The sequence below is a fragment of the Planomonospora parontospora genome (genome assembly GCA_014647935.1).
Classification (GTDB): domain Bacteria; phylum Actinomycetota; class Actinomycetes; order Streptosporangiales; family Streptosporangiaceae; genus Planomonospora; species Planomonospora parontospora.
In genome coordinates this window covers 55,918-110,493 of sequence record BMQD01000012.1, presented here as the reverse complement: position 1 = coordinate 110,493, position 54,576 = coordinate 55,918, and the positions used below count along the sequence as shown (strand labels likewise).

Below are 54,576 nucleotides of genomic sequence, written 5' to 3'. Positions count from 1 at the left end.
GCCGTTCCCGAGGTCGCCGCCGCCACCGGCTCGGCCTGCCACGAAGGCACCGATGTCGTCTCGCCGGTGCTGACCGCCATGGGTCTGCCCGAGCAGCGGGCGCGTTCGGCGCTGCGCCTGTCGCTGGGCCGCTGGAGCACCGAGGCCGAGGTACGGCGGGCCGCCGCGCTGCTCGCGCGCGCCGCCGATGCGTTCCCGCGATCCGGCTGACGGTCAGCGGTCAGTGGCCGCCATGGCGGTTCCCCGCGTGTGAAAGGAGAACGGGGTACGGGCCTCGGGCAGCAGGAAACGTTCCAGCGCGGTGATGGTGAACCCGGCCCGCTCGATCACGGCGACGGTGTCGCGGCCGGTGTGACAGCCACCGGCCAGGCGCGGCCACACGGTCGCATCCAGCAGCCGCTGCAGGCGCACCAGGCCGGGCGAGTCCGCGCGCCCGTGCTCCAGGAACCGCAGCCGCCCGCCCGGCCTGAGCACCCGCCGCGCCTCGGCCAGCGCCGCAGCGGCATCCGGCAGTGAGCACAGCACCAGGCAGAACACCACCGCATCGGCGCTGCGGTCGGCGACCGGCAGGTGCTCGGCCACGGCCCCGGCGACCTCCACGGGAACCGGGGCCGCAGCGGCGGCCGCGCGGACGATCTTTCGCAGCCGAGGTTCCGGCTCGACGGCGAGCACGCCGGTGACGGCGGGCGGGTAGTGGGCGAAGTTCACCCCGTGGCCCGCGCCGACCTCGATCACCTGCCCGGCCAGATGCGCCAGCAGCGCTCGGCGGTGTTCGACCATGCCGCCCTCGTCCATGGCGGCGGCCAGCCGGGGGTAGATCCGGCCGAAGACCGGCCGGCGGGTGTTTGTCTTCATGGCGGTCACCAGGTGACCGGCAGCGCGGTCAGCCCGCCGGTCAGCACGTTCGGGTCGAAGGTCAGCTCCTCCACCGGACAATCCAGGCGCAGGGTGGGGAAGCGGGCGGCCAGCTGGGAGAAGACCACCTGCAGTTCGATACGGGCCAGCGGGGCGCCGATGCAGTAGCGTGCGCCGTGGCCGAAGGTCAGGTGCGGCACCGCCGGCCGCTGGAGGTCGAAGCGGTCGGGATCGGCGAAGACGGCCGCGTCGTGGTCGGCCGCGCCGGTGTCCAGCAGCACCAGGTCGCCTTCTCGTACGTGCACGCCGGCGATTTGAAGGTCGGTGCGGGCGTAGCGGGGTATGCCGCCGCCGCCCAGGCCGGGCGCGCAGGATCTCCTCCACCGCGGCGTCGATCCGGGACGGGTCGGCCACCAGCGCCCGCCACTGACCGGGGTCGGCCAGCAGCCAAGCCGCGCCGCCACCGATCGCGGTCACGGTGGTCTCGTGCCCGGCGAACAGCAGGAACATGCCCATCGCGGCGGCCTCGCCGTCGTTGACGCCCTCGGTGGCGGCCAGGCGGGAGATGACATCGGCGTCCGCCACCAGCGCACGCGGGCGGCGCAGCAGGGCGGCCAGCCCTTGCCCGGTGAGGGCGGTGCCGATGGTCAGCATGGTCGCGGTCAGCAGCACCACCAGCCCGATCGTGACCACGGCCGAATCGCTCGTCATCGTCATGCCCCGGCCCGGATGCGTGTGCTGCAGCGGGCTCGCAGGTGGCGGGCCAGGTGCCGGGCCAGGTGGGCGGCGTCGCGGCCGACGCCGCGCAGGGTGTTGGAGGCGGGGCTGCGCTGCCATTCCAGGCCGAGGAAGCCGAGCCCGGGATGGGTGAGCGAGATCCCGCCGCGCTGGCGGGGGCGGCCGGAGGAGTCCAGGGCGCCGCCGAGGGCGCGCAGGTAGGGCAGGTGAGGCCGGTAGCCGGTGGCGAAGACGACCGCGTCGACGTGCTCGCGGGCGCCGTCGGCCCACACCACGGCGTCGGCGTCGAAGCCGGGGAACGTCTCCTTGCGGTCGATGCGGCCGTCGGCCAGGGCGCGGCGGTAGCGGCCGTCATCCAGCACCGGCACGGCTGGCGGGGAGTCGGCCCGGCGGGCGGGCAGGCGGTCGAAGCCGGTGATCGCGAACCAGAAGTGCAGGTCGCGGCCGAGGGGGCGCTGGTCGACGAAGCGGATCGGTGCCCGGGTGGCCAGGGTGACCGCGGCGACGCCGGCCAGGTCGTGGGCGATCTGGACGGCGGAGTTGCCGGCGCCGACCACCACGACGCGCTGGCCCGCATGCGGGGCCGGGTTGCGGTAGGCGGCGGCGTGCAGGATCTGCCCCGTGAAACCGTCCTGGCCGGGCAGGGCGGGCTGGTGCGGGTTGCCGAAGGAGCCGCTGGCCGCGATCACCGACGGCGCCGACAGGGTGGTGCCGTCGGCGAGTTCCACGGTGAAGCCGCCGCCGTTCTCGGCCCGTACGGCGGTGACGCGGGTGCCGGTACGGATGTCGGCGTCCAGGCGGGCGGCGTAGCGCTGCAGGTAGGCGACGACCTCGTCGCGGTGCGGATAGCGGGCCGGGTCGCCGTCGAAGGGCGCGCCGGGCAGGGCGCTGTAGCGGGCCGGGGAGAACAGGGTGAGGCTGTCGTAATAGCGGGCCCAGGAACCGGCGGGGTGCTCGCCCGCCTCCAGGACGACGGGGGTGAGGCCGGCGTCGCGCAGGGCTCGGGCGGCGGCCAGGCCGGATTGGCCGCCGCCGATGACGATGGTGTCCATGCCGCGCATCGTATCGTCAAATCCATAAATGACAATACGATCGGGTAGGATCATCCCATGCAGATGGGAAGCGACATCGAGTTGACGGACGCGGCCCGCGGCCTCCTCAAGGCCCTGGCCAGCGACACCCGCCAGCAGATCCTGATGCTGTTCGCCGGTGGGATCGAGCTGACCGTGGGCCAGGTCGCCGAGCGCATGGACCTGGCCCAGTCGGCCACCTCCACCCACCTGGCGACCCTGCGCGACGGCGGCGTGCTGGCCTCGCGCCGCGAGTGGAAGACCGTCTACTACCGCGCCGATCCGGCCCGGATCGGCCAGGCATTGGCCGACCTGCAGGCCGGCCTGCAGGCGTGCTGCCCCCCGGCCGGCTGCTCGCCCGGCGCCTGCGGATGAGGTCCGTTCCGCCGCAGGCCGGTCGGATCCCGGCCGGTCAGCCGCCTCCGCACGGGCACGCTCCCGCGGGCCGCACCTCGCGCACATCGCCGCGGGCGTCGGTCTCCACCCGGCAGCAGGCCGTCAGCAGCGCCCGCAGCCGGGTCCGGGCCCGCTGGATGCGCGACTTCATCCCGGGCACCGACAGGCCGAGCCGGCCGGCGGCCTCGGCCTGGGTGAGGCTCTCGTAGTCGATGAGGGTGATGGCCTGGCGGTCGCGCTCGGCCAACCGCTCCAGCATCGGCGCCAGGCATCCGGCCAGGGCGCTCAGGGCGCCGGGGTCGGCCGCCTCGGCGGTGAGGCTGCGGTCGAAGGCGGCCCGGGCATGCGCCCGTCCGGCCGCGGCGGCCGCGCGGTGGTGGTCGATGATCGCGTTGCGGGTGATCTGGTAGACCCAGGCCTCCAGCCGCCCGGCCTCGCGCGGGCCGGCGACGGTCCGGCTGATGCGCACCAGCACCTCCTGGACGATGTCCTCAGCGTCGGCGGGCCGGTCGATGCGGGCGGCGACGAAGGCGACCAGCCGGGTGCGCAGCTGCGCGCTCGCCGCCGCCGCGGCGTCGGCGGCCGGTCGGGTGGGTGTCGTCACGGTCGTGTCCTTCCTGGCCCCTGCCCGGGGCCGGGCCGGCCCGGCCCCGGGCAGGTATGCGGGCGGGTGTGCGGTGTTACCGGCAGCCGCAGCTGCCGGGCGCCTCCCCGGCCGGGGCGGTGACCGAATCTCCGGCCGGGGTGCCGCAGCAAGCGCCCTTGTCCTCGGGCGCGCAGCAGGTCTGCAGCGCGGCGGTCGAGCAGCAGGCCGTGGCGGGCGTCTCGGTGGCGGGCCCCGTCGAGGTGGTCTCGGTGCTGGTCATGGCGGATCGTCCTGTTCTTCGGGTGAACAACGTCACTGGGGTAGACGGGGCGGTCCGGGAATGGATGCACCGGGGACCTGCCTGCTTTGGCCGCCACCTAATTTGACATCTCTCTAATCAGAGTGGCAGGCTGAATACTACTTAGACAAGCTTCAATATAAGAGGTGTGAGATGCGCTCTCTGCTGCGCCGCCGCCCGGCTCCCGCGACATCCGCGACCGTCTCCTTCGACGAGGCCACCGGCACCGTCTGCGACCGCGCCTGCCGGGCCGAGGCGGTGCTGGAGCGTGCCCGCGCCGCCGCTTGGCTCGCCCGCTGAACCCCACCGACCGTCCGAGAGCGACCACCCGAACCCCGGAGGAACGATCATGAGCAGTGGATGCTGCGGCCCGGCCGCCCCCGCCGAGCAGAGCGCGCCGGCCGTACCCGTCCAGACCGCCCCGGCCACCAGCAGTGAGCAGGTCGTGCTCTCACCGCAGCTGGACCACCTGCCGGTCGCGGTGATCGGCGCCGGACCGGTCGGCCTGGCCGCCGCCGCCCACCTGGCCGAGCGGAACCTGGACTTCCTGCTCCTGGAAGCGGGTGAGCAGGTCGGCGCCTCCATCGCCCAGTGGGGGCACGTGCGTACCTTCAGCCCGTGGAAGTACGACATCGACGCGGCCGCCCGCCGCCTGCTGGACGCCGGCGGCTGGACCGCGCCTGATGAGGACTGGCTGCCCACCGGCGCCGAGCTCGTCGAGGACTACCTCATCCCGCTGGCCGCCCACCCCGCGATCGCCCCGCACCTGCGGCTGAACGCCAAGGTCACAGGCATCAGCCGTCTCGGCTTCGACCGGGTCCGCACCACCGGCCGTGACACCGCCCCGTTCGTGATCCGCCTGGCCGACGGCACCGAGATCGCCGCCCGCGCGGTCGTGGACGCCTCCGGCACCTGGCGGACCCCGAACGTGCTGGGCGCCTCCGGCCTGCCCGCCCACGGCGAGCACGCCGCGGCCGGGTTCGTCGACCATGCCCTGCCCGACGTGCTGGGCGCCGACCGCGAGCACTATGCGGGCAAGCACACCCTGGTGGTGGGCGCCGGCCATTCCGCGGCCACCACCCTGCTCGCGCTGGCCGCTCTGGCCGAGGAGGCACCGGAGACCCGCATCACCTGGGCGATCCGCGCCGGATCGGCGGCCCGCACCTACGGTGGCGGCGCCGCCGACGCGCTGCCGGCCCGCGGCGCGCTCGGCACCCGCCTGCGCGCGCTGGTCGAGACGGGCCGCATCACGCTGCTGACCGCCTTCTTCACCCACGCCGTCACCGCCGACGGCGAAGCGGTCACGGTGATCAGCCGCGACCCGTCCGGGAATGAGCAGAAGGTGGTCGCCGACCGGATCGTGGCCGCCACCGGCTACCGCCCCGACCACGCCATCGCCGGCGAGCTGCGCCTGGACCTGGACGCGATCCTGGGCTCCACCCGCGCGCTGGCCCCGCTGATCGACCCCAACCACCACTCCTGCGGCACCGTGCCCGCGCACGGCGCCGACGAGCTCGCCCATCCCGAGCCCGGCTACTACGCCGTCGGCGTCAAGTCCTACGGCCGCGCCCCGACGTTCCTGATGGCCACCGGGTATGAGCAGGTCCGCTCGGTGGTCGCCGCCCTGGCCGGGGACTGGGCGGCCGCCCGGCAGGTGCAGCTGGAGCTGCCCGAGACCGGCGTGTGCTCCTCGAACCTGGCCGAGGCCCAGGAAACCCGCGTGGGTCTGGCCACCGGCATCAGCGGCGGCCTGCTGGCCGCCCCGCTGCCCCTGGCCTCGGTGGGCGCCTCGGCCGAAAGCGGCGGCGGCTGCTGCGGCTGACCCGCATCCACCGATCCCCGCATCACGATCATCCGAAGAAAGGCGGGATCCGGCCATGTCCGACGGCTATCCCACCGCACCGCAGAAGGAGGCCCTGCGCCTGATCTGCACCCGCGGTCCGCTGGATGCCGACCGGCTGGGTCGCCGCCTGGCCGATGCCCGCCGGGTCAGCGGTAATCCCGGTCATGCCGCGGCGATCGCCCGCATGGCCGGCACCCTGGCCTGGCGGCTGGCCGCCCAGGGCTTCATCGCCCAAGCAGAGGGCGCCTGGGCCGCGACGGCCGACGGCCGCCGCGTGATCTCCTGTACCGGTGAGAGCGCGTGACGTCCACCGCCGCCGAGACCGCCGCCCCTGATGCCGGGGGCGGCGGTCGGGTGCGTTCCCGGCGCCAGGGCGCGCGGATCGTCGCCGCCCTGGCCGTCACCCAGACCATCGGCTACGGCGTGCTCTACTACGCCTTCTCGGTCTTCCTGCTGCCCATGGCGGCCGACCTGGGCGCGTCCACCGCCCAGGTCGCCGCCGCCCTGACCTGCTCGGTGCTGGTCTCGGCGCTGTGCGCACCGGTGGTGGGCCGCCTGCTGGACGCCCGCGGCGGCCGCGGCCTGATGACCACCGGATCGGTCCTCGGCACGCTCGCCGTACTGGCCTGGTCACAGGTGCACACCCTCATCCAGCTGTATGCGGTGTTCGCCGCCATCGGCGTCGCGAGCGCGATGGTGCTCTACCAGAGCGCCTTCGCCGTCATCGTGGCCTGGTTCGACGGGCACGAGCGCGGTCGGGCCGGCGCGCTGCTGGCGCTGACCGTCGTGGCCGGATTCGCCTCCACGATCTTCCTGCCGCTGTCCGGCCTGCTGGTGGAGCGGTTCGGCTGGCGCCAGGCCCTGGTGGTCCTGGCCCTGGTCTACGGCTTGGCCGCCGTCCCGCTGCACGCGCTCGTGCTGCGCCGCCGCGAGCGCACCGCCCATGCGCCCGCGGCGGCCGCACAGCGCGCCGCGATCACCCACGAGGCCGTCCGCCGCCGCCCGTTCTGGCTGCTGGTCGCCGCCTTCACCGCCAGCGGCGGCGCCACGGCCACCATGGCCCTCCTGCTGATTGCCTACCTGGTCCACCTCGGCCACCCTCCCGTCCTGGCCGCCACGCTGGCCGGGCTTTTGGGCGTGCTGTCGGTGACCGGTCGCCTGCTCACCACCGGCCTGCAGACCCGCCTGCCCGCCGCCCTCATCGCCGCGGCGATCTTCGCCCTGCAAGGCGTCGCCGCGGCACTCCTGCCCCTGGCCGGGCGGACGGTGCCGGGCGCCATCGGCTGCGTGCTGGGGTTCGGGCTCGGCTTCGGCATCGCCTCCATCACCCTGCCCCACCTGCTCGTCGACCGGTACGGCACCGCCGCCTACGCCACCCTGTCGGGCCGTATCGCGTTCTTCTCCGTCGCGGCCAAGGCATCGGCCCCGCTCGGGGCGCTCGCTCTGGCCCAGCTCGCCGGCTACGGCCGGGTGATGGCGGCGGTGGCCGCCGCCTGCGCGGTCGCCGCATTCGCACTGACCGCCTACCACCGCATACCATTTAGACCAGCATCGAAGTAAGGAGCCTGCTCATGACCGCCCCCACCACCGCCTGCTGCGCCCCGATCGCCCGCGAGCCGCTCGCCGAGGCCGAGGCCGCCGAGCTGGCGGTGCTGCTCAAGGCGGTCGCCGACCCGGTCCGGCTGCGCCTGCTGTCGATGATCGGCTCCCACGCCGGCGGCGAGGCATGCGTGTGCGATCTGACCGACGCCTTCGACCTGACCGCGCCCACCATCTCCCACCACCTCAAAGTCCTCCGCACGGCGGGGCTGATCGACTGCGAGCGGCGCGGCACCTGGGTCTACTACTGGATCGTCCCCGCGGCGGTGAACCGGCTCGGCGCCCTGTTCACGCCGCTGGCCGAGCCCGCCCACGCCTGAGCCCGCCCGCTCATTAGCCGTTCGGCGGCGCGCCATCTTGCGCGGCGAGGGCGGCGAGGGCCTCGGCAGCCGGGAGCGCGGTGATGATGGCTCTGTTGGTGGAGCCTGGCAGCAGGCGGATGCTGTCACCCTGCTGGTCCGCCGCCGCTTCGGCTGGGTCGGCGATCCGCGCAGCAAGGTAGGTCACACACCGGTAACATACCGCTGTTCGTTGGTATCCGCCTCTGAGAAGGTACGCGGCTCCCCGGCCGTACTGCCAGGCGTTTTCCCCGATCCCGCGGCCGATCGTCAGGCGGGCAGCAGCTCGGCGATCAGCTGGCTGACGCGGACCTTGATCTCGTCCCGGATCGGGCGGACCGCCTCGATGCCCTGGCCGGCCGGGTCCTCGAGCTTCCAGTCCTCATACCGCTTGCCGGGGAAGAACGGGCAGGCGTCCCCGCACCCCATGGTGATCACGACGTCGGAGTCCTGCACGGCCTCGGCGGTGAGGATCTTCGGGGTCGCGCCGGTGATGTCGATGCCGACCTCGCGCATCGCCTGCACGGCGACGGGGTTGATGGTCTCGGCGGGCGCGGACCCGGCGGAGCGGACCTCGATCGCCTCGCCCGCCAGGTGGGCGAGCCAGCCGGCGGCCATCTGGGAGCGTCCGGCGTTGTGCACGCACACGAACAGGACGCTGGGCTTGGCGGGCGTGTCAGACATGAGCGTTTCCCTTCGGGGTGGTGGAAAACAGGCGGCGGCCGGCCAGGCTGACGTAGACCAGGGCGACCAGGACGGGCACCTCGATGAGCGGGCCGACCACTCCGGCCAGGGCCTGGCCGGAGGTGACGCCGAACACGCCGACCGCCACGGCGATGGCCAGTTCGAAGTTGTTGCCTGCCGCGGTGAACGCCAAGGTCGCCGTGCGGTCATACGGCAGGCCGGTCGCCCGCCCAGCGAGGAAGGCGCCGCCCCACATGAGGAGGAAGTAGGCCAGCAGCGGCAGCGCGATCCGCGCGACGTCGCCGGGGCGCTCACTGATGGTGTGGCCCTGCAGGGCGAACAGGATGACGATGGTGAACAGCAGGCCGTACAGGGCGATGGGGCCGATGCGCGGCAGGAACCGGGTCTCGTACCAGTCCCGGCCCTTGGATCGCTCGCCCAGTTTCCGCGACAGGTAGCCGGCCAGCAGCGGGACGCCGAGGAAGACCAGCACGCTCTGCGCGATATCCCAGGCGGAGACCTCCAGTGCGGTCCCTTCGCCCAGGCCGAGCCAGCCGGGCAGCAGTTCCAGGTAGAACCAGCCGAGTCCGGCGAAGGCGACAACCTGGAAGACCGAGTTGATCGCGACCAGCACGGCGGCGGCCTCCCGGTGGCCGCAGGCCAGGTCGTTCCAGATCAGCACCATGGCGATGCACCGGGCCAGCCCGACGATGATCAGACCCGTCCGGTAGGCGGGCAGGTCGGGCAGGAAGACCCAGGCCAGGGCGAACATCAGCACCGGGCCGATGACCCAGTTCAGCAGCAGCGACGAGACGAGCAGGCGTCGGTCGCCGGTGACCGTGCCGAGCCGGTCGTAGCGGACCTTGGCCAGCACCGGGTACATCATCAGCAGCAGGCCGAGCGCGATCGGCAGCGAGATCCCGCCGACCTGCACCGCCTCCAGCGCGGTGTCCAGACCCGGCACCAGACGCCCCAGCAGCAGACCGGCGGCCATGGCCACCCCGATCCACACCGGCAGGAGGCGGTCCAGCGTCGACAGGCCGCCGATCACCCCGGGATCGGGCGCGACAGCCGGGACGCGGGCAGGCGGCGATGACGGTGATGCCATGGGTCTTCCTTCAGCGCTCGGTCATGGCGGCAGGTACGGCGAGCAGGCCCGACAGCTCGGCCAGCCGTTCGGGGACCACGCGGTAGTACATCCAGGAGGCCCGGCGTTCGGAGGTGAGCAGGCCGACGTCCTTGAGGACCTTCAGGTGGTGGCTGATGGTCGGCTGGGACAGATCGAAGGCGGCGGTCAGGTCGCACACGCAGGCCTCGCCGCTGGCGTGGCTGGCCACGATCGACAGGATGCGCAGCCGGACCGGGTCGCCCAGGGCCTTGAAGACCCTCGCCACCCCGGCGGCCTGAGCGGGGTCGATCGGCTCACGGGCCAGCGGCGCGCAGCACTCCAGCGGCTCCAGCGGTTCCATCGTTCTCCCTGCTCAGCGCGTCGGCCCAGCGGATTCGTCCGCCATCTATATTGGCAGATATCGATTCCGGGGTCGGCAAACGGCGGATGAACACCTCCCGGCCGTCTCCCGGCGGACTCAGGTGCCGACGGTCCTGCTGCGCCGTTCCAGCAGCACCACGTCCCGCCAGACGCCGCGGTGGCAGCCGATGCGCTCGCGCACGCCCACCACGCGGAAGCCGAACGCCTCGTGCAGGCGCAGGCTAGGGGTGTTGTCGGGGAAGACGCCGGACTGGATCGTCCAGATCCCGGCCTCCTCGCAGGCGGCGATGAGCGTGCCCAGCAGCAGGCGGCCGGCGCCGCGGCCCCGGTGGCCGGGGTGGACGTAGACGCTGTGCTCGATCACCCCGGCGTAGACGCATCGCGAGGACACCGGCGAGGCCGCCGCCCACCCGGCCACCGCACCGCTTTCGGCGTCTGCCGCGACGAAGCACAGGTGGCGGATCTTACCTGCGGTGAAGTCCTGCCAGCTCGGTGCGGTCGTCTCGAAGCTGGCCTGCCCGCCGTCCAGCCCGGCCTGGTAGACGTCCAGCACCTGCTCGGCGTCACCGGCCTCCATCGGCCGCACGACCAGACCGGCGGCCCCGGTCGACCGGGCGGCCTCGGGGCGCGGGGTGTCGGCGATGTCGTGGGTCATGGCGCGCGGTCCTTCTCGTCGGCGGGGACGGCCGGGGCGGGAGCGCCCATGACCACGTCGGCCGCGGTGGGAAAGCGGCGCACGCAGGCCTCGTTGATCCGGTACAGGCTCGCGGTGCCGCGCCGCTCGACCAGCACGAAGCGGACCTCGGCCAGGATCTTCAGGTGGTGGGAGACGGTGGACTGGCCCACCCCGGACGCGGTCACGATCTCGCCGACGCTCATCGGCGCGCGCCGCCGGGCCAGCAGCGAGACGAGCTGGATGCGGGTGGCGTCGGCCAGTGCCCTGAACCAGCTCGCGTACTCCTCGGCCCGCACCCGCGGCAAGGGCCCTTCGTTCCCATTCATCGTCAATCGACGATATTCGATGAATGAGGACAGCGGAAGCCCCTTGCCTCCCTCTCCAGGAGCCTCGATGTACGTGATAACGATCTATTATCCCGTATATGAGCGATCACGGCGGCGCGGCGACCAGGACAATCCTTCCCCGCCGCGGTGCGCGACTGGCGCACGTTATCCGGTGCATCTCCTGGGCCGGTGCAGCGACCGCCGCCCGGCGGCCGGCATGAGCGCCGCGCCGAAGGTCGCCGCGCTGTGCGGCGGGCACGTCAGCCTCGCCGCGGCCGCCGACGCCTTCCTGGCCACGGCGCGCACGGCCAACCCCAACACCCACCGCGCCTACGCCTCGGCCATCGACCGCGTCATCGCCCTGCTCGGCCCGGGCCGGCCGCTGGCCGACGTCGCCGAGGCCGAGATCGGCGCCGCGCTGGCCGAGCTGTGGGGCGCCTGCGCACCGGCGACCTGGAACCGCAACCGCGCCGCCATCGCCTCCTGGCTGACCTGGTGCCAGACCAAGAAGCACTGGGCCGCCCCCTCGGTGCCGGCCGAGGCCGAACGGCGCCGCGAGAGGGCGGACGAGACCCGCGCCGTGGCCAAGAGCGCGATCCACCGGCTGCTGAGCCGCCGCGACATCCCGCTGCGCGAGAAGACGCTGTGGCGGATGCTGTATGAGACCGCCGCCCGCGCCGCCGAGGTCCTCGCCCTGAACGTCGAGGACCTCGACCTGGAGCACCGCCGCGCCCCCGTCCGCTCCAAGGGCGGCGCGATCGAGTGGGTGTACTGGGAGTCCGGCACCGCCCACCTGCTGCCCCGCCTGCTCCGGCTCCCGGACGGCACCTCACGCACCCATGGCCCGCGGTTCCTGTCCGAGCGCCGCCCTGTCCCCGCCCGCCGGCCCGCGGCCGCCGACATCTGCCCGCACACCGGCCGCGCCCGCCTCGGCTACGACCGCGCCCGCGTCCTGCTGGACACCTACGCCGGCCTCGACCTGCACCAACTGCGCCACAGCGCCGCCACCCATCTGGGTGAGGCGGAGATCCCACTGCAGCTCATCATGGGCAAGACCCGGCACAAGAACCCCCGCACCGCCCTGCGCTACGTCAAACCCGGCGCTGAGGCCATCGCCGCCGTCACCGAGCATCCGGCTCCGCCGCGGCGTCGGCACTGATCAGAGCTATCAGCGCCTCGCCATAGCCTCTGACCTGCGGTTGGCCCCTTTCCGGCTTACTTGGTCCGTCCCTGGCCTCGACCGCTGTTCATGATTTCAGCCGAGGTGAAGTCGACTCCGTAAGGTTCACTGCTCCAGCATCAACCGCGCAGTGAAACCCGCGACGCCCCCGTACGGCTCGAGACGAGCGGTCACATGTAGATCATTGAGAAAGGACGGAGCCCAGGCGAGAAGATGGTCGTCCATCAGCCGACGAACCGCATCCCGCGCCCGCCCTCGTGCCGACGTTCCAGCGGATGGCTCCGCGCATACATCCAGCAGGTGATGCAATACGGCGAGACCGATCGCGAGATGGTCGCATGCCAGCAGGGGGTAGGCCGTCGGGATCACGGCCTCGACGTGATGGTGTTCCATGAACATCTTGATGCGATGCTCCGCGCGCCCCCCGATCACCGCCTCGCCCCGGTAGACCGACTCATAGGGCAGGCAGACCGGGCGCGGCCCCACGAACAACCGGCAGTACTCGGCTGAGAGCGCCTGGAGAGCTTCGTCCTCCCCCAGCGAGCGTGTTTCCGCTCCGATCAGGAGGGTCTCGGAAGCAGTCGCCTGGGTGTCGGCGGCAAGGAGCGTCCGGTAGAGCGGGCGATCGATCTCCTTGCCGAGCAGCCGAGACATCAGGAGGAACACGTCACGGCCCATGATCAGGGTTTGCAGCTCCGGGTCTTTCACGCTCGGTCCTCGATCTTCCGGATGCTGACGATCGTGTCGTGGTAGGCCTGCTGGCCCGAGACCGGGTCGGGATAGATCGGCAGGATGTCGTTCTGGGGCACGCTGAGGGATCCCGCCCACCAGACCTGGTCGGCGTCCCTGTCCGGCCTCGGCTCGTGTCCGGGCAGGCCGGCACGGTCGCGGCCGTTGGTGGCCACCGGGCCGCCCGTCGTACGACCGGCGTTGTGCGATATGGCGATCACTGAGGGGTGGACGCCTTCGGTGACGTGGACGCGGGTGTGCAGGGTCCCGAACCGGGAGCCGTCTCCCCTGGGCACCTGATCGTCACGCGGGCGGAAGCTCGTCACCTCGATCCAGTCTCCGTGCCGCAGCCCCAGCCGGTCCGCGGTGGCGGTGTTGATCCAGGCGGGGTTGGTGTGGACGATCTCCTGGAGCCATTTGGACTGCATGGTCCGATGGGCGTTGTGCACGTTCCACTTGAAACTGATCATGATGAGCTGGTCCTCGGCGAGTTCCCCTCGGTGAGCGGGAATCTGCTCGTAGACCGGGAGCGGGGAGATCGTCTTGTCGGCTTCGCTCCCCTTGTCCGCCACGAACTGGCTGTGAACTTCGAGCTTGCGAGACGGAGTGGAGAATCCCCGCCGGGCCACACCGCCGATCATGATCCCGATCGCCTGCCGCTCCCCCGTCTTCGGGTCCGTTCCGTTGTAGATGATCCCGGTCTTCTCATCGGTCTCGCTGCCGCGCAGTTCCTGCTCGCTGAGGACCCGCTCATAAGGGGCGTAGTTGGGAGTCTTGGCCGGGTCCTGCCAGACCCCTGCCGTCCGCATGTGCGCGAACCCGCCCGGAACCGGGCGGAAGTACTCCTCGAAGTACTCCTGTTCGGTTCGCCAGGGGAAGTAGCGCTCGATGCCGCCGCCTATGCGGCGGGCCAGTTCCGGGAAGATCTCGCGCAGGTCCTTCGACTCCCCCAGAGGGCCGACCACGGGTTGCCGCAGCCCGACGTAGTCGACGAGCCCTTGTGGCGGCCGGGAGTCGATGTCCCACCGTTCGAGATAGGTCGTCCAGGGCAGCACGATGTCGGCGAGGTTCGATGTCTCGGAGGGCATGACGTCGATGCATACGTGAAAGGGAACGAGTTCCTCGTCCGCCAGTACCTCCCGGACCAGGCTGGCCTCCGGCCATGACCATGCCTGATCGCAGTTGTAGGTCATGAGGGCCGAGATCCGCTGCCGGCGCTCTTTGATCCACAGGTAGACGATCTCACCGACCCGCATCTTGTTGTTCTGCCAGGCATTGGCCAACGGCCAGTCCTTGGCTTCCGCGATCAGGCTCCGGGCGGTGGGTTTGTCGGGGACGGGAGCGGGCTCGGGTATCTGCTTCTTGTCCCAGGCGCTCTGGGGATGCCAGCACCAGCCGCCGACTCTGCCCATGTTGCCGACCAGGGCATTGAGCACAGTGATCGCGCGGTCGTTGTAGAAGCCGTTGCGGTGGGCGGCCGATCCTCGGTTGCAGATCGTGGTGCACCGCGGCGCCGCTTCGGCGAACTCCCGGGCGATACGCCGGATGCTCTCGGCAGGAACGCCGCTCTCGGCTTCCGCGCGTTCCGGCGTGTACTGCCGGACATGCCGGGCGTAGTCGTAAGCGGAGTAGTTCGACCATGTGTCGAACCACTCCTTGTCCCACAACCGTTCGGTGCAGATGACGTTCGCCATGGCCAGAGCGATCAGGCCGTCGGTCCCCGGCTTGACGCAGAACCATTCGTCGGACAGCGCGGCGGTGTTGGACAGCCTCGCGTCGAACGTGACGATCTTCGCGTTGTTGCGCTCGCGGGCACGCATCATGCGGATGGCCACGGGGATGTGCCCCTGGTGGGCTTCGGCCCAGTTGCAGCCGAAGTTGAGGATGTAGCGGCTGTTTTCGAAGTCTCCCAGGTCCCAGTCGGAATCCCCGATCGTGGCGAGGATGGCGGCCCTGCGGTTGAGGGAGCAGAGGGCGCGGTGGTTGAACGCCGAAGGGGTGCCGAAGGCGTTGAGGAACCGGCTGACGATGTCGGATGAGCGGTTGCGGCCCTGCTGGAAGGCGAATTCCTCTGGGCGGCCACTCTGCCTGATGACACGCAGCCGATCGGCGATCTCCGTGTACGCCTCTTCCCAGGAGATGCGTCGCCACCGTCCCTCGCCTCGCTTGCCCACGCGCTTGAGCGGGTGAAGCAGGCGGTTGGGGTCGTACAGGATGGAAGGGCCGGCCACGCCTTTGGCGCAGATCGAGCCTTGGCTGTTGGGATCGGCGGGGTTGCCTTCGATGGTGAGGAGCCGGCCGTCCCGTACGTTGGCGATGATGCCGCAGGCGGTGGTGCACATCTGGCACATGGAGGGGATCTTGCGCACTGCACCGACGGTCTTCCCCGGGTCGACCGAGACATCGCCGACAGGACCGATGATCTCTATGGCTCCCAGCCCGGCTGCCGCCGCACCGGTGACCATTCCTATCCGCAGGAGGTCACGGCGGGTCAGCATCCACGAGGAGCCTGCAGGGCGGTGATGCTCGATTGACACGATCGATTCCTCACTGACCGACGGCGAAGAGCAGGTATCGGGTCGCCGCGGCACCGGCCAGCACCGCGACGGCACTCACGAAGACGGCCTTTCGGTGAGTACGGAAGAACAGCAGTCCCACCGCGGGAACGGCGATGCCGCCCGCCACCACGACGCCCCAGAACATCGCGGCCGACCCTCCGGTGAGGACCTCCCCGGCCAGAAGCCGGTCCGGCGCTCTTCCCGCCAGCGAGAGCATCTCGAACAGCAGCGTGACGGCGAAGCATCCGAGCAGGAGGAGCAACGCCCGACGACCGGCGTGGAGGAGTTCTCGTGTGCCGGGAACGGTGCCCAGCACGGAGACGGTGAGGAGAACCGCCGCCGCTCCCATGAGCAGCGCCGTGATGAGGAAGATCAGCGCTGAGCCGCTGCTGTCGGCCAGCGGTGAGGCCCACGATCGCGACAGCAGGGAAGCAGGGTAGACGGCGAGGGCGAAGCTGATGAAGACGACGACCCAGGCCAGGACAGAGCCGGTCTTCCTGCCTGCCGCCATCGGCTCCGCCGCATTCGCGGATCGCCGGCCGCGCTCGAATCCGTAGATGAGGACGGCGAGCAGGAACATCTTGGCGGCGATGAGCTTGGCTCCGACAGCGAGGGGGGAACCGAGATTGTCGAAACGAGTGATCATCGAGTAGAAGCGCTCAGGGCGTCCCAGGTCGAAGATCAGGAGCACACTGATGAGAGCGAGTGCCCCCATCGCCCCCCACGCTCCGTAACGGTCGATTGCCGCCGCCTCCGAGAGGCGTTGTCGCCCCAGCCACCACGTCGTCAGCGTCACACCGCTGGGAAGGCCGACGAGGACGACGTAGGACGCCAGGAGCGGGCCCCACGCCGCCTCGGGGAGAGGAGCCTGGGCAGGGTGCGGCACCGTCATGCCCTCTCGCCCGGCAGGTCGACCGACTGATCCACCTGCACTCCCGCGTCGGCGATCAGGCTGAGCGCGTTTCTCGGGTCGATGTAGAGCACGCGAGGTCGTGTGCCCTCGCTTTCCTTCCAGACGGCGACGTCGTTCGCGGCCGCTTTCTTCGCGATCGCGCTGTCGGCGTCGTCCAGGTCCCCGAAGATCCGGCAGTTGGTGGGACACGCGTCGACGCACGCCGGTTGCCGTCCCTCCGCCGTGCGATGCGTGCAGAAGGTGCACTTCTGCGCAGCGCCCTTGTCGACGTCGACGTAGATGGCACCGTACGGGCAGGCCGACATGCATGCCCTGTTGAGATTGCAGTCGCCCTCTTCGATGGTGACCTCGCCGTCCTCGAGACGCACCACCGCCCCGGTCGGGCAGGCGTTGAGGCAGGGGGCGTCCTCGCAGTGATTGCACAGCACCGGGATGAAGTGCCGGGTGGCCTGCGGGTAGGAGCCGTGCTCGACGTATTTCACGGTGTCCCTGAAGACGCCGAGGGGGACGTCGAATTCCGCCTTACAGGCCACGGAGCAGGCGTGGCAGCCGATGCAGGTGTTCAGGTCGACGAGCATGCCGAGACGAGCCATGAAAGGTCTCCATCAGGGGAAGCGGATTCCGTGGACGACCACTCGGAATCAGCGGTCGTTCAGCTCGCAATGGACGATACGGTCCGTAATTATCCGAAATTTCCTGTTTGTCGGAAAGGGTACATAGGGAGCGTATGTCGCCTCTTCCGTTAGCGTCAACTGTCAGAAGGTTCGGCAGTTCGCGATATGGACCGATCCCCGCTGGAGCCCGGTGGGGCCGGGTGATTCAACGATGAGCCGAACCGGCCGGATGGTCCGCCGGATGCAGGTCTCCCGCTCGGTCGACCATCGGCACGGCGAAAGCCGCGCAGCGACCGGCACCCGTTCCCCGAGGCGAGGGTTCACAGTTGGCGCAGTCCACGGCATGAAGACGGCCGCCCCGGCCACCGACTTCGAACTGCTCGCAGTGGTCGGGATGGGAAAGACGTGCGCCGGGCCGGTATCCCGATGATCCGCCTCGGCCGTTCCGCCCGATCTCTCATCTGACGGGACGGACCTCGACCGTCGCGGCACCCGGCCAGGTGCGCAACATGGTGAGGACTTCGTCGAGGTCGGCGGCGTCGACTTCGATGTAACCGCTGACCGCCTCCCGGTCTTCGCAGAACGGGCCGTCGATCACACGGAGCCCTTCTTCGGTCCCCCGGCGCACCGTCGTGGCGGTTTCGATGGACTTCAGCCGACGGAACGTTGTGATCTTGCTCGCGTGGGCCGCGAACCAGCGGTCGACCTTCTCGAACTGCAGGTCCTGCTCGTCATCACCCATCGCCTCCCACCTCCTTCCGGCCTGCTCTGCGTCACGGAACACAAGGGCGTATCGCATGTGAGCACCTCCATCTAAGAGACGAACGACAAACACCGCATTTCGACAGATGAAGCGATCGGGTTCGAGCCTCAGCATCGATGCGTAAGGCAGGCAATCACCATAAAGGAGACAAATCACTTACTTCAGATATATATAGTCAAATGATACGCTTCAGAAAAATATAGTCTCCTGGCGCTGATCGCCGTGGAGGCGAGTGCACAGGAGGCGTTGTGACAGACCGGAATGTTCAAGCCACTTCGTGCGACGAACGTGGCACGGCCGGAAACGGAGTCGACCGGCGAGGGCTCCTGCTCGGCGGAGCGCTCGCCGGCGCCGGCCTGCTCTCGGCAGGCTGCTCGTCGGCGACGGCCGACACACCGACACGCGAAGCGCGAGCGCAGACACCGCGCCTGAACCCGCGCAGCTGGGAGTCGGTGCGCGCCCAATTCCCCCTCACCCGGCGCTACGCCCACTTCTCCGCGTTCATGCTGGCCTCCCACCCCGCGCCCGTCACCGCGGCGATCAAACACTTCCGCGACGGCCTGGACACCCATCCTCAGCAGTACGGGCTCGGGATGGCGGACTTCCAGTACAGCGACGCGGTCAGGAAGGCCCTGGCCGGCTACGTCGGCGCGAAGCCGGAGGAGATAGCGCTCACCGACAGCACGACGATGGGGATCGGGCTGGTCTACCGCGGCCTGCGGCTCCGGGCCGGTGACGAGGTCGTGACGACCGAGCACGAGTTCTACTCCACCCACGAGTCCCTGCGCCTGCGGGCGCAGGCCGACGGCGTGGTGGTCCGCACGATCAAGCTCTACGACGCCCCGGCGGCCGTCTCCGCCGACGAGCTCGTGAACCGGATCCGGGCCGCGATCACCTCCCGGACCCGGGCCGTGGCGGTGAGCTGGGTGTACTCGAGCACCGGGGTGAAGCTACCGGTCAAGCAGGTGGCCGCGGCCATAGCCGAGATCAACGCGAGACGCGACGAAGCAGACCGCGTGCTCCTCTGCGTCGACGGCGTGCACGGGTTCGCCGCCGAGAACGCGACGATGCAGGACCTGGGATGCGACTTCTTCATGACCGGCACCCACAAATGGCTGTTCGGTCCTCGAGGAACGGGCTTCGTGTGGGGCCGGCCCGAAGCCTGGGCCCGGTTCCAGCCGGTGGTGCCGAGCTTCTCGATGCCCGCGTTCACCGGATGGCTGACAGACCAGCCGCCGAAGGGCGCGCCGGGAGACCTGGCGACCCCCGGCGGCTACCACTCCTTCGAGCACCGCTGGGCGCTGGCGAAGGCGGTGGAGTTCCACCGGTCCATCGGCCTGGACCGCATCGCGGCACGGGTCCGGTCTCAAGCCGACCAGCTCAAGGAAGGGCTCGCCGGACTGGCTCACGTGCGCCTCGTCACGCCGCGCTCCGCCGAGCTGTCCGCAGGAATCATCTGCTGCGCCGTGCAGGGCCTGGAGCCCGAGGCGGTCGTCCAGAAGCTCGCGGCCGAGCACCGCATCTCGGCCGCCGAGACGCCCTACCGCGAGTCCTTCGTCAGATTCGGCCCCAGCATCGTCACCAGCCCCCAGGAAGTCGAGCGCGCGATCCGCGCGATGGCCGCTCTGGCCTGAGCGCGCACCGGCCGGGCGGGCCTCCCCGAGGTCCCCCGGCCGGTGTCACTTCGCCGCCGTCAGACGCTGATGGTCCTATCCGCCCAGGTGGTCCACTGCGCCAGCTCCTTCATCGAGGAGCGGTGCGTTCCCACCGCCACGCTCTCCTCGCTGATGCCGCGCGCGTCCAGGCACGCGCCGCAGCAGCCGACTTCGGCCTCCTTGCCCACCAGGCCCCGGATCATGCTCGCGACGTTGTAGTAGCCGTTGGGAGTCTTGTGCCCGGCCGTCGCGGAGACCACGGCGTCACCGAACAGGAAGACCTTCACCTCGTTACCGTCTTCCTCCAGCATCTGCCTGGCCCAGCGGATGCCGTTGTAGGTCCGCTCACTGCCGTACGGCGGCTCATGCAGGACGAATAGGAACTTCATCTGGTGCTCCTTCCGAGGAGTGATCGAAGCGGGCGTGACGCGGTGTCGGTCACGCGCCCGGACGCCGCGCCCAGACGGCTCCGGAAGATCTTGGATATCCGGTCGACCCCGATGACGAGGATCACCACCGATGCCACCAAGGTGGCCAGTTCCTGGTAGCGGAACAGGTGCAGCGCGACTCCGAGCGCCTGCCCGATCCCTCCGGCTCCGACGAAGCCGATCACCACTGAGCTGCGGATGTTGCACTCCCACTGGTAGAGCACCTGGGAGGCGAGATGAGCGCGGCTCTGCGGGATGACGGCGAGCAGAGCCGTGGTCAGACGGGAGCCTCCGGTGAGCCGCATGGTCTCCACCGGAGCGGGGTCCACCGCCTCCAACTGCTCCGAGCAGAGCTTGGCCAGTACTCCGGCGGAGTGCAGGCTGATCGCGTAGACGCCGGCCGCCGGCCCCAAGCCGACCGTCGCCACGAACAGCAGCGCCCACAGAAGTTCGTGGACACTGCGCAGCATGGTGGCGATTCCCCTCGCGATGGCCGACAGCCAGCGGGGGGCTTGGACGTTGCCGGCCATCACGACGGCCAGAGGCAGGCCGATCACGGCTCCGAACACGAGCGCCGCCACGGATATCTGTACGGTCTCCGCCATCGCGGTGGCGACCCGGCTGAGCAGTTCGGCGTCGAGATCGGGAGGGAAGAGCCCCGATACCAGCTGAGCGGCCCCGGCTCTGCCCTCGATCAGGGAGGCCAGGCCGATACCGGTCCCGGAAAAGGACCAGACCACGACCGCGGTGATCACCACGGCCAGGATCCAGCGCAGGGGTCTCCAGGCGGTTCGGGACTGCCAGGCGAGGAGCTGGTCGTTCGATGTCATGTCAGCATCCCCTCAGGTGCGAACCTGCCGTAGATGCGCTCCACCTCTTCGGCGTCCGGCGGCTTGCCGTCGAAAACGATCTTCCCGTCCCGCAGGGCCACCACCCGCTCGAAGTTCCTGGCCACACCGAGGTCGTGCGTGGTCGCCAGGAGGGTCGCGCCGGACCGCTGAAGGTGGTCGAGCGCGACGGCCGTGCGGACCGGGTCCAGGCCGGAGGTGCACTCGTCCGCGAGGATGAGGCGGGGGCGGGTGAGCAGTGCCCGGGCGAGAGCCACTCGCTGCCGTTCTCCGCCGGACAGCCTCTCGACTCTCGCCGCGAGCAGCGGCTCGATCTCGTGCCGGTGGGCGAGTTCGCGCAACCGCCCGGCGAACCGCCGCGGAACGGCGCCCACGAGTACGGCCGCCCACTCCGTGAGCCTCCACTCGTAGGCGGCCGCGGCGAGGATGTTGGTGCGGGCGGTCAGTCCGTTGACCAGGTCGTCGCGCTGGCGCACGCAGCCGATGGACCGCCTCACCCGGGTCAGGTCGGCGCGGGAGCCGAGGGGGTCGATCCCGTCGGCTCTCACCGTCCCGCGTGAGGGGATGACGGCTCCCACGACCACGCGCAACAAGGTCGTCTTGCCGGCTCCCGAGGGGCCGAGCAGGGCCACCTGCTCTCCGGGTGCCACACTGAGACTCACACCGCCGAGCACGGGGCGGTCGCCGAATCCGACATGGACGCCGGACAGCTCCAGGTCCATCGCCCGGCTCTTCTCCTCTGCGGTCATGGAGCCGTCAGGAGGCCGAGGTCGGTCGCCTGCTTGCGGACGTCGGCGTAATCGGCGGCCGACACCTTCACGTAGGCCTTGGCGCGCATGAGATCCAAGAGCTTGGGATCGGACATCGCGGTGAACGCGTTGATCACGGCATCGCGGGTTTCACCGGTCAGATCCGGGCCGGCGACCCACGGGTAGCCCATCACTTCGCGGGTCTCCACGACTTTGAGTGCTCCCTTCGGAACGCTGCCCTGCTTTTCGAGACGGTGCAGGATCCGCAACTCGATGCCCCCTGCGTCGACGCTGCCGGAGGCCACCGCCTGCGCCGTCGCGTCATGCCCGCCGGTGAAGGCGACCGAGGCGAGCGGCGGGCACGCGGTGAGGTCACCGGTCTGGCAGCGTGCGCCGGCGTCGACGAGCATGACGCGGGGGTAGAGGCTGCCGGAGGTGGAACTGACGTCTCCGAACGCGAACTTCCCCCCGGCGGCCACGACGTCCTTGGCCGACCGGAAGGAGGCGTCCGCCTTGGCCACGATCGCCGACAGGTATTCGGGGGTCCCGGTCTCCTGGTCGACCTCGGTGACGAGCGGCGTGACCTTCGTCTGGGCCTCCGCCTGGACGTAGGTCAGCCCGCCCAGGTAGGCGATGTCCAGCTTCTTGCCCGCCAGGGCGGAGACGACGCCGGCGTAGTTGGTCGCGACGAAGAGTTCGACGTCGGTCTTCAACCGGTCGGCGAGGTACTTGCGGAAGGGTTCGTAGTGGGCGCGCTGCGTCTCGGGTGAGATGTTGGGGATGATCCCGACGCGAAGCGTGCCCGGAGAGCCGTGAGCATGGGTCGCGCCTCCCGCCGAGCACCCGGTGGACATCAACGCCAGGGCGGAGAGCACGGCCAGCGCCGCCCGCCATGCCGTCGCCGTCATCGGGTGCGCCCCTCGGCGCCGGCCGGGGGCATCCCCGGCATCTGCGGAGCGGCGACGGGCGCGACGGCGATGCCCAGCGAGCTCGCGCCGATCAATTCCTTTCCGGTGCGGTTGTTGATGGGCATGACCAGCCCCGCCTGGACGTCGCGCCACATGCGTTCGAAGGGCTGGCCCCGCATGTAGGCCGCTCCGCCCACGACGTCGAGGAGGCGCGTCATGATGGCGGCGGCGTTGTTCGTGCAGACGTTCTTCACGAAGGCGCAGCGGCTCAGCCCTTCCTGCACCGTCAGCTGGTCGATGAGGCGGTGGCTGGACACCTCGGCGGCGTGGCGCTCCAGTACGCTCCGGTTCACCTCCAGCATGATCTCCACGTCCGCGACGGCGTCCTGGATCCGGGGATCGTTTTCGAGGCCTTTGCGACGGATCTGTCCCAGGGTCCATTCCAGTGCGCCCGCGGCGATGCCCGTGTACACGGCGCCGAAGCTGGGGGCGGTCCAGCAGATGATGGTCTCCAGGACCTGGGCGTCGAAGTGGCCGACCGGTATCGACTGGACGACGCCGTGTTCCGGCACGAACATCCCGTCGAAGACGACATCGTTGCTCTGCGTGGCCCGCATGCCCAGCGTGTCCCAGGTCTGCTCGATCGAGACGCCCGGCGCGGAGGGGTCCGCCAGCAGGATCAGCAGGCGGGGGCCGTTGTCGGGGTCGTCGTACCTGGCCGTCGTGGCCCACAGGGAGGCGACGGCGCTGTTGGTGCCGAAATTCTTGCGGCCGGTGATCCGGTAGCCGCCCTCGACGCGGGTCGCGGTGGTCTTGGCGTCGACGAAGAGGTTGGAGGTGCCCATCTCGCTGGCGATCGCCGCCAGTACCAGCCGATCCTGCCCGGCCAGCTGCAGCACCTGGGCGAGGGGCGGTGCGCCGGTGCGCCGCCAGGTCAACGCCCACGAACCGAGCGGGGCGACGTGCATGGCGTAGGACAGGGCGGTGGCGCCGTCGGCGCTCGCGAGCCGTTCGAGCACCAGCAGCATCTCCTCCTGGCCCGCGCCGAGACCGCCCAGTTCCTCGGGCACCGTCAGCCGCAGAAGCCCGGCGTCGCGCAGATCACCGTAGTTGTCGAAGGGGAAGGTGTTCTCGCGGTCGTGGAGGGCCGCGCGTTCGGTGAACGCGGGAAGCACCTTGTCTGCCAGCGCGAGGAACCTTTGCTGGCGTTCGTCAAGGCAGCGGCGCATGTCGATCTCCTCGGAACTCGATGAGATTGGGTGGGACGTGGGGCGATCAGCGGTTCATGGGGCCAGGGACGTCATCTGCGGGGACGGGGAACGGGAAGGGCGTGACCTGAGCAGCAGGCAGGCCAGTGCCGCCAGCAGCGCCACGGCGGCGAGGGTGATCAGAGCAGGGCGCGCCGCCGCCGTGAAGGCACCGGCGAGGACCGCGTCCGCCCCTTCGTGCCGTCCGCTCGCCACCGTCTCGCGGACGGCGGACCCGGTCTGGAGGATCACACCCACGAGCGTCACGCCGAGCAGGCCGGCGAGCTGCCGCCCGGTGTTGAGCACGCCGGAGGCGGCGGGCACGAGAGATGCGGGCAGGCCGCGGACGGCCTCGGTGCTCGCCGGTGCCATCACCAGCCCTACGCCGGCTCCGACGAGGGCCGAGGGCAGTGCGAGTCCGAGGACGGGGACCGACGGTGAGATCAGGAGGGCGAACCAGGCGACGCCGGCCGCCATCGCAGCGAAACCGGCCATGATGATCCGGCCGCCGCCCACCCGGTCGGTCAGCCATCCCGCCAAGGGCGAGAGCAGTCCCGCCATGACCGCCATGGGCAGCAGGATCAGACCGGCGTCGATCGCGCTGCCCGCCTGGGCCCTCTGGACGTGCAGGGTGATGACCAGCATCAGTCCGAGCATCACGACGAACTGGACGCAGGCGAGCCAGCCCGCCACGACGAAGGACCGATACCGGAACAGGCCGAGCGGCAGGACAGGGGCCGCATGCCTGTGCTCCCACCAGGCGAACGCGCACAGAAGCAGAAGGCCTGCGGTGAGGACCGACGGAATGGTGACGGGTCCGGCGACCGTGCCCCACCCGTACCGCTCCCCCTCCACGAGACCGTAGGTGATCGCGCCCAGCCCTGCCGTCACCAGTGCGACGCCGCCCCAGTCCAAGCTCTGGTGATGATCGGGCCGCATGCCGGGCACGTACCGCAGGGCCATGGCCAGGGCCAGGAGGCAGATCGGCACGTTGATGAGAAACGCCCAGCGCCAGCCCCACGCGGTGATGATCGCCCCTCCTCCGACAGGGCCGACGATCGCCGCCAGCGCCATGGTGGCGCTGACCACTCCCAAAGCCGCCCCGCGGCGGTTCTCCGGGAACATCAGGGCGACCAGGGTCAGGCTCTGGGGAACGATCATCGCTCCGCCGATTCCCTGCGCGACGCGGGCGATGATGAGCTGCTCCGGTGAGGTGGCCAGGCCGCAGGCGAAGGAGGCCGATCCGAACAGGAGGAGGCCGGCGATCAGCAGGGGCCGCGGGCCCACGATGCCACCCGCCCGGCCGGCCGTGATGAGGAGCGCGGCGTACACCAGGACGAATCCGTTGACGACCCACAGCACCTGCTCCAAGCTGGCACCCAGTCCCCGCATCAGATCGGGAACCATGACCTGGATGATCGTTGTGTCCACCATGACCACGAAAGCGATCAAACAGAGAGCCGCCACCGGAAACCCGATATTTGGTTTTTTATCCAGTGAAGGCTGGGTAGACATGCGAAACTCCCAGATCATGGGGATCGGGTTTTGGCGGGAAGAAATCTGATATCCAGAAAACGATCGATAACTTTATAAAAGTATAGTTATCGTCCCTTTTCCTCCTTAACATGTCAAGAGCGGATCGAGTTGACACCGCCAGCAAGATCGCCTGTCCGGTGTGCGGTGCCTCGACGTCACGTCGAGGCCTCCAGGGCGTCCGTCAGCAGTCCCTGCATGACGTACGGAGCGGCCTCGAGCTGGAAGTCCATCGCGGGATGGAACCTGCGCACCGTCCCCTCCAAGGACAGCAGGCACAGCAGGGGGAAGACGAACTCCGGCTCGGCGAAGAGCCGGTGCCGCCGCTGCAGCTCGAAGAGCTGCACCGCGAAAGCCGCCAGATCGAAGTCCCGCGCCAGAGCGCCCGCATTCCGCACGACGAGCCCGGCCACATCACTGCGGAATCGTCCGACGTCCGCATTCTTTTCGACGCGGCGCACCGTGGACAGCAGGATCTCAGCGCAGGATTCGCCGTCCCCTTGAATCATTCCGGCGAAGAAGCGCGTGAAGCTGGTCCGCGCCATATCGCTCATCCGGAAAACGAAGCCGGCGTCGAGGATCACCACCTTCCCGTCGCGGCGGAAGTACACGTTGCCCTGATGCAGGTCGACGTGGATGAATCCCTCGACGAAGAGCATGTGATAGACGGCTCTTACCAGGGCCGCCACGCCCGCCTCCCGAGCCTCGGAGGGGAGACGGCCGATCAGCGAACGGTCGAGGCCGTCGATGAACTCCATGGTGACGACCCCATCGGCGCAGGCGGCGGCGTACGGCTCGGGGACCACGGTCCCGGGCACCTCCGCCAGGACCGAACGCAGACGGCGGAGGTTCACCGCCTCCCTGGAGAAGTCCAGCTGCCCGATGAGGCAGTCGCCCATCTGCCCGGCGATGTCGGCCAGGGGAACCCGGCGGAGGGCCGGGACGCGTTCGGCGATACGGGCCATGAACCGGAACATCGCGATGTCGGCCGCGAACGTTCGGGCGATGTCCGGACGCCGCACCTTGATCGCTGCAGGACCGCCGTCCAGATCCACCCGGTAGACGCATGCGATCGACCCGCTGGCCACCGGTGGCCGGGTCAGGGCCCGCCGGAATCCCAGCGGCAGCTCATCGAAGGCCGACTGCGCGGCCCGCAGAGCCTGCGATGAACTCATCGGCTCGACACGGTCGTGCAACCGGCCGAGCGCCTCGGCCATCTGCTCCCCCACCAGATCGACCCGCGTCGCCAGCAGCTGGCCCGCTTTCAGGAACGCGCCGCCGAGCCGCTCGGGCAGCCGGGCGGCTTCGGCGGCCAGCCGCTCACCCCGGTGTTCCCGGGGTGACACGGCCGCGATCAGCAGCAGGCGGGAAAGCGTGCGGAAGCCGTGGACGATCAGGTGCAGCGTGCGCCGGCACAACAGCCACGGCGAAGGCCGACTCTGCATGGTCACTCCTGCCAGGTACGCAACCGCTGCTCCACCGCGTCGCGGAGCGACTGCGGCTCGGCATCGAACGCCTCGTGGGATATCGGCAGCGCCGGACTCGTACGGATGAAGTCCGTACGGTGGCCGCTTTGCGATCTCGCCACGCTGAGCCGCCTGGGCAGCCAGTCCTCTTCGGCGCTCCCCTGCTCCACCACCTCCCAGCGTCTGACCTCCTGATCGCCGTGGTGGACCGTCCGGCAGACCACCAGGCCCTGGCGCGGCGTGACCAGCTCGCTCACCCCCAGCCCGGCCGGACCGGTGTAACACCGCACCACGGTACGGCCCGGCGTCCCGGAAGCCGGAGACACGCCCGGATCGGTTGAGACGAGGCGGAGGGCGGGGTGCGGCCACGCCATGAGGTCGAGGTAGCCGATGTCGGTGAGCGGCAGGCAGTCGAATACGAGCCGGTCCACCACCTGGACCGGCTTTCTCATCGTGGGGAGGTAGGTGTGGATCCGGCAGGCCGGAAGGTCGGGGTCCTCGTCGATCCACACGTACGTGCCGGAGAGGACATCGGGTTTCAGCACGAAGAGCGCGGTCACGGCGCTCACGCGACCTGCAGAGCCCGAGAAGCGGCGTGCGAACACGTACCGCATCGGGTTCTGCCCGATGGTCGCCTCGACGCTGAAGGCGTAGGACGCGAGCCGGCCCGCGCGGAAGTTCGCCCGAGCCGGCCCGGCAACACGCACGTCACTCATCGCCTTGGCGCCTAGGCGAGCACTCTGGCGAGCTCGGCCGGCACCACCGCGCTGGCGATCGGGACGTGGTGGAGCAACGCCCCGATCTCGATGTCGGCGGCGATCAACTCACCGACGCGACGGCCTTCGCCGTCGTACAGCGTGTAGGACTTGGATGTGCGCGACACGTCCCCGATCGGCGGGACCATCGCGACCCGCGACTCCAGACGGACCACCTGGTCGCCGGTGTCAACGGTCGTGCCGAGCTGCTCTACCTCGAACCGAGGATAGATCATGGTGATACAGTCCTTGATCGGCATCACCGAGCCGTCGTCGGGCGCGGGACTCGGCTTGACCCGCGCTCCTTCCGCCTTGCCGGGCGAGTTCGACACCTTGACCTGCCCGAAGATCTCGCTGTGTCCGGTCACCTGAAGCGACAGGAACTGCGCGGTGATCGTGGAGCTGGCCCAGTCGAGAGCGGTGCCCTCGGCTGCGTGGGGGTCGTGGCGACGATAGATCGCCATGCCGTGGAGGTCGACGATGTCCTCACCGAGTCCGTCGATGCGCACGTGGATGCGCTCGCGGACGGTGAAGGACTCGAGGGCCGACGGTGTCAGCGTGTACGGGCGGATCGGGTACAGGTTGCCCGGTCCTCCCCACGCGGACTCGTGACCCTTGACAACCTCCGCCGGCGAGAGCGTCGCGCCGTCGATGCCGGACGCGATGCCCCTGTCGAGGAGCTGTCTGAGGATTCCCTGTGGTTCGCTCACAGTTCAACCTTTCGAGTGAGAGCGATGGAGCGTGGTCGCCTTCAGTGCGGCACCCGCTTAGTCGGCGAGTGACGCCATGAGGGCATCGAGCGAGTCGATGACGTGCGCGAAGTCGACTGTCCGCTCACGGATCTTGGTCTGGTCGACCGTCCGGTCGCCCAGTTCGATCGCGAGCACCTCGATCAGGCGATCGAGGTTGTTGTAGGCGATGCTCACCGGGAAGTGCTGGAGCGGCGTCGCGAAGCGGGGGTCGGCCGGGGGAGCACCGGACTCCAGAACCCCCGTGGATCCGCTCGTCTCGCGCCATGCGCGCTCGACCGTGAGGTCGTAGGCGTGAAACGGGCCGAGGTAGTGCGGCTTCCAGCGGCGACGCAGCTCGTTCGCGGAAATCCTCCTTTCCAGGTAGTCCACCGCCGCGGGGACGAACTGCTCCCGGTAGTCGGCGAGCAGGGGGCGAACGTCCGGAGACGCTGTCGACAGCTGGCTGTCAGCGATGGTCATCTCTCTCTCCCAACCTGGGCTCTTGGCTGATCAGGACGCCTCTAGAGCGGAGCCGACCGGCTCCTGTCCGCTCGAGCCGCCGGACCCGGCGAAGCACCGGCTCGCAATGCCGAGCCTCAACACACTCATAGTGGACTACTTTAAACTCATATAGTCAATACCTAGAGCGCGGCAACCCTACACAACCCTTCATGGCGATCCGTCATCAACAAATTCCCTTTTGAATAGGGACATCAGAGACCTTGCCGCTTCAGAGCGGGAAGATCTTGATCCTCGGATCATTGACATTCGGCTACAGATATCGTTAGTTAGCTCTTGGAGGCGTTGGGTGCCTGGTGGCCCTCCCGGTCTACAAAACCGATGGGGCGGCGTTGACGTCGCTGGCGGGTTCGATTCCCGTTCGCCTCCGCTACAGATCGTCGCGTCATTCCTCAAGCGATGGGAAAGTGCGCATGCACGTAGTCGCGACCGCAGGGCACGTCGACCACGGCAAGTCCACGCTCGTACGGGCTCTGACCGGCATAGAGCCGGACCGGTGGGCGGAGGAACGCCGGCGCGGCATGACCATCGACCTGGGTTTCGCATGGACGGCGCTGCCCTCGGGCCGGGAACTCGCCTTCGTCGACGTTCCCGGCCACGAGCGCTTCGTGAGCAACATGCTCGCCGGTATCGGCCCGGTGCCCGCCGTCATGATGGTGGTCGCCGCGGACGAGGGCTGGATGCCGCAGTCGGCTGAGCATCTCGCCGTGATCGACGCGTTGGGGCTCGGCCACGGACTGCTCGTCGTCACCCGATGCGATCGCGAGGACCCCGAGCTCGCCATCGAGGAGGCCCAGTCCGAGATCACCCAGACCTGCCTCGGCCGGGTGGAGGCCGTCGCCGTCAGCGGCAAGACCGGTGAAGGCATCGGCGACCTGGTCAAAGCGCTGGAGCGGCTCGTCGACTCCCTTCCTCCCCCATCGGCCGACGGGCCCGTCCGGCTGTGGATCGACCGTGCCTTCACCATCAAGGGCATGGGCACGGTCGTCACCGGTACGCTGCCCAGCGGCACTGTGACGATCGGCGACGAACTGGTCCTGATCCCCTCCGGTCGTCGAGTACGGGTCCGCGGCCTGGAGTCGCTGAAGAGGCGGGTCGATTCCGTCTCCGGCGTCGCCCGCGTGGCGATGAACCTCAAGGGCGTCGAGCTGGGCGATGTCGCACGGGGCATGGCGCTCGTGACTCCGGACAGGTGGAACAGCACGAAGACGCTCGACGTGCGGCTGCGCGGCGCGACCGCGGGAGAGCTGGCACGGGAGTGCATCCTGCACATGGGCTCGGCTGCGACAGCGGTGCGGGTGCGCAGGCTCGGCACGGACACGGCACGGCTGACGCTCTCTGCTCCCCTGCCTCTCCGCGTGGGCGATCGCGCCATCATCCGAGAACCGGGATCCCGGCGCGTCGCAGGACTCACCGTGCTCGACGTGCGGCCACCCTCGCTCAGCCGCCGTGGTGCCGCCGCAGCCGCCGCCCGTGAACTGGCCGGCTGGCCCGACCCGCCCACCGGGGGCGTGCTGCTGCGCAGGCACGGGTTCCTCACACAGGACGACCTGACCGTCATGGGCTGCGAGCCCGCCGGCCAGAGAGTGTCCGGTGACTGGCTGGTGGACGCGGAGCACTGGAAATCGCTGGGCGCCGAGCTGCCCCGAGCCGTGAGCGAGTACGCCGAGCGCAACCCGCTCACTCCGGGACTTCCCGTCGAATCCGCCAGGCAACTGCTGCAGTTGCCCGACCGGCGCCTGGTGGAGGCCCTGATACGGCCTCCCCTGCAGCTGAAGGCCAACCGGATCCACAAGACGGCCGCCGCACCCGAGCTCCCCGCCCCGGTCGCCGCGGCGGTGCGCCGCCTGGAGGAGGAACTGAAGAGCACGCCCTTCAGGGCGCCGGAGGCCGGCCGTCTCGCGGAACTGGGCCTGCACTCCAAAGCGGTGATCGCCGCAGCGCGAGCGGGTGCGCTCATCAGGCTCGCCGAGGGCGTCGTCCTGCCTGTCAGCGCAGAGGACCGTGCCGTGCAGATCCTCAGCCGGATCTCGCAGCCCTTCACCGCGAGCGAGGCCAGAAGCGCCCTCGACACCTCCCGGCGCGTCGTCATCCCGCTGCTCGAGTACCTGGACGGCCGAGGCCACACCGTACGGGTGGACTCCAGCACCCGCAGGATGAGAGCACCCGGCGACTAGCCCCGCCGGCCGACGTACTCTGCAGCTGACGACCAAGCCCACCTGCGCGGACATCGCATCCGGACGGTGATTTCGGAGAAGAGCGACCAGCGGCCGCCGATCGGGATGCGGACGACGGCCCTTCCGGGATCTCACCCGGTCCGTGTCAGGCGTCGGCCGTCAGCGCGTCCCGCAGAATCCGCAGCAGCCGCCCGTCCTCCTCCGGAGGCACCGTGCGAAGGTCCACCAGGACACGCCCCTTCTCCGCGCGTGCGATGACGGGCGGATCCGCAGCGCGGAGTCCGGCCACGAACGCCGTCTCGCTCATGGGCTGAGGGTCGATCTCGACGAGCACGCTCGGCAGGCGCTCTCCCGGCAGGCTGCCGCCTCCCACGACACCCGCGCCTTCGCGTAAGGAGGCGGCCCGGCCGAGCCCGTCCGCCATCTGCTCGGCGCGGATCCGGAGGTCCTGCGGGGACAGGTTGAGCATCCGCCATATCGGGAGTTCCTCCAGCCGGCCCGACAGATGAGACAGCAGGGTCGCCTCCAGGGCGGCGAGGGTCAGCTTGTCGATGCGCACCGCGCGTGCCACGGGATGGCGAGCCAGCCGCTGCACGAGATCGGAACGTCCCACGATGAGTCCCGCCTGAGGGCCGCCGAAGAGTTTGTCGCCGGAGAAGACCGCCAGGTCCACCTCGGCTCTGAGACTGTCCTCGAGCGTGGGTTCGTCCCCCATCTGCCCGTGCAGGAGGCCTGAGCCGATGTCGTGCAGGAGCGGGACACCGGTCTTCCTGGCCAGGTCGACGAGATCGGTCAGCGGCGGCTGGGCGGTGAACCCCTCGATGCGGTAGTTGGACGGGTGGACCACCATCAGCAGGGCCGTTCGCTCGCTGATCGCGTCGACGTAGTCGGACAGGTGCGTCCGGTTGGTCGAACCCACTTCGACGAGTTTCACCCCGGCGGCCTCCATGATGGCCGGGATGCGGAACTCCCCTCCGATCTCGACCAGCTCGCCCCGGGATACGACGACCTCCCGGTCACGTGCCAGGGCGTTCAGCGCGAGCAGCAGCGCCGCGGCGGCGTTGTTGACCGCGAGGCAGGCAGGGGCACCCGTGAGTTCCCGGAGGAGCAGGTTGGCGGTGGTCCCCCGCTTCCCGCGCCCTCCGGTCTGCAGGTCGAACTCCACGGTGGAGTAGCCCGCCGCGGCGGTGACGGCCTCGCGTGCCGCGTCCGACAGCGGTGCCCGGCCGAGGTTGGTGTGCAGCACCACTCCGGTGGCGTTGATGACCGCGCGGATCCGCCCCGAGGTGAGCGCGGTGACTGAGGTCGTCACCGTCTGCGCGATGTCGTCCAGCGAGGGCAGGGGCTGCCCCTCGGCCAGGCCCTCGCGTGCGAGGTCCAGCGCCCGTCTGGCCACCTCCGCCACGAGTGGCCGCCCGCAGAGGTGCATCTGCTCAGTGATCCAGGGGTGTGCGAGGACGACGTCCATCTTGGGCAGGGCGCGACGCGGGTCGCCGTTCATCGCCTTCACCTCCGGCCGGGCCGAAACCATCTTGATCTTGATCTGTCGGTCCGCTGGAGAACCGCTAGGATTCCGCGGCCGCTCGTACGGTGATGCGGCCGGCTGGACCGCCGACGATCCTCCCGACCGTCACCGCGGGAACCCCGCGCCGGTACAGGTGGTCCATGAGATCGCCCGCCGGTGCGGGCGCGGCGATGAGTAGGCCGCCTGATGTCTGGGCGTCGTGGAGGAGGACGGAGACCTCGTCGTCGAGCGACGGGTCGATCCGCACCCAGCGCGTCAGGAAGTCCATGTTCGCCCGGGTGCCGCCCGACACGAATCCCTTCCCGGCGAGTTCCCGGGCGTCCGGCAGGAAGGGCACGCGGTCGGCGTCCACCTCGGCCGCGACTCCACTGGCCGTCAGCATCCTGCGGAGATGCCCCAGGAGGCCGAATCCGGTCACGTCGGTGGCGGCCCGCGCCCCGGCTTCGATCGCGGCCTCGCTCGCAGCGGCGTTGAGCGACGTCATCGACTTCACGGCCTCGGCCACGGCGGCGGGGTCGGCGGCGTCGTGTTTCAGCGCCGTGACCACGACCCCCGTCCCGATCGGTTTGGTCAGGATCAGCTGATCACCGACGTTCGCCTGGTCGATGGTGAGCAGGCGTGCGGGATCGGCCATTCCCAGCACGGCCATGCCGTACTTGGGGACCGGATCGGCGATCGTGTGTCCGCCGACGACCGCGCATCCGGCCGAGTCCGCGACGGCCGCAGCGCCTTTCATGACCTGGGCGAGCATTCCGATGGGCAGGTCGTCACCGGGCCAGGCCGCCAGATTGAGCGCGAGGATCGGCCGGCCTCCCATGGCGTAGACGTCGGACAGGGCGTTCGCCGCCGCGATGCGGCCCCAGTCGTAAGGGTCGTCCACGATGGGGGTGAAGAAGTCCGTGGTCAGGATCAGCGCCTGCGTGTCGTTCAGCCGCAGGACCGCGGCGTCGTCGCCTTCGGGGAGCCCGACGAGAAGCTCGGTGCCGGACGCCGGAGTCATCGGACCGAACCCGTTCATCAGCTGCTCGAGGGAGGACTGGGGGAGCTTGCAGGCACAGCCGGCGCCGGGTGACAGAGAGGTGAGGCGGACGGCGTACCGAGTCGTTTCGGTCATCGCACTCCCTTCCAGGTGCTCATCACGGGTTCGGGCGGCCGGGGCCGCTCGGCTGCACGGACGGCAGGCCGAGCGACCGCCGCGAGATCGGCGCTAGTGGCCGGTCGCGCACATCCGGTAGCCGTCGTTGATGATCATCTGGGCCATTCCCGCGTAGGCGGCGGGGTCGGTGGGAACGATGGCGGCCAGGCCGTCGCAGTAGCGGTTGAACATGCAGAAGGCCGCTGCGATGAGGACCGTGTCGTGGATCTCCGTGTCGGTGGCGCCGGCCTGGCGAGCGGTGTCCACCATCGCCTCGGTGACCTCGTGCCCGCCGCGCTGCGTGGCGCCGGCGATCGCGAGCAGCGCCTTGAGCTTCGGCGAGACCGGAGCGCTGTCGAGGTCGTTGATGGCCTTGTCCACCAAGGTCCGTCCGCCGTCCATCTGGGCGGCGCTGACCTCGGAGTGGGTGGAGCTGCAGAAGGTGCAGTTGTTCAGAACCGAGACGTAGGCGGCGATGAGCTCCCGCTCGCCCCGGCTGAGCGAATGGGGGTTGCGCAGGAGCACCTCGGCGAGCTCGCCCAGGGGGCGGCCCGTCTCGGGACGGTACTGGAACAGGCCAGGGGTTCCAGGAGCGAGCTCAGGGGGCATGGCGATGTGCGGCATGGTCTCTCCTACGGAGGTGGGTGCAGGACCCTCGGAGCCGCCGTAGCCGACCGTGAAACGGCGTCGCAGCGCTTACCAGCAGATTCTTCTCACGACGTCTACTACGGGGCGGTTTTGTACCAGCTCCCCAAAGTAGACAACTTTAGAGATATATAGTCAAGCGTTGCACCGTGGACGAGATGCGGGTTCAATGGACACGAAGCCGAACCGGTCAGCACAGGAAGAACCAGGGCCGACATGGACTCAGGCCTTCACCTGCCCGAAAGCGAAGCCACGGCCGCCCCGGAGCAGTCCTATGCCATTGAGAAGTCGTGCGCCTCTCAGCGCGCACCGGCGGCGCTGAGGGGCACCCCCCCTGCCGCGGGGATCAGCCCGAGCAGCACACTGGACCGCATGATGGCGTCCGGATCACCCGAAAGCGTGAGCCTTCCCGAGGCAAGGGCCTCGAAAGGCCCCAGCCGCTTCGCCCCGATCTCGACGAAGGTCCTGGCGTCGGTCCGGGCCACCATCGAGCACGGACCGGTGGCCGGGCCCTCGATGGCGCGCGGGACGCCCTGGTCGACGCTGATGTGGAACACGACGTCGTCAACATGAAATTCGTATACCTCGTCGACATCGGACGCCCGGTCGGGGTCGATCATGGCCTGGACGGCCAGGAACCCCCAGTGCGGCCGCACCTCCTGGCCGTCATCCGGTGCGCCCAGGAACGACATCCCCCAGCGGGCCAGCATCAGGACGGGCTCCCGGAGCTGCCGGCCGAACTCGGTCAGCTCGTAGCCCTGGTCCCTGGACGCGGGCTTGGTGAGCACGCCCATCTCGACGAGGCTTTTGAGCCGCTCGGCGAGGAGGTTGGTGCCGATGCCGGGCAGCTCGGCGAGAAGCTCGCCGTACCGCCGGGGCCCCAGGAGCAGCTCGCGGATGATGAGCAGCGTCCAGCGCTCGCCCACGACGTCGAGGGCCGACGCCAGGCCGCAGTACTGACCGTAGTTCCGGCGAACGTGGCTCATGCCGACCTCCTCGTCTTCCCTCTACTTTAATTCTAGATAGTGTTTGAATGCAACCCTCCAATTCCTACCGGGAGCGGATATGACTCAAGCGCCTGGTGTACGGGTGCCCGTGGTGAGCGAGACGGCCGCGACGGGCGCCACCGCCGCCCTGTACGGGGAGATGCGGGCCCATTTCGGTTTCGGTCTCGTGCCCGACGTCTTCAAGCTGGTGAGCACCCGCCCGAGCTATCTGAAGGTCTTCTGGGACGGATACCGGTCGGTTTTCGACGAGGGTTTCCTGGATCGCGGGGTCAAGGAGCTCATCGCCGCCTTCGTGGCGCGGGAGGTCTCCTGTGGCTACTGCGTGGAGGCCCATGTCCTCTTCCTGGACATGATCGGTGCCGATCCTCGTCTGGCAGCCTGCCTGGAGATCTCCGACATCGACGACATGCCCGTTCCTGCGGCCACCCGGGAGCTGCTCCGGCTTGCCCGCCGGATCACTCACGAGGCGTACCGCACGGGCCAGGCCGATTTCGACCGGCTCAAGGAGTCCGGGTGGGATGATGAGCAGATCCTGGAGGCGATCTGGACCGCATGCCAGTTCAACTGGGTGACGCGCATGGTCGACGCGGCCGGGCTGGTGGCCTTGGGGCAGCTCGCCGAGCCGGGGCCGGCCGGCAGCGCTCCCGGGGCGGGAGGATAGGGCCAGAGGCGGGCCCGGTGCGCTCCCGCCCGGGCGAGGATTCAGGGTACCGGCCACCGAAGCGCCGTCACAGAGCCCGCGGCGGCATGCCGCTCACCCGTCCGCGGTGAACGTGAGAGTAGATCGGTCTCCTCCTGCGGCGTCCACGACCACTGTCCGGCCGGTTCGTAGGCGATCCGTCAGGATCAGCTCCGACAGGGGGTCGTCGAGCTTCCGCTGCACGGTCCGGCGCAGCGGGCGGGCTCCCAGCGCGGGATCGTGGCACCACTGTGCCAGCAGGCGGCGGGCGGCGGCCGTCACCTCCAAGGTGACGCCCCTGCCTTCGCGGAGCCGCCTGTCCAGCCGGGCGATCTCGAGGTCGACGATCGCGGTCATGTCCGCCGCCGTCAACGGACCGAACACCACGACCTCGTCCATACGGTTGAGGAACTCCGGACGCAGGTGTCCTTTCAGCTCGCTGTCGACGAGGGAACGCATCCAGCCGCCTTCGGTGTCGTGAGCGAATCCCGTCGGCACGCCGGAGGCGATGCCCTGGGCGCCGAGGTTGGCGGTCATGATGAGGACGGCGTTGCCGAAGTCGGCGGTACGGCCCTGTCCGTCGGTGAGCCGCCCTTCCTCCAGGATGTGCAGGAGCACATCGAGCACGTCGGGATGCGCCTTGTCCATGTCGTCGAACAGGACCACGGAGAAAGGCCTCCGCCGCACCTGCCCGGTGAGCTGACCGCCGTCGTCGTGGCCCAGGTATCCGGGCGGCGCGCCGTACAGCCGCACCGCCGAGTGCTTCTCCCCGTATTCGCTCATGTCGATCCGGATCAGCGCGTCGTCGTCACCGAAGAGGAAGCCGGCCAGAGCCCTCGCCAGTTCTGTCTTCCCCACGCCCGGGGGGCCGGTGAAGAGGAAGGATCCCACCGGTCGGCTCGGATCGGCGATCCCCGCCCTGGACCGGCGGATCGCGCGTGCCAGCACCCTGATGGCGGCGTCCTGCCCGATCACTCTCCCTCGTAGCTCGTTCTCCATCTCCCGCAGACGCGTGGTCTCCTCGGCGGTCAGCCGGGAAAGGGGGATTCCGGTACCGGCCGCCACCACTTCTGCCACGAGCGCCCCGGTGACCGGAACCGGAATTCCGTCTTGGGACGGACCGGCCAGGGAGCGGATCCGCGCCAGCGCCCCGGCCTCGTCCAGAGCGTCGATGGCCTTGTCCGGCAGGAACCGGGCGGTGACGTAGCGGTCGGTCAGGTGAACCGCGGCCGCCAAGGCGTCATCGGTGAACGTCACGCCATGATGCGCCTCGTAGTGGTCGCGCAGCCCTTTGAGGATCGCGATCGTGGCCGCGGGAGTGGGGGGATCCAGGCGGATCGGCTGGAATCTGCGTTCCAGCGCACGGTCCTTCTCGATGTGCCGGCGGTACTCCTCCGGTGTGGTGGCGCCGATCGTGCGCAGTTCGCCGCGGGCCAGCATCGGCTTCACGATCGCGGCGGCGTCCAGGGCGCCGTCCGCTCCGCCGGCGCCGACGAGGGTGTGCAGCTCATCGATGAACAGGACGATGTTCCCGTCGGCCGCGGCCTCCTGGACGACGGTCCGCAGGCGTTCTTCGAAGTCACCCCGGTATCGGGTGCCCGCGACCAGCGAGCCGAGGTCGAGCGCGTACAGACGTTTGTCCTTGAGTTCGTCCGGTACCTCGCCGTTCACGATCCGCTGCGCCACGGCCTCCACGAGCGCGCTCTTCCCCACTCCGGGTTCTCCCAGCAGGACGGGGTTGTTCTTCGTGCGGCGCAGGAGCACCTGCAGCAGCCGGTCCAGTTCGGCGCCGCGTCCGATCACCGGGTCCAGTTCCCCCGCCCGGGCGGCCTCGGTCAGATTGCGGCCGAAGCGTTCCAGCAGGAGGTCGGCGGGCCTGATCGGGCCTGCGACGGCATGGACCGCCTGGGGGGCCTGGTCGAGCAGGATCTCGAGGATGCGCTCGCGGATGTGGGCCGGATCGGCCCCCATGCCGGACAGCACCTGGACGGCGGCGTCCTCCTCGACGGCGAGCATGCCGAGCAGGATGTGCTCGGTGTCGACATGGTCACGGCCGAGCCTTCGGGCCTCGGCCGATGACCTGTCGAGCAACTCGACCGTGCGGGCGCTCAGCGGGATCCGGCCGGCCGAAGACTGCTGGCCGCGTCCCACGATCTTCTCCACCTGCTGGTGCACGGTGTCGAGCTCGATGTGCAGGTCCTTCAGCAACGTGCCCGCCAGCCCGTCGGTCTGGACCAGGCCGAGGAGGATGTGCTCGGTTCCGATGGCATTGTGGTTGAACATCCTGGCCTCCTCCTGGGCCAGGACGAGAACCTGCCGGACGCGACCGCTGAGCTGGTCCACCATCTTCGCTCCTCGTTCGAGCCCCGAGGGCGGCGTGGGCCCGGGCTCCCGGATTCCGGCGAACGTATGCGGCGGGATGCCGAGTGACGCCGGCCGTCACCGCAGAACACGTGAGGCGCTCGCGGCGCCGGACGGACCGTGCGTCCGTGAGGTGCGCCGGCGTCATGGGGTTATTTTTTTTTCGCTCCGCGTCCTCGGCGGCTTCACGGGCGAGGTCGAAGCCGGACTGCCAGAAATGTTCGACGAACACGCGGAGTTTGGCCAAGGTCACCTGGCTGGCCCGGTAGAGGCGGCGGGTCCCGTCACGGCGTTCGATGACCAGACCGGCTTCCTTCAGGATCTTCAGATGCTGGGAGACCGCCGACCGGGTGACCTCGAAGTGTTCCGCGATCTGCCCGGCCGGCAGTTCGGTGGATGCGATGAGGCTGAGGATCGCCCGCCGCCGCGGCTCGGCGATCGCCCGAAGGACGGTGTCCAGTTCCTCGTCCGTGTTCACGGATCGCATCTCACCGGGAGGCATGGCGTCGGCGTCTCAGCGCTGCCAGAGACCGACGCGGTTGCCGTCGGGGTCCCGGAAGACGGCCATGATGCCGATCCCGGGGATGTCGTACGGCAGCGTCTCGCGCTCGCCGCCGAGGGACTCGACCTGCTTGAGGGTGGCCTCGGCGTCCTCGACGACGATGTACAGCACGATGCCCGCGGCGCTGTGCTCACCGGCCTCGCCGATTCCGCCGGGGATGCCCTCGGAGGCGGCGGTGTCGATCATTCCGTAGTTCATCTGGGGGTCGACGTCGATCTTCCAGCCGAAGATCTCCGAGTAGAACGAGCGCGACTTGGCCGCGTCCTTCGCCGTGATGTCGAACCAGGCAACGGGCTTTCCCATGACTTCTCCCTTTCCTGTGGTGGTGTTCTGCTACGAGCCGCCTGTCCCTGGAGTCAGGGTGACGGCCCTCCCGGGGATGGTGATCCGGCAGTCGACGCCCGGAGCCTTCTTCTGCTCCGGCGCGTGCTCGGCCGGGAGGATCGAGGGTTTTCAGGAGGTGGCGGGTCCCGGCTGCGCCTCCGGAGGCATCGGCGCGGCGGATGCCTCGTAATCCGGGCGGCGGATGATCAGCGCGGCGGCCACTCCGGCGAAGGTGATGACCGCGAGCACGATGGTCGCGGGCGTGAATCCCGCCACGAACCGCTCGCTCGCGCCGTACCCCCCGGCCGCGGTGAACACCGCTGCGGCTGCAGCGACGCCGAACACCGCACCCACCTGACGGATGGTGTTGCTGACGCCGGCCGCTATGCCGACCTCCATCGGACTGACCGACCGCATGACCGCCGAGGCCACGGTCGGGAACGCGATGGAGACGCCGATGCCGGCCAGGAGCAGGGGGAAGATCATCGGACCGTAGCCCGTGCCGGCCGAGGCCATCAGCGCGATCGCGAGGAAACCGATCCCGTGCAGCAGCAGCCCGACGATGACCAGGGGGCGCTCCCCCATGCTGTCGGCCATCTTCCCGGCGATCGGCGAGATGAAGATCGCCAGTCCGACCCACGGCAGCAGTCTGATGCCCACGCCGAGCGGGTCGTTGCCCTCGGCCAGCTGCAGGTACTGTGCGAAGACGAAGCCGTTGCCGTACAGCGCGGCGGCGAGGACGAAACTGGTCAGGCATCCGCCGGTGAAGCTGCGGTTGCGGAACATGGACAGCGGCATCATCGGGCTGGACGCCCTGGTCTCCCAGATCACGAACAGCACCAGCGCAACCGCCCCGCCGATGAACCCGCCGAGGACGGCGGGCGAGGTCCAGCCCACTTCGCCGCCGCGGATGAGGGCTTGGGCGATCCCGAAGACGCCGAGTGTGGAGAGCACGAGGCCCAGCAGGTCGACGGCTCTGGTCTCCCCCCGGGTCTCGGCGATCTTCATCAGGCTCATGACGATGAGGACCACGCCGACCGGCACGTTCAGCCAGAAGATCCACTGCCAGGCGAATCCCTGGATGATCAGGCCGCCGACGAGGGGGCCCGCGGCCACCGCGACACCCGAGATCGCGCCCCAGACGCCGAACGCCGCCCCTCGTTCCTGCGGCGGAGTCGCATCCGCGATGACCGCGAGTGCGAGTGCGATGGCGATGCCGCCTCCGACGCCCTGAAGCGCGCGCGCCGCGATCAGTATCTCGATCGTGCCGCTCATCGCGCACAGGGCCGAGCTGAGGGTGAAGAGCCCCACGCCGGTCACGAACAGCGCGCGGCGGCCGAACCGGTCGCCCAGGGCGGCGCCCGTCAGGATGAACGCGGCGAAGCCGAGTTCATAGGCGCTGACGGTCCAGCCCAGGCCGGAGACGCCGGCGCCGAGCTCTTCGTGCAGGGTGGGCAGCGCGGTCGTCACGACCAGCACGTCGAGGCCGACCATGAAGGAGGCGAAGGAGGCGAGGATCAGGGTCCATCGCTGCCGAGCCTTCGGGTAGGCCGGTAAGGAATTATCACTGAGGGTCATGGCTACTCCAACCAGACAGATTGGCAGTACGAGCAGCGCCCCGTGCCGCAGATCTCCGGGCCCGGCTGCACACGGCGACCGGCTCACGCTCGCAGCCGGATCGGTGATCTGAGGATCACTGCATGGCTCCGAACGTTAGTCTCTCCTTTCGAAAGCGTCAACTGTCATTTGACGTTTCGCAAGGGCCGTCGTGCATCCGGGCGAGAACGGCGGCCCGCCGGATCAACGAGCTATTGACTATATATTTATAAAGTAATCCACTGGGTCCATGGAGACAAGCAATCCCGTCAAGCGCAAGGCCGCCGCGCCGCCTCCTCGGCCGGCACGGCCCCGATGGGCCCGCGCCGCGCTCGTCCTGGCATCGATCGCGCTGCTCACCCTCGGCGGCAACGTCACGGCCACCGCGGCGGGCGGAAAAGCCGACGACGACGTCCAGCACAGCAGGAACATCAGGCCCGTCGCGAACATCGCCAAACAGCCGCCGCTGGACGGCATGTTCTCCCCCACCACCGACCTGGCCTTCACCCGCACGTATGCGATCGCCGGCAACTTCGGGGGCTTCACCGTCTACGACATCGCCGACCCGCGCTCCGCGCGGCTCGTCACCCAGGTGCTCTGCCCCGGAGCCCAAAACGACGTGTCGGTGGCCGGCGACCTGCTCTTCCTGTCCACGGACGACCCGCGCAGCGACGACTCCTGCCAGAGCTCTCCGCAGACGACGCCGGACAGGGACTCCTGGGAGGGCATAAAGATCTTCGACATCAGCGACGTCTCGCGCCCCCGGTACGTGACGTCCGTGGAGACGTCCTGCGGTTCGCACACCCACACGCTGGTCCCCGGCAAAGGCCGCAACCGCGGCGCCGTCTACGTCTACGTGTCCTCCTACTACCTTCCCGGGACCGCGCTCCCCGGCTGCGGGCCGCCGCACGACAAGATCACCATCGTGAAGGTGCCGGTGAACGATCCGGCCCGCGCGGCGATCGTCGCCGAGCCCGTTCTGTTCCCCGGCGGGGGCAACCCCGGCGGCGGCGCCACCTGGTACCCCACCACCGGCTGCCACGATCTGACCGTCCACCTGGGCAAGGACCTGGCCGCAGGCGCCTGCATGGGAGACGGCGTCCTGATCGACATCTCCGACCCGGAACGGCCGTATGTCATCACCACCGAACGGGACGCCGCGAACTTCGCCTTCTGGCATTCGGCCGTGTTCAACAACCGCGGCGACAAGGTCGTGTTCACCGACGAGCTGGGCGGAGGTTTCGCCGCCACCTGCAACGAGGCGGTGGGATCGACCAGAGGCGCCAACGCCGTCTACAAGATCAAGGGCAAAGGCGACCGTCGTACGCTGATTCCACAGAGTTACTATAAGATTCCGCGGCATCAGACCGACACGGAGAACTGCGTCGCCCATTACGGTTCACTCATCCCGGCCGCGGGCCGCGACATCATGGTGCAGGCCTGGTATCAGGGCGGAGTGTCGGTGTGGGACTTCACCGATGCCCGCCGGCCGCATGAGATCGCCTACTTCGACCGGGGTCCGCTGTCGCCGACGCAGCTGCTGCTCGGAGGAACGTGGTCGGCTTACTACTACAACGGCTATATCTACGCCACCGACACGCAGAAGGGCCTGGATGTGATCGATATCCGGGACCTTCGCACCGTCACCGCGAAGTTCGTTCGCCATGGCGAGCTCAACCCCCAGACCCAGATCCCATACCGGGGATGACCGGACGGTGCACCCGGTGAAGCCCACCCGCCCGCCCGGAGGAGGCGGGCGGAACAGGCAGGCCGACTGCATGCTCTCCGTACGGCGCGGCGGTCCTCGCGGGGAGGACGCGAGGACCACCGCCCGGATGCACCGTCACCCGGCGGGAGCCGGCGCGCACGTGCAGGCCATGACGGCGCGCTCCTGCGGCGACGGCCGCCGGTGCAGGAGCATCGCGACCACCATGGGGATGAAGACGAGCCCGTTGTAGAACAGGTGGAGCTCCACCCGGGGGACGACGAGCTGGATCAGGCTGGTCGGCGCCGGGCGGCCCATCAGGTTCATCCCCACCAGTGCCTGGCAGAGCAGGAGCAGGTGCTCGAAATGGTGCCACACCTGGAGGCCGAGCGAGATGTTCCACCAGGTCCGCGCCCTTCCCGTGAAGGCGGGGCGCAGGATGACCAGGCCGATGAGCATGAGCAGGGCGTAACCGTAGTGCAGCCACTCCGAGTGCACCAGCCAGGGGAAGGGGATGCCCAGGACGCCTCTCGCCTCGTGGACCGGCCATCCGAGAGCGTAGATCTGGAAGGCCTGCACGAGGTGCTCGGCCCAGTGGGCCACCACGATCACCAGGTAGACGCCGAGCGCGGTGCGGTGGTGGCGGTCGTTGAGTCCGGCGAGGACGCGGGGGGTGCTGTGCGTTGCCATTACGGCCTCCAGGCGGGCAGTGCTCGATCAGTACCAGGTGATCGTCGGGTACCAGATGACGCCGGTGCGGGCGAGGAGCCGAACGTCCCAGTAGAGGAACGTGAACACGCCCGCCACGAGGAAGGCGGAAGCGGTGATCACCGCGGCGCGGCCGGGCTTGGCGGTGATCCAGCGCTGGACGCGGCCGCCTGAGGCGACGGCCAGGAGCAGGAAGATCACGGCCAGGACGACGATGTTCCCCAGCGACTGGACGACGAAGGCGAAGGCTCCGTACAGGGGGTTGCCGCTGTCGGCGACGTCGCGGAAGAGCTGCCGGTAGAGCCCGAACGGACGACCGATGAGGAACGCGCCGATCAGAAGACCCATGACGAGGGAGCGGACGTGGGGGAAACGCCGCGACGCTCCCTCCAGCGGATCCTTGACGATCTTCAGTGCCGCCAGGCCCAGATAGCACAGGACGAGACCGATCACTCCGAAGACCACCATCGACTGGACGAGCCGGGGCGCAAGGCCGCTGCTCACCGTGGCGGTCGAGTACTGGGGCATGTGGGTGCCGAACAACCCGGCGATGACGCCGTAGACGGCGGACACGGCGGTCATCCCGGCGACGAGCCAGCCGAGGGGCGGCAGGGTCTGAGTGAAGCGGCCGCGTACGGAGCGCTCCTGACCCAGCATCGGCGCGACGGCGCCCAGAGCAGCGATGTTGCATGCGGTGAAGGTTCCGCCGAGACCGCTGGCGAAGGCGAAGGCGACGCCTGCCAGGATGCCGGTCATGGGTGCGTCGGCCGGCTCGTGCCCGAGGATCGCGCTGGTGACCCCGTCACCGATGACCTTGTCGACGAAGGGGGCGGACCACAGGACGGTCAGCGCGAAGCCCGCCAGGACGCTGAAGACGATGACGGCACCCCGCCGTGCGGGTTTCGGCTCGTGGCTGGTGGAGGACGTGGCCGCTGCGGCCTCGGTGTTGGTCACTTCCAGTTCTCCTTCCGTGATGCGGACGTCGAACCGGGAAGCGGGTGCCCTCGCGGTTCGCTGTGCGTGTGCTCACGGCCGAGGCGCAGCAGGCGGAACCCCACCGCGTCACCCAGCCCTTCCTCCTGGCCGATCCGGCGCAGCAGTTCGGTCAGTCCTTCGATCCATCGGCTGTTGCTCAAAGGCCCGGCGTCGGCCACGTCGAACCCGGACCGGTCGAGGATCCGGGCCACGCATCGTTTCGCCTCGGGCTCGTCACCGGTGACGGGTACCGTGAAGGGCGGCCCGCCGTGGATGAACGCGCGGATCTGGCGTGCCGACACGCAGTTGAGGCCTTTGACGACCGAGCTCTTGGGAAAGGCGTCCGCGATAAGTTCGGCCGCCGAGTGGTATCCGGTGCCGTGCAGGTCGGCCGTTGCGGGGTTGGAGACGTCCAGCAGCACCTTGCCGCCGAGACGGTGCCCGATGCCCGGGGCGATCTCCGTGCGGCTGACGTGGACCGGCGTCGCCAGGACGAGCACCTGCGCCGCGGACGCGACCGCCTCCGGGCTCGCCGCCACGGCGCAGGGAAGCCGGGCCGCCAGCGTTTGCGCGGTCCGTCGTCTTCCGCCCGCCAGGTACAGCGGAAAGCCGCGGGCGGCGAACAGTTCCGCCAGGGCGGCGCCCATGGATCCACAGCCGATGACGCCGAGCACGGGCGATCCCCGGTCATCGGACGAAACCTCCGGCCGACTCGTGCCCGCCATATGCGTCTCCTCCTCGCGCTCGTCAGCGGTGTCGCGTCGCGCCGGAGTAGACCTCCAGGGCCTGGTACAGCTCCCGGGGGACGTCGACGGGAACCAGATCGTCACCTGCCCGCTTCATGCACGCGACCGTCTGGGCGCCGCGGGCCACCAGCTGGCCGGGGCCGGAGTGGAGCCGGAAGTAGTCGAAGTCCATGACGATACGGTTGACGTCGATGTCGCGCAGTGACATCCGTATGGAGACCGTGTCGAACGCGAACAGTTCCGCGAAGTACTCGCACGAGCAGGAGACCGTCACCAGGGCGAGGTCCTCGGCGAGACTCCTCAGCACGCCGGGGGCGTGTGCGGCCAGGAACCTTTCCCTGCAGGCGCCCTGCCAGGTGAGGTAGTTGGCGAAGTAGACGTTGCCGACGAGGTTGGTGTCGGCGAAGGTCACCAGATGCTCATGGGAGAAGTAACGCTTCATGAGCCTCCTTTCAACATGACGGTGATCGCCGCGGGACGGCGTTCGTCTCCGGCGGGGATCACCACGGAGGCGAGGTGCTCGGCTCCGCTGCGCAGCAGGAGCCAGCCCTGCTCGTAGGCGCCCTGGATGGTCAGTGGGGACTGGGCGGCCGCGCGGCCGGACTTGGCCAGGCACTCACGGGCGGTCCACAGACGGGTGAGCACGTATCCTTCCGGCTCACCGGTCAGCTTGATGATCTGCTCGGCCTGCCCGGACCAGGCCTTCTCCGCCCGCAGACGCCCGGGATCGTCGGTCACCCACTCCCAGTCGCAGGCCAGCGGCGTGGTCCCGCTGACCTGCAGGATCAGGTCGTCCAGGTGGCTGCGGCCGATGGCCGGACCCGGCGCTCCGCGGTGTGCGCTCCTCCTGCCGGTGGTCCTGCCTGCGGGCTTGGGCCGGACCTCGACGTGGACGGGGGTGCCGGGCAGCAGCGTCTCCAGGCTCCGTTCGAGGTAGGGGCCGATGAGCACATCCGGGTATCCCCCGCTCGGCTCGATCGGGCCGACGTCGCGAAGCCGCAGCCCCGTCCAGGCGGTCACGGACCTGCCTTGGTGATCGCGGGCGATGACGTCGTAGGTGTACTCCGATCCCGTGTGCTCGCGTTCGACCGCGGTGAGGATCAGATCGCCGTCGCGCGGCCCGGGCTGGACGGTGAAGGCGTCACATCCCACAGGGAGCAGGCGCCGGTTCGGCACGCACGCCTGCAGGACGTGAACGGTGGCGTCGTTGACCGAAGGGTCGCCGAACTGCAGTCCGCCTCGGACGCCCGGCCCGAACCGCCACCTGTCCTCCGCTGCCAGGACGGCCGTGCACGCCGTCGCCTGGAGGTGGTCGTAGCGGCGCAGGCGCTGGAAGAGGGGGCCGTGGAAGAAGGTGGGCCCGTACAGATCGCCTCCCCGGTGCGCGGGCAGTGGCGAGCGCCCGGCGGGGAGGTCCACCGGTTGCGGCGGGCGGAGCGGCACGCGCCCGGAGAAGTGGTCGACGGCGAAGCCGGTCTCGTCGCTACGGATGACGACCTCGACGTCGCCGCCGTCCCTGACGAGGGCGCAGATCCTGATCGTGCGGACCGCGTCCTGCGGGATGATCACCGGCCGGTCGAACCGGCAGTCCTCCAGACCGGTGACGGGGCGTCCGGTGAGCACGGTGGCGGCCTGGGCCATGGCCTCGATCGCGCAGACGGCGGGCAGGACCATGAGGCCGTCGATGCGATGGTCGCGCAGGTAGGGATCGCGCTCGGCGTCGAGCTCCGCCTCCGCCACCAGTTCGACGCCGGCGAGCATCGTGCGCACCCGGCGAAGGTACGGATGGGCGTCGACCGGCCGGGGGGACTCCAGCTGGGGCAGCCGGCCGGTGACGACGACGGACGGCTCGGCCGGACGGGCCGCGAGCAGCTTCCGCAGCAGTGCGACGCCGGTCTCCACCGGCAACGGGACCACGCCGGCCCGCATGAGGCCGTCGAGGACGTCGAGCCGTTCCCCCATGCCGGCGCCGGACCACGCGGTCCAGTCCATGTTCCAGACCCGGCACCCGGGCAAGTCGCGGGCCAGGACGCGGGCCAGCTCGCGCATCCGGCCGTTGGCCAGCGCGTAGTGGGCCTCGCCCGGCAGGCCGAACCTGCCGATGACCGACCCGTAGGTGATCAGCAGGCGCAGCGATGCGGTGTCGAGGGCGTCGACGAGTGCACGCAGGCCGTGGTACTTGGGCGCGGCGTGCTCGGCGTAGTCGGCCGCGCCCAGTTCGGTGAAACGCTTCGGATGGTTGACACCGCTGCTGTGGACGACCGCGGTGACCTGTCCGAGTTCTCCGGTGATGCGCGCGGCGGCCTGCCGTACGGCCGACGTGTCGGCGATGTCGGCGGTCACGTAGAGGTGCGGGATGTTCAGCTCTTCCAGCAGGGAGAGGTTCGCGCGCAGCTCGTCGTCGTCCTGCGGCCTGCTGCGGCCCAGGAGCGCGATCCGGGCCCCGTACGACCGGCCGAGGGCGAGCGCGGTCTGGAATCCGATGCCCTTGCCGCCGCCGGTGACCAGGACGACGTCGTCACCGCCGAGCGGCACCTCCTGCGCGGGGGCAAGCGGGAGGGGCGCGTACGTGACGGTGCAGACCCTGCCGTTCTCGTCGATCACGAGCTCGGGGTGCTCGTCCGGGGAGGAGCGCAGGGCGCGGGCGACCGCGGCGGCGGTTCCGGCAGACACCCCGCCGATCCAGCGGACCGCCCGGTCCGGGTGCTCCTGGCGGATGGTGGCCAGGTAACCCGCGGCCGTGTCCCCCTGCTCGATCACGGCGAGCGGGACCGCCTTGTCGACCGCCGCCTTCGCGACGTCGAGGAGCCCCGCGATGTCCTGGTCATCGGGGTCCTCCGGCAGGAGGACCAGCTCGGCCGAGGGCTGCCAGTCATCGGTGCGCAGCAACGGTTCCAGCTCGGCGCGTAGCGCGCCTCTCCCCCATACCCGCCAGGTGTGGTCGGTGGCCTCCTCCGCCAGTTCGACGGGTTCGCGACGCGGGCCCAGGATCCGATGCCATTCGGCCGCCCCGGGGGGTACCGCAGGCTCATGGGCGCCATCCGACGCGGGAGGAAGCGCCTCGATCAGACCGATCAGCTCCGACACCGACACATCGGACGCGACCAGCGGTTCCACCGGGGCGGCGCGTGAGCAGACCGCGGCCGCCTGGGTGACGAGCTGCACCACCCGCAGCGAGTTCAGGTGCAGGTCGCTCAGCAGCCGGTCGTCGGCGCCGATGGCGTCGACGGGCAGTTCGATGGCCTCGGCCACCACTTTCCTGACGGCGGAGGAGACGTCCTCTTGCAGGCCGTGTTCCTCGGCCGGAGACGAAGGGGCGACGGGAACCGGCGCACCGGGCAGCGCGAGGGATTCCGGTGCCCGCTCGCAGGGGTTCTCCAGGAACGTGAGATCCCGCCACAGGTCGAATTCCCGGTGGAAGCGCTCGGCGAACATCGGCCGCAGGTCGTCCGCGGCGCCGCAGGCGTACAGCGCTCCGGCCGCGTGGCACAGCTCCCGGCCCGAGGTCGCGCCGATGTCCAGGGCGAAGGCCGGGACACCGGTGATGTCCTCGGCGAGTGACGCGAGCGCGTGTCCGGGGCCGATCTCGATCAGCAGGTCGCAGGACTTGGCCAGCTCCGATACGGCCTGGCGGAAGAGCACCGGGGCGGTCAGCTGCGCGGTGAGCAGCCGGCGGAGGTCGGCGTCACCGTCGAGGAGCCCTCCGCTCACCGTGGAGTACACCGGACGGGCCGGGGCCTCCAGGGCGACCTGGCCGAGGTGGGACGCGAGCCGGGGTTCGGCCGCGGTGAAGGCGGGCGAATGGAAACCGTGGCTGACGCTCAGCCGCTTGGCGGAGATGTTCTGCTCGCGGCACCGCTCCAGGATCCGCTCCAGGTCCCGGATGGGGCCGGCCACCACGTGTGCGGCTCCGTGGTCGGCGGCGACGACGGCCTCGGTTCCGGAGGTGAGCCGGCGGAGCGGCTCGTCCCCGGCGATGATCGAGGCCATTCCGGTGTGAGGTGCGCCGTGGTCGCTCATGATGCGGCCCCGGGCTGTGACCAGGCCGATGGTGTCGTCCTCGGAGAGTGCCCCGGCCCAGTGCAGGGCGGTGATCTCGCCGAGGCTGTGCCCGACGGCTCCGCAGGGGTCGACGCCCAGCCGGTTCAGCCAGCGCAGTCCCGCCAGGGACGCCTTGACGACCGCCGGCTGGACCACGGCCGTGTCGACGGTGCCGGTGTGGGAGGACGCCTCGTCGAAGAGGTCTTCGACGCCGGGGAGTACGGCGCCGAGTGCGCCGGGTCCGGCCGGCACGGCCGTGCCCTGCCCGGTGAACAGCAGGCCCGCTCTGCCGGGGGCGCCGTTTCCGACGCAGATCCCGGGCAGTGTGACGAACCCGTCGTCGCGGCGGTCAGCGACGAGCTGAGCGGCCTGCCGGGCCCGGCGGGCGAGCTGTTCCGGGTTCGCCGCCACCACGGCGGCGCGGTGGGGATGGCGCGCGCCCGCCGCGGTCCGTGCCAGGCTCGCGGCCAGATCGGCCTGCTCGGCGAAGGAGAGGGACGCGGCGGCGGAGGCCGCACGGTCGAGCTGCGTGAGGAGATCCTCGGTTGAGGCCGCCCCGAAGACGAACACCTCGTGACCGAGCGGGCGCCGGGCGAGGCGCCGCTCCCTGGCGGTGAACGCGGGACGCCGGCGCGGCGCCGGTGATTCCAGGACCAGGTGCGTGTTGATCCCGCCGAAGCCCATGGCGCTCACCGCCGCACGCAGCGGAGCCTCTTGCGGCCAGGTCTCGGCGTCGCGGACCACGCGCAGCGGCACCCCGTGAGCACGCAGCAGTTCGTGTGGTTCCTCGCACCCCGTTGTCGGCGGGATCACCTGCCGGTGCAGGGCCATGGTGGCTTTCAGGAGTCCGGCCACCCCGGCTGCGGCCTTGGTGTGGCCGATGTTCGCCTTGATGGAGCCCAGCGCGGCGGGATCGAGAGTCCTCATTGCGCGCTGCGCCTCGGCCAGCGCGGCGATCTCCACGGCGTCGCCCACGGCCGTCCCGGTCCCGTGCCCCTCGAACAGCGCCACGGTCTCCGGCCCGAATCCGGCTTGCTCGTAGGCCCGGTGGACGGCGAGCAGCTGGCCTGTCCGTTCCGGCCGGGTGATTCCTCCTCTGCCGTCCGAGGAGACGCCCCAACCGCGGATCAGGGCCAGTGGCGGCCGGCCGGCCGCGACCGCGTCCTCGGCCCGCATCAAGACCACCATGCCGCATCCCTCGCCCGGCCAGAAACCGGTGGGATCGGCGTCGTAGACCCGCATCGCCGAGGTGGCGAGCGCACCGGTCCGGGCGAACCCCACGAGTTCGAACGGGTCGAGGCTCAGGTCGACACCGCCGGCGATGGCCACGTCGATGTCCCCGGCTCGCAGTGCCCGGGCCGCCGTGATGACGGACAGCAGCGAGGACGAGCATGCTCCGTCCACGGTGTATCCGCCACCGTGGAGATCGAAATGGTTGCAGATGCGACCGGCGATGGTGTTGGCCAGCCCGCCGGCCAGGGTCTCGTCGTTCGGTTCCGGAAAGGGATTCTTGTACGTCTGCTCGAGGCCGGTGAGAAAGCGCGCCTGGGCTTCGGGAGCCCAGCCCTCCGCGGTCAGCGCGTGCTGGAGTACACGGCGCACGTAGGGCCAGCGCAGCCGCAGTACGGAGGCGCGACTGAACTCCCCGTTCATGCTGTTGCCGATGACGACGCCCACGCGGTCGCGGTCGAGGCCGCGGCCTTCGGGATGGCCCGCGGAGGCGAGCGCGTCCGCGGCGACCTCCAGGGCGAGCCAGTGGGCGGGGTCGGTGACGCGGTAGGTGGGACCTGGAATCCTGAACCGGGTCCGGTCGAAGGTCCAGCCCTCCAGCACGGCGGCGAACCTGGCGTAGGTGCCGTCGGCGCCGGCGGCCGCGTAGTCGTCGAGGTTGAGCCGCCCGGGAGGGAGGGGGCGAAACGCCCTCCGCCCGGACAGCACCATCTCCCACAGCTCGTCGGGGTCGCCGGCATCGGGATACCGGCAGGCGGCGCCGACGATCGCGATGGGTTCGTACATCAGGTCACGTCCTGTTCGCGGCTTGCTCGGGTGCGAGGTTCGGGAGGGAACGCCGGGTCGAGGCCTCGCGGGCCGGAACAGGTACCGGCTGCTCGCGATGCCGGCGCAGGGAGACGACGGCGAGCGCCGTGCCCCGGATGGCGCACACGATGACCAGCGCGAAGAAGAGCCCGAACGAGATGTGGACGTGCACCAGCAGCCCGTACACCGCGGCGGCCGCGACTCCGAACAGCACCTGGCGTTCCGGCTTGACGGGGGTCGTGCCCGGGTCGGTGATCATGTAGTTGGTGAAGAGCACGAAGGCGGTCCCGGTCATCACGGTCAGCGCCGTCACCGTCGCCGTCCCGTCGATCGCCGTGCGGATCACGGCCTGGGCGGCGAAGGCTCCCACCCAGCCGAGGATCAGCGGCATCTTCTTCGTGAGCATGGCGTTGAGCAGCGTGCCGGAGGCGAGGATGACGACCGGGATGATCCAGTCGAGCGGTCCGCTCACCCACTCGGTGAAGTGGTAGGGCGGTGCGATCCCGACCCAGGGAAAGAGCAGGAGGACGGCGACGATGCCGGTGTTGGACGGGTTGAGCACGTGCCGGAAGGCGCCGTTGAGCCGCACCCGGATCAGGTATTTGGAAGTGATGGCCACGATGACCGCGAGGATCACCGGTTCGAGGCGGTCGTTGGCGTAGAGCAGCATGGCGCAGGCCAGGGCGCTGATGTGCGCGGGGAGCAGGAAGTCGACCAGCCGGACCCAGCCGCCGGCGTACTTCACCGGGCGCCGGTTCACCGTGGCGTCGAGCTTCTCCAGGCCGAGCTCCAGCCCATAGGCCGCCACGAGGGCGACGAGCGGCGTGGCGTAGGCCTGTTCGAAGCCCAGGACGGTGTGCCCGAGCAGGTTGAAGGCGGTGATCGATATCGCGAAGCGGCGCAGCGCGCTCGTGCGCGGGTCGGATGGGGGTTTCATCGGGTGATCTCCCGTGCTGAGCCGTCGGTCGTGAGCAGGACGGTGTGCCAGCCTGGGGCCAGCGACAGGTCGGTGTCGTGCCGGGTGCCGCAGGCGTCCCGCCAGGTGACGGTCACGTTCGCGGCCGTGGTTCTGTCGTCGAGGGCGAAGAGCAGTTCGGGTGAGGAGACGCCGGCGTGCCCGGCGGCCGGATACACCTGCGCCGTCCTGGCGCCGGCCGCTCCGGAGCGGACGAGGGCGGTGGCGCCGATCGCGGGGGCCGTGGCTGCTTCCGGGGCCCCGCCGCAGGTCGCCGGACGCACGAGCTGGATTCCCAGGAAGGGGTGCTGGGTGCTGCGGTTGTTGCGGTGGAGGAAGGACTGCCGCCACTGGTTGGCCACGGCGTAGTCGAGCCGTCCGTCGTGGTCGATGTCGGCCAGGGCCATTCCCCGGGTGGGTCCGCGATTGTCGATCCCCAGCCGGGTGGAGAGGTCGTGGAATCTGCCGTCCGGCGCCCGCACGAAGAACCTGTCGGGGTCGTCACCGGAAAGATCGTCTCCCGGGCCGAAGTGCGGCCACATGTGCGGGTTCCTCAGGAGCTCGTCGTTGGTCATCGCCAGTTCCTGCAGCTCCGGCCAGCGGTTGCTCGTGCCCTTGATGAAGCCGGTGGCCTGCAGGATCTGCACCTGGCCGTCTCCTGCGAAGTCACCGGTCTTCATGTCCCATCCCCATCCGGAGCGGGAGATGCCGAGGGGTTCGCTGCGGTCGTCGTAGAAGGCGGTCCCGTCTTGGCCCAGCACCTTCTTTCGGGTGCTGACCCAGGCGAAGTTGCTCTCGTGCAGGGCGTAGTCCTCGGTGATGTTGCTGACCACCATGTCAGGGACGTCGTCCTGATTGAGGTCGGAGAACGCGACCCCCATCCCCTTGAACGAGTCCTTTCCCAGCACCTTCGACTTGGGGGTGGCGAAGTGGCGCACTCCTTCCATCAACCGGAAGCGCGGCTTGCCCGGTGTGGAGATGTTGTGCAGCAGCCGATCGGGACCGAAGTCGTTGGCGACGTACAGTTCGGCGAGTCCGTCGGCGTCCAGGTCCTGGGCGCCCAGGGCGAGCGTCCATCCGTTCGCCATCTCGGGAGTGAACGCCCCGGCCGCCTCGCTGAAACGCGCCTGCGGCGTCTTGCCGCCCTGCGCTCCCTGGAAGAGCAGCACGCGGTTGCGCCCGGCGTTGTAGCCGGCCGACATCGAGTCCTGCATCTGGAGTTCGGGCTGGTCGGCCTCGGGGTCGAGAACCCGCGCCCCGTCCGGGAAGTAATTGCCCAGGGCGATGTCGGTGTGGCCGTCGCCGTCGAGGTCGGCCAGGGAGACGGCGTTGGTGTTCCAGATCTGGTAGGGCTGGACGAGCTCCTGCCGAGTGAAGGAGGGTGACGTCGGCGGTCCGGCGTTCCCCAGGAAGAGCACGGGTGAGCGGCCCCAGTAGTAGACCAGCGCGTCCGTCCGCCCGTCCTCGTTGTAGTCGGAGGGCACGCAGCCCATCGGCGCCATGGTCGCGTCGTAGGGGAGGCCGGACGGCTCGAGTGCGACGGGCGTGAAACGGGCGCCGGTCGTGGGGGCGGGCTGCAGGGTGACCGACTCGTCGCGCGGGTCGACGAGGCAGACGTCGTCCGCCCGTCCGTTGGCGTCGAAGTCGGCCAGGGCGACGGCGGCCCCCAGAGAGGAGATCCAGTGGTTGATCTTCTCGTAGGCGGGGGCCACGGTACGGATGTCACGGTTCGTGACGGCCGAGTTCAACGGCAGCCTCTCGAAGGAGAAGTCCTCGGTCAGGGAGGCTATCGTCGCCGGAGACGCCTCGGGCAGCCGTGCGACCTGCCATCCCCCGATGACCAGGGCAGCGGCGCAGAACTGGGCCAGCCGGACCTTGATGCGTCCTCTCACCTGGTCACTCCTCCGGTGTGCAGGGTCCAGGCATGACGGATCCGAGCACGCCATCCCTCGTAGTCGTGTGATGTCACGCGCCCGTCGGGCACGGCGTGCAGTGCCTCGTCGGTCCATCCGGCCGCGGTCTGCGGTTCGGCGCCGGTGAGAGCCCGTACGGCGGCCGCCACCTGCGGGGTCACTCCCCCTGACAGGTCGTGGGCCTTCGCGGCGAAGGCCGAGCCCTGCGCGAGGTGCTCGTGGTAGTCCGTCGACGTTTCCAGCAGCCGGTCCAGGACGTCTGCCGATTGGGCGCCCGTGTAACTGGCCGCGAGACCGATCCCTGCCCACAGATCGGCTCGGCGGTTCGGCGGGAAGCCGGCGATGGTGCCGGCGATGCGATCCGGTTCGGCTCCGGCGTAGAACCACAGCGCCCGTCCGACTCCCTGATCCCGGATCGGCAGGACCGGTCCCTGGGCTGCCCGTTCGACGCGGCCGGAGAAGACGGGAACCGGCCGGAAGAACGCCTGATGGAATCCCCATCCGTCCCAGGCCAGCCATCGCAGCAGCCGATGGCCGGACCGGATCCCGGTCCAGGGGCGCAGGCGCATACGCGCATAAGCCCATCCCACTCCGACGTGGATCAGGTGGGGGTAGTGCTGTCCGGCTCCGTTGTGCAGAGCGTGCAGGCGGCGGCCTCTCGTACCGGCGAGCAGGTCCAGCAGCGCCGTGCTCATGGCGGCGCCTTCGAACGCGAAACCGCGTAGACCCGGGTCGAGCCGCGTGAAGGCGAGCTCATCCGGCTCCTGGGTGAGCGCGGCGTTGTAGCCGGTGGCGAAACTCCTCACGGCGGCGTCGAGCGCCGGTTGCGCCTGGGGGGAAGCGGGTGCGAAGCCTCGCCTGCCGAGATCGAGATCGTTGACGTCGAGGGCGAGCGGCCGGCGCAACAACGATCTCAGTAATGAGCCCGAAGCGGTCATCATCCAAACCCCATTGCATTCGAGAGAGGCCTGGAAAGCAACTAATAACACCG

Annotated in this window: 54 protein-coding genes, 1 tRNA gene and 1 pseudogene (1 of these 56 only partly in view); 14 read left to right on the top strand and 42 right to left on the bottom strand. The window is 69.8% G+C overall.

Annotated elements, in window-relative coordinates:
- Positions 1-210: the final stretch of a cysteine desulfurase family protein gene (locus tag IEZ07_RS19780; RefSeq protein WP_191896093.1), read on the top strand. The gene continues 957 nt to the left of window position 1, outside the view; 210 of the gene's 1,167 nt are visible here — the last part of the coding sequence; its start codon lies off the left edge, out of view; its stop codon occupies positions 208-210.
- A 3-nt stretch (positions 211-213) separates the two neighbouring features.
- Here IEZ07_RS19780 and IEZ07_RS19775 read toward each other — a convergent pair whose 3' ends face one another.
- The 3 genes from IEZ07_RS19775 to IEZ07_RS19765 form a co-directional block, all read right to left on the bottom strand.
- Positions 214-855: a class I SAM-dependent methyltransferase gene (locus IEZ07_RS19775; protein WP_191896092.1), complete on the bottom strand. Its 642-nt coding sequence runs from the start codon at positions 853-855 to the stop codon at positions 214-216.
- 5 nt (positions 856-860) lie between these two features.
- On the bottom strand, positions 861-1,160 hold the full coding sequence (locus IEZ07_RS19770) for a cytochrome P450 (RefSeq protein WP_191896224.1): 300 nt from the start codon (positions 1,158-1,160) through the stop codon (positions 861-863).
- 408 nt (positions 1,161-1,568) lie between these two features.
- Entirely contained in the window at positions 1,569-2,645 is a 1,077-nt protein-coding gene (locus IEZ07_RS19765) for a flavin-containing monooxygenase (RefSeq protein ID WP_204054470.1), read from the bottom strand.
- A gap of 57 nt (positions 2,646-2,702) precedes the next feature.
- Between IEZ07_RS19765 and IEZ07_RS19760 the strand changes: the two genes are divergently transcribed.
- The gene (locus tag IEZ07_RS19760; protein ID WP_191896090.1) at positions 2,703-3,038 is read left to right on the top strand and encodes an ArsR/SmtB family transcription factor; all 336 of its coding nucleotides are present in this window, start codon (positions 2,703-2,705) and stop codon (positions 3,036-3,038) included.
- Positions 3,039-3,075: 37 nt separating this feature from the next.
- On the opposite strand, the gene IEZ07_RS19755 is transcribed toward IEZ07_RS19760, so the two are convergent.
- Together IEZ07_RS19755 and IEZ07_RS19750 are read right to left on the bottom strand one after the other, a co-directional pair.
- A complete protein-coding gene (locus IEZ07_RS19755) occupies positions 3,076-3,663 on the bottom strand; it encodes a sigma-70 family RNA polymerase sigma factor (RefSeq protein WP_191896089.1) in 588 nt (195 codons plus the stop codon).
- Between the two features lie 76 nt (positions 3,664-3,739).
- Positions 3,740-3,925: a hypothetical protein gene (locus tag IEZ07_RS19750; protein WP_191896088.1), complete on the bottom strand. Its 186-nt coding sequence runs from the start codon at positions 3,923-3,925 to the stop codon at positions 3,740-3,742.
- Between the two features lie 171 nt (positions 3,926-4,096).
- Between IEZ07_RS19750 and IEZ07_RS19745 the strand changes: the two genes are divergently transcribed.
- Genes IEZ07_RS19745 through IEZ07_RS19725 form a run of 5 tightly spaced genes read left to right on the top strand, consistent with a single transcriptional unit; the run spans position 4,097 to position 7,705 of the window.
- The gene (locus IEZ07_RS19745) at positions 4,097-4,243 is read left to right on the top strand and encodes a hypothetical protein (RefSeq protein WP_191896087.1); all 147 of its coding nucleotides are present in this window, start codon (positions 4,097-4,099) and stop codon (positions 4,241-4,243) included.
- Positions 4,244-4,292: 49 nt separating this feature from the next.
- Positions 4,293-5,765 carry an FAD-dependent oxidoreductase gene (locus IEZ07_RS19740; protein WP_191896086.1) on the top strand — a complete coding sequence of 491 codons (1,473 nt, stop codon included), beginning with the start codon at positions 4,293-4,295 and terminating at the stop codon, positions 5,763-5,765.
- 55 nt (positions 5,766-5,820) lie between these two features.
- The gene (locus IEZ07_RS19735) at positions 5,821-6,090 is read left to right on the top strand and encodes a hypothetical protein (RefSeq protein ID WP_191896085.1); all 270 of its coding nucleotides are present in this window, start codon (positions 5,821-5,823) and stop codon (positions 6,088-6,090) included.
- The gene (locus IEZ07_RS19730) at positions 6,087-7,346 is read left to right on the top strand and encodes an MFS transporter (RefSeq protein WP_239320269.1); all 1,260 of its coding nucleotides are present in this window, start codon (positions 6,087-6,089) and stop codon (positions 7,344-7,346) included. The genes IEZ07_RS19735 and IEZ07_RS19730 overlap by 4 nt, the downstream gene beginning before the upstream one ends.
- 11 nt (positions 7,347-7,357) lie before the next feature.
- A complete protein-coding gene (locus tag IEZ07_RS19725) occupies positions 7,358-7,705 on the top strand; it encodes an ArsR/SmtB family transcription factor (protein WP_191896084.1) in 348 nt (115 codons plus the stop codon).
- Positions 7,706-7,718: 13 nt separating this feature from the next.
- On the opposite strand, the gene IEZ07_RS19720 is transcribed toward IEZ07_RS19725, so the two are convergent.
- The 6 genes from IEZ07_RS19720 to IEZ07_RS19695 all read right to left on the bottom strand — a co-directional run bounded on the left by IEZ07_RS19720 (position 7,719) and on the right by IEZ07_RS19695 (position 10,868).
- Positions 7,719-7,892 (bottom strand): hypothetical protein, encoded by a 174-nt coding sequence (locus tag IEZ07_RS19720; protein WP_191896083.1) that lies wholly within the window; start codon positions 7,890-7,892, stop codon positions 7,719-7,721.
- 101 nt (positions 7,893-7,993) lie between these two features.
- The gene (locus IEZ07_RS19715) at positions 7,994-8,407 is read right to left on the bottom strand and encodes an arsenate reductase ArsC (RefSeq protein ID WP_191896082.1); all 414 of its coding nucleotides are present in this window, start codon (positions 8,405-8,407) and stop codon (positions 7,994-7,996) included.
- Positions 8,400-9,515, bottom strand: a complete 1,116-nt coding sequence (arsB, locus tag IEZ07_RS19710; protein WP_191896081.1) for an ACR3 family arsenite efflux transporter — start codon at positions 9,513-9,515, stop codon at positions 8,400-8,402. The genes IEZ07_RS19715 and arsB overlap by 8 nt, the downstream gene beginning before the upstream one ends.
- A 10-nt stretch (positions 9,516-9,525) precedes the next feature.
- Complete coding sequence (locus tag IEZ07_RS19705) at positions 9,526-9,876, bottom strand: ArsR/SmtB family transcription factor (protein ID WP_191896080.1); 351 nt, start codon at positions 9,874-9,876, stop codon at positions 9,526-9,528.
- Positions 9,877-9,993: 117 nt separating this feature from the next.
- Positions 9,994-10,551: a GNAT family N-acetyltransferase gene (locus IEZ07_RS19700; RefSeq protein WP_191896079.1), complete on the bottom strand. Its 558-nt coding sequence runs from the start codon at positions 10,549-10,551 to the stop codon at positions 9,994-9,996.
- Positions 10,548-10,868 carry an ArsR/SmtB family transcription factor gene (locus tag IEZ07_RS19695; RefSeq protein WP_301549334.1) on the bottom strand — a complete coding sequence of 107 codons (321 nt, stop codon included), beginning with the start codon at positions 10,866-10,868 and terminating at the stop codon, positions 10,548-10,550. The genes IEZ07_RS19700 and IEZ07_RS19695 overlap by 4 nt, the downstream gene beginning before the upstream one ends.
- A 247-nt stretch (positions 10,869-11,115) precedes the next feature.
- On the opposite strand from IEZ07_RS19695, the gene IEZ07_RS19690 reads away from it, so the two are divergent.
- Positions 11,116-12,057, top strand: a complete 942-nt coding sequence (locus IEZ07_RS19690) for a tyrosine-type recombinase/integrase (RefSeq protein ID WP_191896077.1) — start codon at positions 11,116-11,118, stop codon at positions 12,055-12,057.
- A gap of 126 nt (positions 12,058-12,183) precedes the next feature.
- On the opposite strand, the gene IEZ07_RS19685 is transcribed toward IEZ07_RS19690, so the two are convergent.
- From IEZ07_RS19685 to IEZ07_RS19665, 5 genes are all read right to left on the bottom strand, one after another.
- Positions 12,184-12,786 (bottom strand): TorD/DmsD family molecular chaperone, encoded by a 603-nt coding sequence (locus IEZ07_RS19685; protein ID WP_191896076.1) that lies wholly within the window; start codon positions 12,784-12,786, stop codon positions 12,184-12,186.
- On the bottom strand, positions 12,783-15,272 hold the full coding sequence (locus IEZ07_RS19680; RefSeq protein ID WP_191896075.1) for a molybdopterin-containing oxidoreductase family protein: 2,490 nt from the start codon (positions 15,270-15,272) through the stop codon (positions 12,783-12,785). The genes IEZ07_RS19685 and IEZ07_RS19680 overlap by 4 nt, the downstream gene beginning before the upstream one ends.
- 82 nt (positions 15,273-15,354) lie before the next feature.
- Positions 15,355-16,257 (bottom strand): NrfD/PsrC family molybdoenzyme membrane anchor subunit, encoded by a 903-nt coding sequence (nrfD, locus tag IEZ07_RS19675; RefSeq protein ID WP_191896074.1) that lies wholly within the window; start codon positions 16,255-16,257, stop codon positions 15,355-15,357.
- Positions 16,254-16,871, bottom strand: coding sequence for a 4Fe-4S dicluster domain-containing protein (locus tag IEZ07_RS19670; RefSeq protein ID WP_191896073.1), 618 nt, complete (start codon positions 16,869-16,871; stop codon positions 16,254-16,256). Before IEZ07_RS19670 ends, nrfD begins: the two co-directional genes overlap by 4 nt.
- A 478-nt stretch (positions 16,872-17,349) precedes the next feature.
- Complete coding sequence (locus IEZ07_RS19665) at positions 17,350-17,634, bottom strand: YciI family protein (protein WP_204054472.1); 285 nt, start codon at positions 17,632-17,634, stop codon at positions 17,350-17,352.
- A 473-nt stretch (positions 17,635-18,107) separates the two neighbouring features.
- On the opposite strand from IEZ07_RS19665, the gene IEZ07_RS19660 reads away from it, so the two are divergent.
- Positions 18,108-19,289, top strand: coding sequence for an aminotransferase class V-fold PLP-dependent enzyme (locus tag IEZ07_RS19660; RefSeq protein ID WP_204054473.1), 1,182 nt, complete (start codon positions 18,108-18,110; stop codon positions 19,287-19,289).
- 59 nt (positions 19,290-19,348) lie between these two features.
- On the opposite strand, the gene IEZ07_RS19655 is transcribed toward IEZ07_RS19660, so the two are convergent.
- The 6 genes from IEZ07_RS19655 to IEZ07_RS19630 are packed head-to-tail and all read right to left on the bottom strand — an operon-like array spanning position 19,349 to position 24,897.
- Positions 19,349-19,699 carry a DsrE/DsrF/TusD sulfur relay family protein gene (locus IEZ07_RS19655; RefSeq protein WP_189238857.1) on the bottom strand — a complete coding sequence of 117 codons (351 nt, stop codon included), beginning with the start codon at positions 19,697-19,699 and terminating at the stop codon, positions 19,349-19,351.
- The gene (gene phnE, locus IEZ07_RS19650) at positions 19,696-20,568 is read right to left on the bottom strand and encodes a phosphonate ABC transporter, permease protein PhnE (RefSeq protein WP_191896071.1); all 873 of its coding nucleotides are present in this window, start codon (positions 20,566-20,568) and stop codon (positions 19,696-19,698) included. The genes IEZ07_RS19655 and phnE overlap by 4 nt, the downstream gene beginning before the upstream one ends.
- On the bottom strand, positions 20,565-21,335 hold the full coding sequence (locus IEZ07_RS19645) for a phosphonate ABC transporter ATP-binding protein (RefSeq protein ID WP_191896070.1): 771 nt from the start codon (positions 21,333-21,335) through the stop codon (positions 20,565-20,567). The genes phnE and IEZ07_RS19645 overlap by 4 nt, the downstream gene beginning before the upstream one ends.
- Positions 21,332-22,243: a phosphate/phosphite/phosphonate ABC transporter substrate-binding protein gene (phnD, locus tag IEZ07_RS19640; protein WP_191896069.1), complete on the bottom strand. Its 912-nt coding sequence runs from the start codon at positions 22,241-22,243 to the stop codon at positions 21,332-21,334. The genes IEZ07_RS19645 and phnD overlap by 4 nt, the downstream gene beginning before the upstream one ends.
- On the bottom strand, positions 22,240-23,472 hold the full coding sequence (locus tag IEZ07_RS19635) for an acyl-CoA dehydrogenase family protein (protein ID WP_191896068.1): 1,233 nt from the start codon (positions 23,470-23,472) through the stop codon (positions 22,240-22,242). The genes phnD and IEZ07_RS19635 overlap by 4 nt, the downstream gene beginning before the upstream one ends.
- Before the next feature lie 54 nt (positions 23,473-23,526).
- Positions 23,527-24,897, bottom strand: a complete 1,371-nt coding sequence (locus IEZ07_RS19630) for a DHA2 family efflux MFS transporter permease subunit (RefSeq protein ID WP_239320271.1) — start codon at positions 24,895-24,897, stop codon at positions 23,527-23,529.
- Here IEZ07_RS19630 and IEZ07_RS19625 point away from each other — a divergent pair.
- A complete protein-coding gene (locus IEZ07_RS19625) occupies positions 24,896-25,054 on the top strand; it encodes a hypothetical protein (RefSeq protein ID WP_191896223.1) in 159 nt (52 codons plus the stop codon). The genes IEZ07_RS19630 and IEZ07_RS19625 overlap by 2 nt on opposite strands.
- A 127-nt stretch (positions 25,055-25,181) precedes the next feature.
- Here the strand turns inward: IEZ07_RS19625 and IEZ07_RS19620 are convergent, their stop codons facing one another.
- From IEZ07_RS19620 to IEZ07_RS19605, 4 genes are read right to left on the bottom strand one after another with little or no spacing between them, the layout of a single operon-like run.
- Positions 25,182-26,468: an ABC1 kinase family protein gene (locus IEZ07_RS19620; protein ID WP_191896066.1), complete on the bottom strand. Its 1,287-nt coding sequence runs from the start codon at positions 26,466-26,468 to the stop codon at positions 25,182-25,184.
- Between the two features lie 2 nt (positions 26,469-26,470).
- A complete protein-coding gene (locus IEZ07_RS19615; RefSeq protein WP_191896065.1) occupies positions 26,471-27,205 on the bottom strand; it encodes a hypothetical protein in 735 nt (244 codons plus the stop codon).
- Between the two features lie 11 nt (positions 27,206-27,216).
- The gene (locus IEZ07_RS19610; protein WP_191896064.1) at positions 27,217-27,954 is read right to left on the bottom strand and encodes a DUF6073 family protein; all 738 of its coding nucleotides are present in this window, start codon (positions 27,952-27,954) and stop codon (positions 27,217-27,219) included.
- 57 nt (positions 27,955-28,011) lie between these two features.
- Positions 28,012-28,455 carry a hypothetical protein gene (locus tag IEZ07_RS19605; protein ID WP_191896063.1) on the bottom strand — a complete coding sequence of 148 codons (444 nt, stop codon included), beginning with the start codon at positions 28,453-28,455 and terminating at the stop codon, positions 28,012-28,014.
- A 317-nt stretch (positions 28,456-28,772) separates the two neighbouring features.
- Between IEZ07_RS19605 and IEZ07_RS19600 the strand changes: the two genes are divergently transcribed.
- Together IEZ07_RS19600 and selB are read left to right on the top strand one after the other, a co-directional pair.
- Positions 28,773-28,864, top strand: a tRNA-OTHER gene (locus IEZ07_RS19600).
- A gap of 43 nt (positions 28,865-28,907) precedes the next feature.
- Positions 28,908-30,671: a selenocysteine-specific translation elongation factor gene (selB, locus tag IEZ07_RS19595; protein ID WP_191896062.1), complete on the top strand. Its 1,764-nt coding sequence runs from the start codon at positions 28,908-28,910 to the stop codon at positions 30,669-30,671.
- A 145-nt stretch (positions 30,672-30,816) separates the two neighbouring features.
- Here the strand turns inward: selB and selA are convergent, their stop codons facing one another.
- From selA to IEZ07_RS19575, 4 genes are all read right to left on the bottom strand, one after another.
- Positions 30,817-32,172, bottom strand: coding sequence for an L-seryl-tRNA(Sec) selenium transferase (gene selA / locus IEZ07_RS19590; RefSeq protein WP_204054474.1), 1,356 nt, complete (start codon positions 32,170-32,172; stop codon positions 30,817-30,819).
- 64 nt (positions 32,173-32,236) lie between these two features.
- The gene (selD, locus tag IEZ07_RS19585) at positions 32,237-33,310 is read right to left on the bottom strand and encodes a selenide, water dikinase SelD (protein ID WP_191896061.1); all 1,074 of its coding nucleotides are present in this window, start codon (positions 33,308-33,310) and stop codon (positions 32,237-32,239) included.
- A gap of 93 nt (positions 33,311-33,403) precedes the next feature.
- Positions 33,404-33,955: a carboxymuconolactone decarboxylase family protein gene (locus IEZ07_RS19580; protein ID WP_191896060.1), complete on the bottom strand. Its 552-nt coding sequence runs from the start codon at positions 33,953-33,955 to the stop codon at positions 33,404-33,406.
- Positions 33,956-34,275: 320 nt separating this feature from the next.
- Positions 34,276-34,962 carry a winged helix-turn-helix transcriptional regulator gene (locus IEZ07_RS19575; protein ID WP_191896059.1) on the bottom strand — a complete coding sequence of 229 codons (687 nt, stop codon included), beginning with the start codon at positions 34,960-34,962 and terminating at the stop codon, positions 34,276-34,278.
- 112 nt (positions 34,963-35,074) lie between these two features.
- Between IEZ07_RS19575 and IEZ07_RS19570 the strand changes: the two genes are divergently transcribed.
- Positions 35,075-35,644, top strand: coding sequence for a carboxymuconolactone decarboxylase family protein (locus IEZ07_RS19570; RefSeq protein WP_191896058.1), 570 nt, complete (start codon positions 35,075-35,077; stop codon positions 35,642-35,644).
- A 93-nt stretch (positions 35,645-35,737) separates the two neighbouring features.
- Here the strand turns inward: IEZ07_RS19570 and IEZ07_RS19565 are convergent, their stop codons facing one another.
- The 4 genes and pseudogenes from IEZ07_RS19565 to IEZ07_RS19550 form a co-directional block, all read right to left on the bottom strand.
- Positions 35,738-38,008, bottom strand: a complete 2,271-nt coding sequence (locus tag IEZ07_RS19565; protein ID WP_191896057.1) for an ATP-dependent Clp protease ATP-binding subunit — start codon at positions 38,006-38,008, stop codon at positions 35,738-35,740.
- A gap of 262 nt (positions 38,009-38,270) precedes the next feature.
- Positions 38,271-38,510 (bottom strand): annotated as a pseudogene (locus IEZ07_RS36305) (ArsR/SmtB family transcription factor); the annotation flags it as partial.
- Positions 38,511-38,537: 27 nt separating this feature from the next.
- A complete protein-coding gene (locus IEZ07_RS19555; protein ID WP_191896056.1) occupies positions 38,538-38,888 on the bottom strand; it encodes a VOC family protein in 351 nt (116 codons plus the stop codon).
- Between the two features lie 150 nt (positions 38,889-39,038).
- The gene (locus IEZ07_RS19550) at positions 39,039-40,487 is read right to left on the bottom strand and encodes a DHA2 family efflux MFS transporter permease subunit (RefSeq protein WP_191896055.1); all 1,449 of its coding nucleotides are present in this window, start codon (positions 40,485-40,487) and stop codon (positions 39,039-39,041) included.
- Between the two features lie 268 nt (positions 40,488-40,755).
- Between IEZ07_RS19550 and IEZ07_RS19545 the strand changes: the two genes are divergently transcribed.
- Positions 40,756-42,213, top strand: coding sequence for an LVIVD repeat-containing protein (locus IEZ07_RS19545; RefSeq protein ID WP_239320274.1), 1,458 nt, complete (start codon positions 40,756-40,758; stop codon positions 42,211-42,213).
- A gap of 135 nt (positions 42,214-42,348) precedes the next feature.
- Here IEZ07_RS19545 and IEZ07_RS19540 read toward each other — a convergent pair whose 3' ends face one another.
- The 8 genes from IEZ07_RS19540 to IEZ07_RS19505 form a co-directional block, all read right to left on the bottom strand.
- A complete protein-coding gene (locus IEZ07_RS19540; RefSeq protein WP_191896054.1) occupies positions 42,349-42,900 on the bottom strand; it encodes a hypothetical protein in 552 nt (183 codons plus the stop codon).
- A 27-nt stretch (positions 42,901-42,927) separates the two neighbouring features.
- On the bottom strand, positions 42,928-43,872 hold the full coding sequence (locus IEZ07_RS19535; protein WP_204054475.1) for a hypothetical protein: 945 nt from the start codon (positions 43,870-43,872) through the stop codon (positions 42,928-42,930).
- Entirely contained in the window at positions 43,869-44,567 is a 699-nt protein-coding gene (locus IEZ07_RS19530; protein ID WP_191896053.1) for an NADPH-dependent F420 reductase, read from the bottom strand. Before IEZ07_RS19530 ends, IEZ07_RS19535 begins: the two co-directional genes overlap by 4 nt.
- 73 nt (positions 44,568-44,640) lie before the next feature.
- Positions 44,641-45,081 carry an acyl-CoA thioesterase gene (locus tag IEZ07_RS19525; RefSeq protein ID WP_191896052.1) on the bottom strand — a complete coding sequence of 147 codons (441 nt, stop codon included), beginning with the start codon at positions 45,079-45,081 and terminating at the stop codon, positions 44,641-44,643.
- A complete protein-coding gene (locus IEZ07_RS19520; protein WP_191896051.1) occupies positions 45,078-50,696 on the bottom strand; it encodes a type I polyketide synthase in 5,619 nt (1,872 codons plus the stop codon). The genes IEZ07_RS19525 and IEZ07_RS19520 overlap by 4 nt, the downstream gene beginning before the upstream one ends.
- A gap of 4 nt (positions 50,697-50,700) precedes the next feature.
- Positions 50,701-51,654: an enediyne biosynthesis protein UnbU gene (locus IEZ07_RS19515; protein WP_191896050.1), complete on the bottom strand. Its 954-nt coding sequence runs from the start codon at positions 51,652-51,654 to the stop codon at positions 50,701-50,703.
- Positions 51,651-53,564 carry an FG-GAP repeat domain-containing protein gene (locus IEZ07_RS19510; protein ID WP_191896049.1) on the bottom strand — a complete coding sequence of 638 codons (1,914 nt, stop codon included), beginning with the start codon at positions 53,562-53,564 and terminating at the stop codon, positions 51,651-51,653. The genes IEZ07_RS19515 and IEZ07_RS19510 overlap by 4 nt, the downstream gene beginning before the upstream one ends.
- Positions 53,561-54,526 carry a DUF1702 family protein gene (locus IEZ07_RS19505; RefSeq protein ID WP_191896048.1) on the bottom strand — a complete coding sequence of 322 codons (966 nt, stop codon included), beginning with the start codon at positions 54,524-54,526 and terminating at the stop codon, positions 53,561-53,563. The genes IEZ07_RS19510 and IEZ07_RS19505 overlap by 4 nt, the downstream gene beginning before the upstream one ends.
- Positions 54,527-54,576: the final 50 nt, after the last annotated feature.

Excerpts from the sequence above, each read along its gene's own strand:
- IEZ07_RS19775 (WP_191896092.1), bottom strand. The coding sequence starts at position 855 with ATGAAGACAAACACCCGCCGGCCGGTCTTCGGCCGGATCTACCCCCGG.
- IEZ07_RS19765 (WP_204054470.1), bottom strand. The coding sequence starts at position 2,645 with ATGGACACCATCGTCATCGGCGGCGGCCAATCCGGCCTGGCCGCCGCC.
- IEZ07_RS19760 (WP_191896090.1), top strand. The coding sequence starts at position 2,703 with ATGCAGATGGGAAGCGACATCGAGTTGACGGACGCGGCCCGCGGCCTC.
- IEZ07_RS19750 (WP_191896088.1), bottom strand. The coding sequence starts at position 3,925 with ATGACCAGCACCGAGACCACCTCGACGGGGCCCGCCACCGAGACGCCC.
- IEZ07_RS19745 (WP_191896087.1), top strand. The coding sequence starts at position 4,097 with ATGCGCTCTCTGCTGCGCCGCCGCCCGGCTCCCGCGACATCCGCGACC.
- IEZ07_RS19740 (WP_191896086.1), top strand. The coding sequence starts at position 4,293 with ATGAGCAGTGGATGCTGCGGCCCGGCCGCCCCCGCCGAGCAGAGCGCG.
- IEZ07_RS19735 (WP_191896085.1), top strand. The coding sequence starts at position 5,821 with ATGTCCGACGGCTATCCCACCGCACCGCAGAAGGAGGCCCTGCGCCTG.
- IEZ07_RS19725 (WP_191896084.1), top strand. The coding sequence starts at position 7,358 with ATGACCGCCCCCACCACCGCCTGCTGCGCCCCGATCGCCCGCGAGCCG.
- IEZ07_RS19715 (WP_191896082.1), bottom strand. The coding sequence starts at position 8,407 with ATGTCTGACACGCCCGCCAAGCCCAGCGTCCTGTTCGTGTGCGTGCAC.
- arsB (WP_191896081.1), bottom strand. The coding sequence starts at position 9,515 with ATGGCATCACCGTCATCGCCGCCTGCCCGCGTCCCGGCTGTCGCGCCC.
- IEZ07_RS19705 (WP_191896080.1), bottom strand. The coding sequence starts at position 9,876 with ATGGAACCGCTGGAGCCGCTGGAGTGCTGCGCGCCGCTGGCCCGTGAG.
- IEZ07_RS19700 (WP_191896079.1), bottom strand. The coding sequence starts at position 10,551 with ATGACCCACGACATCGCCGACACCCCGCGCCCCGAGGCCGCCCGGTCG.
- IEZ07_RS19690 (WP_191896077.1), top strand. The coding sequence starts at position 11,116 with ATGAGCGCCGCGCCGAAGGTCGCCGCGCTGTGCGGCGGGCACGTCAGC.
- IEZ07_RS19680 (WP_191896075.1), bottom strand. The coding sequence starts at position 15,272 with ATGGTCACCGGTGCGGCGGCAGCCGGGCTGGGAGCCATAGAGATCATC.
- nrfD (WP_191896074.1), bottom strand. The coding sequence starts at position 16,257 with ATGACGGTGCCGCACCCTGCCCAGGCTCCTCTCCCCGAGGCGGCGTGG.
- IEZ07_RS19670 (WP_191896073.1), bottom strand. The coding sequence starts at position 16,871 with ATGGCTCGTCTCGGCATGCTCGTCGACCTGAACACCTGCATCGGCTGC.
- IEZ07_RS19665 (WP_204054472.1), bottom strand. The coding sequence starts at position 17,634 with ATGGGTGATGACGAGCAGGACCTGCAGTTCGAGAAGGTCGACCGCTGG.
- IEZ07_RS19655 (WP_189238857.1), bottom strand. The coding sequence starts at position 19,699 with ATGAAGTTCCTATTCGTCCTGCATGAGCCGCCGTACGGCAGTGAGCGG.
- phnE (WP_191896071.1), bottom strand. The coding sequence starts at position 20,568 with ATGACATCGAACGACCAGCTCCTCGCCTGGCAGTCCCGAACCGCCTGG.
- IEZ07_RS19645 (WP_191896070.1), bottom strand. The coding sequence starts at position 21,335 with ATGACCGCAGAGGAGAAGAGCCGGGCGATGGACCTGGAGCTGTCCGGC.
- phnD (WP_191896069.1), bottom strand. The coding sequence starts at position 22,243 with ATGACGGCGACGGCATGGCGGGCGGCGCTGGCCGTGCTCTCCGCCCTG.
- IEZ07_RS19635 (WP_191896068.1), bottom strand. The coding sequence starts at position 23,472 with ATGCGCCGCTGCCTTGACGAACGCCAGCAAAGGTTCCTCGCGCTGGCA.
- IEZ07_RS19625 (WP_191896223.1), top strand. The coding sequence starts at position 24,896 with ATGACCTGGATGATCGTTGTGTCCACCATGACCACGAAAGCGATCAAA.
- IEZ07_RS19630 (WP_239320271.1), bottom strand. The coding sequence starts at position 24,897 with ATGGTTCCCGATCTGATGCGGGGACTGGGTGCCAGCTTGGAGCAGGTG.
- IEZ07_RS19620 (WP_191896066.1), bottom strand. The coding sequence starts at position 26,468 with ATGCAGAGTCGGCCTTCGCCGTGGCTGTTGTGCCGGCGCACGCTGCAC.
- IEZ07_RS19615 (WP_191896065.1), bottom strand. The coding sequence starts at position 27,205 with ATGAGTGACGTGCGTGTTGCCGGGCCGGCTCGGGCGAACTTCCGCGCG.
- IEZ07_RS19605 (WP_191896063.1), bottom strand. The coding sequence starts at position 28,455 with ATGACCATCGCTGACAGCCAGCTGTCGACAGCGTCTCCGGACGTTCGC.
- selB (WP_191896062.1), top strand. The coding sequence starts at position 28,908 with ATGCACGTAGTCGCGACCGCAGGGCACGTCGACCACGGCAAGTCCACG.
- selA (WP_204054474.1), bottom strand. The coding sequence starts at position 32,172 with ATGAACGGCGACCCGCGTCGCGCCCTGCCCAAGATGGACGTCGTCCTC.
- selD (WP_191896061.1), bottom strand. The coding sequence starts at position 33,310 with ATGACCGAAACGACTCGGTACGCCGTCCGCCTCACCTCTCTGTCACCC.
- IEZ07_RS19580 (WP_191896060.1), bottom strand. The coding sequence starts at position 33,955 with ATGCCGCACATCGCCATGCCCCCTGAGCTCGCTCCTGGAACCCCTGGC.
- IEZ07_RS19575 (WP_191896059.1), bottom strand. The coding sequence starts at position 34,962 with ATGAGCCACGTTCGCCGGAACTACGGTCAGTACTGCGGCCTGGCGTCG.
- IEZ07_RS19565 (WP_191896057.1), bottom strand. The coding sequence starts at position 38,008 with ATGGTGGACCAGCTCAGCGGTCGCGTCCGGCAGGTTCTCGTCCTGGCC.
- IEZ07_RS19555 (WP_191896056.1), bottom strand. The coding sequence starts at position 38,888 with ATGGGAAAGCCCGTTGCCTGGTTCGACATCACGGCGAAGGACGCGGCC.
- IEZ07_RS19550 (WP_191896055.1), bottom strand. The coding sequence starts at position 40,487 with ATGACCCTCAGTGATAATTCCTTACCGGCCTACCCGAAGGCTCGGCAG.
- IEZ07_RS19545 (WP_239320274.1), top strand. The coding sequence starts at position 40,756 with ATGGAGACAAGCAATCCCGTCAAGCGCAAGGCCGCCGCGCCGCCTCCT.
- IEZ07_RS19540 (WP_191896054.1), bottom strand. The coding sequence starts at position 42,900 with ATGGCAACGCACAGCACCCCCCGCGTCCTCGCCGGACTCAACGACCGC.
- IEZ07_RS19525 (WP_191896052.1), bottom strand. The coding sequence starts at position 45,081 with ATGAAGCGTTACTTCTCCCATGAGCATCTGGTGACCTTCGCCGACACC.
- IEZ07_RS19520 (WP_191896051.1), bottom strand. The coding sequence starts at position 50,696 with ATGTACGAACCCATCGCGATCGTCGGCGCCGCCTGCCGGTATCCCGAT.
- IEZ07_RS19515 (WP_191896050.1), bottom strand. The coding sequence starts at position 51,654 with ATGAAACCCCCATCCGACCCGCGCACGAGCGCGCTGCGCCGCTTCGCG.
- IEZ07_RS19505 (WP_191896048.1), bottom strand. The coding sequence starts at position 54,526 with ATGATGACCGCTTCGGGCTCATTACTGAGATCGTTGTTGCGCCGGCCG.